This window comes from Helicobacter sp. WB40 (assembly GCF_027859275.1).
In the GTDB taxonomy this organism is placed as follows: Bacteria; Campylobacterota; Campylobacteria; order Campylobacterales; family Helicobacteraceae; genus Helicobacter_D; species Helicobacter_D ibis.
The window spans coordinates 171,626-229,296 of record NZ_JAQHXS010000001.1; the positions used below are offsets into that span (position 1 = coordinate 171,626).

Consider the following 57,671-nt stretch of genomic DNA (forward strand, 5'->3'; position numbering starts at 1 on the left):
GCATATGTTTAATCATAATGGCAAAAACATGACTTTAGATGATGTAAGATATGAGCAAAATTCGCTTGGAGTTAGTATTTTTGAGATTAAAAAAGATAAAAATGGGGATTTTAACATTGTAAAAGATTCTAAATATAATCGCAGAATCACAGCCCATACACCTATGGAAGTTAGCACATTAAGAGGGTTTGATAGAATAAAAACTAAAGATGATAAAAATGGAGAGAGAATACTAGGAACTATAAATAATTGTGCAAATGGCAAAACCCCATGGGGGACATATCTTGCTTGTGAAGAGAATTTTGATGATTTTTTTGGTTCTAGCAATAAGAAGTTAGAGTTAAACGAAAGTGAGAAAAGATATGGAGTTGGTGTAGATAGTGTTTATAAATGGGAGCTTGATTCTAGATTTGATATATCAAAAAATAGAAATGAGCCAAATAGGTTTGGCTATGTAGTAGAAATAGATCCTTACAATCCTAATTCAACACCTATTAAGCGTTGTGCATTGGGAAGATTCAAGCATGAAAATGCAGAAGTGTTGATAAATAAAGATGGTCATGTTGTTGTATATATGGGCGATGATGAGGTAAATGAGTTTATTTATAAATTTGTATCTAAAAATAAATTTGATAGCAAAAACAATAAAAATAACAGGAATCTTTTAGAAAGCGGAACTTTGTATGTGGCTAAATTTACAAATGGTAAAAATGAGCTAGAAGGGACTGGTGAATGGATAGAATTAAGCTATGGCAAAAATGGACTAATTAAGGAGAATGGATTTTTTTCTTACGAAGATATTTTGATAGATACTAGACTTGCAGCCAGTTTTGTGGGTGCTACACCTATGGATAGACCAGAGTGGATTGTGGCTGATAATAATAGTAGATTTGTATATGCGACATTAACAAACAATACAAAGAGAACAGAAGCTGGTGCTGCAAACCCAAGGGTAAAAAATCAGTATGGACATATAATAAGATGGTGGCATAAAGATAATAATCATAACTCAACTAAATTTAAGTGGGATATTTTTCTTCTTGCAGGAAATCCGATGCAATATCCAAATGATCTAAGAAAAGGAACTAGCAATATAACTAAAGATAATATGTTTAATAGTCCAGATGGTTTGGCATTTGATAAGTTTGGTAGATTATGGATTGAAACTGATGGTAAGTATAGTAATGAAGGTGATTTTCTAGGAATGGGGAATAATCAACTATTGTGTGCCAATCCAAATACAGGAGAAGTTAGGAGATTCTTAAGTGGTCCTATTGGTTGTGAGATTACTGGTATAGCATTTTCAAAAGATTATAAAACAATGTTTATTGGCATTCAGCATCCGGGAGAAAATTTGCTTCCAAGTCATTATCCAAATGGTGGAGATTCAACTCCAAGAAGCACAATTGTTCAAATAAGGCATAAAAATGGAAATGTAATAGGAAGCTAGGAATGAAAAACACTTTTAGTGTTTTTCAAATATGATTACTTCATAAGAGCTTTGTTTTTTGGCTATTGATTTACTTGGTTGATTATTTTTTAGCTTTTCTATTATTACTTTCATTTCTTCTATTTCTCTATCTTGGTCATCTAGTCTATCTTTTAGTCGTAAGATTATATCTACACCTGCTAGATTCACGCCCAAATCACGCGTTAGCCTTAGTATTGTCTTTATTTTATCAATATCTCTTTGTGAATATAGACGCATTTTTCCATCGGTCCTACCCGGCTCTATAAGACCCTCTCTTTCGTATTGTCTTAATGTTTGTGGGTGTATGCTTAATATCTTTGCTACGACGCTTATTAGATACATTGGTTCATCATATCCATACATTTCTCTCTCCTTATAGATATTTTTCTAGCGATTCTACCAATTCTTTAGGCATAGATTCGATACTTGGTAGAATTATGTTTGCTTCTAAGAATAAATCACCTTTGGTATTTGTTTTTCTATTTAATACTCCTAATTCCTTTACTCTAAACTTTTGACCATTTTTTGTGTTTTGTGGGACTTTTAGAGTGATTGTTTTATATAGTGTTTCTATTTCTACCTTACCACCAAATAATGCACTCTTAAGCGGTATATCAAATGTTTTTTCTAAATTATCACCATTTTGTCTGTATTCTGGGTGTGGGCTTACGCTTACTTTTAATAACAAATCCCCACTTCTGCCATTTGCACTATTTCCTTTACCCCTTAGTCTTATTGTTTCATTATTTTTTATTCCGGCTGGTATTTTTATATTTAGCTCATTTCCGCGAAGATTAATGCTATGCTTCCCACCAAGAACTGCAGTTGTAAATGGTATTGTTATATTTGCATTTACATCTAAGTTTGGGGTAAATCCACCAAAAGAGCTAAAACCATCTCCAAAGCCTCCACCAAAGCCTCCACCAAAGCCACTTCCAAATCCAGCTCCAAAGCCTCCTTTGCCAAAAATTTGACTTAAAATATCATCTAAATTGGCACTTCCTTGTCCTCTAGCAAAGTCGTGGAAATTCTGTCCTCCAAACATTGAATCTCCAAATTGATCATATTGCTTTCTTTTTTTCTCATCACTTAGAATTTCATAAGCAGCATTTATTTCTTTGAATTTTTCTTCAGCACCTTTTTCTTTGTTTATATCTGGGTGATATTTTCGTGCTAATCTTCTATAAGACTTTTTAATTTCGTCTGCACTTGCATTTTGTGAGACTTCTAATGTATCATATAAACTTTTAGACATAAAATCCTCTTTAAATAACTTTTAGTTTATTATATTATAAAAGTTTAGTATAAGTCAATCAAGTTATTTATTATAAATCATGTTTGTATGAAGGAGAATTTGTGAAAGACCCATTGTTATCACTTAGTGCATCTGCTGGTAGTGGGAAGACATATCGTCTTGTTTTAAGATATTTGGAATTGTTGTTTTTAGGTGAGAATCCTTCTAATATTCTTACTCTTACATTTACCAAAAAAGCAGCTAAGGAAATGGAAGAAAAGATAGAGAAAACATTGTTTTTAATGAGTATTGGAAAATGTGATAGTAATATTATTAACTATATTGAGTCTAATTATAATATAAAAGTTAAAGATACTATTAGCAATATTTATCAGAGATATTTAGAAGCAGATACAAAAATTATGACTATAGATTCCTTTTTTCAAAGAATCTTAAAAAATTTCTGTTGGTATATCGGTGTCATGCATGATTTTGAGATAAAGAGGGAAGATATAGAAAAAATAAAATTAATAATGCTTGAAAATTTTGAATCTAGTTATGTTAATTTTGATTTGCTTGAGTTTTGCTATAACGAAAAAATAAGCATAAATGAGATTGTTGCTATATGTATTTTCTTGGATTTTTACAAAGAATCTTTAAGTGAAGATTTGTTTTTAAAAACACAAATACAAGACATTGATAATCTAAAAAATGAAGCCATGATATATGCAAGAAATATCCAAGAATCTTATATGTCTTATAAGGGTAAGCTATGTAAGGCATTAGAATTTAAAGACTATGATGAAATGCTAAATAAAGGTAAAACTTGGCTTTTAAAAGATTCCCTTAATGATTATAGGGATTTTTCAAAAGTAGTATTTAATAGTAATGATTTTGTGTGTTTGAAAGATAGGATAAAAGAAGTTTTTTTAAATGAGGAATCTAAATATTTAAGAGATATTTATACTATATTTCAAGTGTTTTTAGATTCTAAGCTTAGATATTATAGGGCTACAAATACCCTTAGTTTCGGTAGTGTGGCTTCAAGTGTATATGAATTATTATTAAAACAAAAAATAGATAAGGAGTTTTTGTATTTTAGGCTAGATTGTAATATTAATCATATCTTAATAGACGAATTCCAAGATACTAGCTTGTTGCAATATGAAATCTTAGAACCTCTAATTAATGAGATAAAATCAGGCATTGGCACAAAGAAATTTTTAAGAAGCTTTTTTTATGTTGGAGATGTGAAGCAGTCTATTTATAGGTTTAGAGGTGGTAAACCGGAGATTTTTGACTTTGCAAGTAGCAGAATGAAAAAGGAGAAATTAAGCGATAATTATAGAAGCACAAAGGAAGTTGTGAGCTTTGTAAATGATGTGTTTTGCAATGTGCTACCAAACTTCACTCCTCAAAATGCTATAAGTAATGAAGCAGGATATGTTTGTGTTAGAAAATGTGGGGATATTAAGCTTGGAGTATATAAAAGCATTTGCACTCTTTTGGAAAATGGAGCATTGGAGAGTGATATTGCAATTTTGGTGTTTGATAACAAGTCAGTTGTATCTTTAGAATCTTTTTTAAAAGAAAAGGGTCTAAAGTTAGTAATAGATACTAGTGAGAGACTTATTTCTCATAATGAAGTTAGAGCATTAATTGAATCTTTAAAGTATTTACATTTCAACAATGATATTTATCTAAGGGCCTTTTATTCTCTTTTGGGATTGGAATATAGCTTAGATGAATTTAATAATATTGACATTACAAAAGAGCCTTCAAATATCATATATAAGATAATGAGTAAGTTTGAAATTGGAAGTTTAAGTGCTAAGAGATTTTTGGAGTATTCTTTATCTTTTGATACGCTAGATGAGATATTAGATGATGTTGAGAGCTTGGATAGTGAGATTGTATCTAGTGATTTGGTTGGTATTAGGATTATGACTATACATAAGTCAAAAGGTTTGGAGTTTCCTCATGTGATAATCATGGATAAAGAGGGCAATAAAGGCGTAAATACGGATAAACTACTACTATCTTCTAAAGATGGGATAAATATAGATAGGATATACAAAAAAAGCAAAAGCACTATTAATAATATAAGAATCTCTTTAGATTCGGACTACAAAAATGCCATAGATAATGAATTAAAAAAGGAATTAGATGATTTAAAAAATCAGCTATATGTGGCTTTTACAAGAGCTAAGAGAAGTATGCACATAATGCTTGATAAAGAAAAAGAGGATAAAGATATAGGAATTTCAATACTTAAGCTAGATGAGTGTGAAATAGGAGACTATAAATTATGCATACAAAATAGTAGCACAACAAAGCTACAAGATGAAAAGAGAGTAATTTTGCCAAACAATAAAAGAATCTTGCATGATTTAGGTAGGCAAATAGATGTGCAAACAATAGAGAAAGTAGATGAAGATAACACTAATTTCAACTTAGAATCCACATTATATGGGGTTGCATTTCATTATTGTATGGAGCAAAAAATTAATAATAACATACAAGATTCTATACTTTTTGAGATTTTAAAAAACAAGCATGGAATCTACCTAAAAGATAGTGTAATAAATGAAATTATTGAATCTTGTAATTTATCTTTAAAAAATGAAAAGTTTAATGAAATTTTACACAAAGGGGTAGTAAAATGCGAAATCCCTTTTTTGTCTAATGGAAAACAAAAACGCTTAGATTTATTGGTTGTTGGAGATAATGAAGCTTTTATAGTTGATTATAAAAGTGGAGTTGCAAACCCTAAGCATATAGAACAAGTGCAAGAGTATAAGCACTATGTTGGTGAGATGTTGAATCGTAAAATATATGGATATATATTTTATACAAAAGGCAATGGGAAATTAGTTGAAGTAATATAGGGGTTACATATGGAAGTAGTAAATGAGAGAGGCTTCTTATCTAGCTTAAAAAAGCTAACACAAAGCGAATCTTTTGCAGGTGTGTTATTACTTTGTTGTGCTATTTTGGCAATGATAGTTGCAAACTCACCTCTTGGTGAAAGCTATGCAGCATTATGGAAGAGCAAAGTAGGTTTTGATATTAATGGTATATTTATTGGTATGAGTTTGGAACATTGGATTAACGATGTTTTGATGGCTTTTTTCTTTTTGGTTGTTGGGTTAGAGATTAAAAGAGAAGTTTTATTTGGAGAATTAGCAGGATTTAAAAGAGCAGCATTGCCAGTTATTGCGGCTTTAGGTGGTATGGTTGGTCCGGGTTTAATTTATTATGCACTAAATGCTGGAACTTCATCTGAACATGGCTTTGGGATTCCTATGGCGACTGATATTGCCTTTGCTTTGGGTGTATTATCCATACTTGGCAAGAGAGTATCAATATCAGTTAAGGTATTTTTAGTTTCTTTAGCTGTTGCTGATGACTTGGGTGCGATTATTGTTATTGCATTATTTTACTCTAGTGGTGTTTCTTTTGAGTGGCTTGGTATTGCAGCGTGTATTGTAGCAGTATTGGTTGCTTTAAATAAAATGGGAGTAAAATCATTAAAGCCATATATGTTGCTTGGTGTATTTTTGTGGATTGCAGTGCATAATAGTGGGATTCATGCGACTATTGCAGCAGTTGTTTTGGCATTTACAATTCCAGTTGCTCCTAAGATAGATACTATATCTTTTATGGATAAATTAAAGAAAATGGTTGATAAATTCCAAGATGCTCAAAATAAAAAAGATACTATCTTATTACATGGAGATCAAGTTGAAGCCTTGCACCACATAGCAGTTCATAAAACAGCAGTGCAAAATCCGCTTGTAAGATTGGAACATGCTTTAGCACCTTATTCTAGCTTTTTGATTATGCCTATTTTTGCGTTTGCTAATGCTGGCGTTACTATAGGAGATAACATAGATTTTGGTTTAGATCATGTATTTTTAGGAATCTTATGCGGACTTGTAATTGGTAAGCCAGTTGGTATTTTTCTATTTACTTTCCTAGCAGAGAAGTTGGGTATTGCAACTCGCCCAAAGGGTGTTACATGGATTGAGATATTTGGTGCTGGTGCGTTAGGTGGTATAGGATTTACAATGTCAATGTTTGTTACTAATTTAGCATTCAGTGGAGAACATGCTCTAGTAGCTACAGATGTAGCAAAAATATCAATTTTAATTGCATCTTTAGTGGCTGGTGTATGTGGAACTATATTTTTTATTGTAAAAGATAAATTGTCTCACCATTAATCTGTAGGCTACCAAATGGTAGCCTGTAATTTCTTCGTTTATGTTTTAAAGCTTTAGTATCATTTAATATTTAAGCTTAAAATTGCTATAATCCTAGGTTTATTTTATCTTAAGGGTTTATTTATGGAGAACGCTCAAAACATTTTCGCGCAACTTTTACCACTTATAGTGCTTATTGCTATTTTTTACTTTTTAATTATACGACCACAACAAAAACAAGCAAAAAATCACAGAGATATGATTGCTTCACTTGATAAAGGTGATAAGATAGTTACTTCTGGTGGATTTATTGTTGAGATTGTAAAAAGGGAAGAAGAGCATTTTATGGTGAGAATGAACGATGATACGATAGTTAAGTTATCAAAAGATTATGTTGCCAAAAAAATAAATTAATAGATTTACTATGAAAAAGTCTTTTAATACAAAATTATTTTTCTTTTTTATAGCTACTTTATTTGGTGTGCTACTATCTATTCCATCATTATTTCAGACAAATGGTCCTAAAGTGGTCTTAGGACTTGACTTGCAGGGTGGATTGAATCTTCTTTTAGGTGTAAAAACGCAAGAGGCTATAAAAAGCAGATACACAACTTTAGCTTCAGAGATTAATTATTATTCGTTAGATGAGCAGATTTTAATTGATTCACTAAAGAGCAAAGAGGATAGCATTAGTTTTTCTCTATTAGATTCAAATGAAATGCAAAAAATTGATGATTATCTAGCAAAAATACCAGGTTTAGTAGTAAATAAAAATAACTTAGACTATACAATTACGCTAAGTGAAACAGAGTTAATAAATATAGAAAATTTTGCAATAGAACAAGCTATTGGAAATATAAGAAATAGGCTTGATCAATTTGGTCTATCAGAGCCAAGTGTAACTAAGCAAGGGGTAGATTCTATTCTTGTGCAACTGCCCGGCATTAAAACACAAGAAGACGAACAAAGGGCATTGGAGCTAATTAGCAAGGGTGGTCATTTACAGATGATGGCAGTAGATGAGGCTAGAAATGCTAGGGTTAATAATATGACAGCACACGAAGCAGAAAGCTATGGAGATGTTATTTTGCCATTTGTTAATGATAGCACGCAAAAGATTCTGCTAAAGGCTATACCTGTGCTAGATGGCTCAATGCTAACTGATGCAAGAGCTGCATATGACCAAAATGGACAACCAATTATTAATTTTACGCTAAATTCTCAAGGTGGAAAGATATTTGGTGATTTCTCTGGTAAAAATGTCGGCAATAGAATGGCTGTTGTGCTTGATGGAAAAGTGTATTCAGCACCTGTAATTAGAGAGAGAATAGGTGGTGGCAGTGGGCAAATTAGCGGTGGATTTAGCGTTCAAGAAGCAAGTGATATTGCAATTGCCCTTAGAAGTGGTGCATTACCTGCTCCTATTGTATTGCTGGAGAAAAGAAGTGTTGGTCCTAGCTTGGGTGCTGATAGCATAAAGGCATCTTTAGTAGCATTAATTAGCGGTTCTATACTTGTTATAGTTTTCATGGTTGTGTATTATGGATTAGCAGGAGTTATAGCAAATATCGCACTTGTTGTAAATATACTGCTAATTATTGCTGTTATGTCCTTATTTGGTGCTACGCTTACATTGCCGGGTATGGCTGGAATAATACTTAGTGTCGGTATGGCAGTTGATGCAAATGTTATTATTAATGAAAGAATAAGGGAAGGTTTTAGGGCAGGAGAGAGTTTTATAAAATCGCTTGAAAATGGCTATGCAAATGCTTCAAGGGCGATTTTTGATTCAAATCTTACAGGATTGATTACCGCTGTGTTATTATATGTATATGGCACTGGTGCCATTAAAGGATTTGCTATTACTATGGCAATTGGAATTATAGCTTCTGTTATTACTGCTATTGTTGGGACGCATGGTATTTTTAGAGCATTACAGAATACTATTTTAAAATCTGGAAATTATTCTCTTTGGTTTGGATATAAAAGGAAAGTATGATGAATTTTTTTAGATATGATAAAGTTTATGATTTTGTAAAAATATCCAGCTATGCAATTGTGTTATCCGCTATCTTGTTTATTACTTCGCTTGTCCTTATGGTTAAGCCCGGCTTTTCGCTTGGGATTGACTTTGCAGGTGGAACTATAATTCAAATTCAATATGATAAACAAGCACCATTACAGCAAATAAGAGGAATCTTGGAAGATATAGAGGCTTATAAGGGTGTGCAAGTTAGTGAATTTGGAGCACCCGAAGAAGTGCTAATTAAGCTACCTACGGCTACTTCTCAAGTGGATAAAAATATAGGCGATGAGATAAGTGAAGCCCTAAAAGAAACTGGTAGCTTTACTATTAGAAGGGTTGATATAGTTGGTCCTAGAGTTGGAGATGAGCTAAAAGAAAAAGGCACTATAGCTTTGATTTTGGCATTAATTTCTATTATGGTATATGTGTCTTATAGATATGAGTGGAGATTTGCTCTAGCTGCTGTATTAGCTTTAGTGCATGATATAGTAATAGCAACTGGTGCTATTATTTTGTTTGATATTGATTTAAATTTAGATGTAATAGCTGCATTGCTCACATTAATAGGATATTCTATCAATGATACGATTATTATATTTGATAGGATTCGTGAGACTATAGGAACTAGGGTTAATAATTCTTTAAGTGATGTGATAAATGAAGCACTATCAGCAACTCTATCAAGGACAATACTTACTTCTTTAACAGTGTTCTTTGTTGTGCTTACATTGTATTTGTTTGGTGGTGAGATAATTGTTGGATTTTCTTTGCCTATGCTTGTTGGCTCTATTGTTGGTAGTTATAGCTCATTATTTGTGGCTAGCAAGCTTGTTGTGCTAATGAAATTTGATTTAAAAAAATACAATCAAAAGTTGGCAGATGCGGAGAAAAAAGCATTGGAGAAGAAAAAAATGCGAGAAATGTATGAGAGGGGTAGAATCTAAATGGATTGGGGTAAGGTTGTTTTTATATTTTTTATTTTAATGAGTTTGACTTCTACTATTGGTTTTTTGTATGACCATAATATGGTAATGCTTTTTATTGCTTGTGGTGTAAATATCATATCTACCATACTTAAAGTTGGAGTTAGAAGCTATATGTCAGCAGAGTTAATGGCAGCATCACTAGTTGCTGATTTACATCTTGTGCCAGCATTTGTTTATATACAGGCTTTTAATGATGTATCAGTTGCTGTTGCATTAGCACTTGGAGCATTAGCTGCAAATGCTGTTTCTATCTTGTTTGTGGCTATTGAGAGTGTTAAGAGTTATAATGATTTTAACTAGGATTTTATATGAAGATAAGAGACATTGAAAAAAAGTGGCAAGACTTTTGGGAAAATAGTGGAGAATATGAACCAAAAGATGATTTTTCTTTACCCAAAAAATATATATTAAGCATGTTTCCTTATCCTAGTGGAAACATTCACATGGGACATGTTAGAAATTATTGTATAAGTGATGCTTTGGCTAGATTCTATAGAAAAAAAGGCTTTAATGTCTTGCATCCTATTGGTTGGGACGCTTTTGGTATGCCTGCTGAAAATGCCGCTATAAAACATAAAACACACCCTAAAGAATGGACATATTCAAATATTGAAAATATGAAAAAGCAACTTTATTCTTTGGGATTTTCATTTTCTAAAAGCAGGGATTTAGCTACTTGCGATCCTATATATTCTAAGTGGGAACAATCATTGTTTATAGATATGTGGGAGAGAGGACTTGTATATAGGAAGAAGGGATTTTTAAATTGGTGTCCTAATGATAAAACGGTCTTAGCAAATGAGCAGGTAATTGAAGGAAAGTGCTGGAGATGTGATACACAAGTAATACAAAAAGAAATGTATCAATATTACATAAAAATTACACAATATGCAGATGAGCTATTAAAATGCCTAGACGAGCTAAAGGATAAATGGCCAAATCAAGTCTTAACAATGCAAAGAAATTGGGTAGGTAAGTCAAATGGTCTTACTTTTAGCTTCAAACTTGAGAAAGCCTGTGGTGATATTAGTGAAGTAGAGGTCTTTACAACTAGGGCTGATACTATTTTTGGGGTTAGCTATTGTGCGTTAGCGCCAGAGCATCCATTGGTTAAGAATCTTTTAGATAGCTTAGATGATGATAGAAAATCAATAATAATTAGAATGCAAAATACATCTAATAAAGATAGATCAATGCAAAAGAAAGAAGGTGTAAGCTTAGGAATAAATGTAATACATCCTCTAACAAATGAGCTAATACCTTTATATGTAGCAAACTTCGTCCTTATGGGATATGGAAGCGGTGCGGTAATGAGTGTGCCTGCACATGATGAGCGTGATTATGAGTTTGCTAAAGAGTATTCTCTTCCTATAAAGCAGGTTATAAAGTCCGATGTGCTTCCATATTGTGATGATGGGGAGCTTATTAATTCTCAAAACTATAATGGCTTAGATTCAAAGAGTGCTAGAGAAAGGATTATTCAATATTTTACGGATAATAATTTGGGAAAAGCAGTTGTAAATTATAAGTTGCGTGATTGGGGTGTGTCGCGTCAAAGATATTGGGGGACACCGATTCCTCTTATACATTGTGATACTTGTGGGATTGTGCCAGAATCTAAGGAGAATCTACCTATAAAACTACCAGAAGATGTAGTAATAGATGGCGAAGGAAATCCGCTTGATAAGCACCATAGCTTTAAGAAATGTATATGTCCAAAGTGTAAAGGAGAAGCAGTTAGAGAGACTGATACTTTAGATACATTTGTTGAATCTAGTTGGTATTTTTTAAGATATACAACTCCGCTAGATAAAAGAGATTCTATGTTGCTTCACAAAGAGAGTGAAGAATATTGGATGAATGTAGATGAGTATGTTGGTGGGATTGAGCATGCAATTTTGCATTTGCTTTATTCTAGATTCTTTACAAAGGTTCTAAGAGATATAGGTTATACAAAATCAAGTGAGCCATTTATGCATTTGCTAACCCAAGGTATGGTTACTAAAGATGGTGCTAAAATGAGTAAAAGTAAGGGCAATGTCGTAGATCCAAATGATATTATTAATGACTATGGAGCTGATAGTGCTAGATTGTTTATACTCTTTGCTGCACCTCCTATAAAAGAGCTAGAATGGAATGATAGTGCGTTAGATGGGGCTTATAGATTCATAAATAGATTGATTTCTAAAGCTAATAATATGAATTTAATAGAGCCTATAGAATCTTTGCCAAACATAGAAGTATCACTTAGTAAAAATGAAAAATATGCTAGAAAAAAGGTATATGAAGCATTAAAGAAAAGCAATGAGGTTTTCTCATCTAGTGAATATCCATTTAATACTCTTATTGCTGCTACAATGGAAGCATTAAATGCTTTAAGTGAGCAAGACAATGTAGATATTTGGCGCGAGGGTTATTTTATATTATTAAATATTTTAGAGCCGATAATACCGCATATCTGTTGGGAACTAAGCGATAAATGTTTCAAAAGAGCCAACTTCTGTGATATACCAGTAAAGCAAGAGGCTTTAAAAGAGGATAGCATAATGTTAGCAGTAACTATAAATGGTAAAAGGCGTGGCGAGATTGAAGTAGAGCTTGGAATCTCAAATGAAGAAATACTTATAAAAGCAAAAGAATCTGTTGCAAAATGGTTGGAAGACAAAGAGATTTTAAAGGAAATTGTTGTTCCAAATAAGCTTGTAAATTTGGTGGTTAAATAATGAGATATGTTTTTTTATCAATAGCTTTATTTTTGGTTGGTTGTGGTTATAAGCCCATGTCTCATCATGTAAGAGAGAATCTAGGTAATAGCGTGTTTATAGAAGTAAAGATAGACACTAGAGATCCTCAAAATAGTGTTATTTTAAAAGATGAAATGTCTAAGATGATATTTGAAAAATTTCACCTAGATATAGCGGATAAGAATGAAGCTGATAATATAATTGAAGCTGAGATTAAAGATATCACATTTTCATCTTTGGCGGAGAATACTTCGGGGTTTGCGACATTTTATAGATGTGAAGTTGTAGTTGAGTTTAAATACTCTACAAAAGATAATCAAAAAACTAGAATCTTTACAAAAAGAGGTGGATACAATTTATCTTTAGGAGATAGCTCAATAATTACAGATTCTATTAGAATGGAAGCTATAAACAAGGCAGCCCTAAAGGCACTAGAAGGATTTATATCACAAGTGGGGATTGAGTTAAGATAATGCAAAATATACAATTAATAGCTAGAGAAGCTTTAAAATTATTAGTGGCAAACAAAAAAGAGCCTACACCAGAGGCATATAAAGAGGCATTTTATGCACAAGCTAGAAAGTTAGATCCAAACTTTGTAGAGGATAGCAGTAGTTTGGATTTACCAAAATTACTATCAATGATTGAAACTGATGTAAAAGAGGAGTTTAATAGAAGCTTTAAAGATAAAGATGAACTATCAATCTATCTTATAAAATCATTAAATAGAGTTTTTGTATATAAGAAAAATTTTAATTTGCAACTAGATTTTGCTAAGTTTTTTTTGCGTATTTTATGCACACACCCAGATAAGGAAGTAAGCACATTAGCAAAGGGGCATTTATTAGATATAGATAAGTTGAATTTTAACTCTATGAATGTGTGGAGAGAAAAATGGCTAGAACAAATAAAGAAGATATCCGAGTTTGAGTTTTTGGATTTAGTTGTTGGCTTAGAGGCTATTGTAGCGTTTGAGGTGGATAATGATGATTTTAAAATATATCAAAATGAAGTAGCAAAATATCTAAGAGATAATAAACCATCAAAAAGTAAGCAATTAGAGTTATTTAGAAAACTAGAAATGACTTTAAAATTAATGTCAAGTAGGCAACCTCAAGTTCAAAGTGAGCCAACTATTAAACAACAAGCACCTATCCCAAAAAAAGTACCTCTAAAATACGCAAATAGTTTAACTTTGCCTATTGATTCTACTACTACACTTATGGATAAAAGTGGTATGGGAGATGTGTTGCATTTTGCAGAGAGTGAATTTAGCAAGAATAATATTGATTATGCTGTAATTGTCTTTGGGATCGCATCTTATAGTAGTGTCATATCAGAGTATGGACAAGAAGCCGGCAAGAGAGTTTTATCTACGCTTGGGAGATTGCTTAAACAATATAGTAATGATAGAGATTTAATTGCATATAACGGAAATGATGAGTTTATCGCTTGTTTGCTTGATAGGAGCGATAAAGAGGCATTAGAGTTTATAAAAATGCTAGATGAAGTTGTAGAAAAAAGTGTGTTTATATATCAACAAACAAGAATAAATATAAATCTAACCGCACAATTATCAAGTCGTGCAAATGAGACTAGTTTAGATTTTATGACTAAAAAGTTATTAGATGAGTTTAATAAACACAAAGAATCTCAAGGAATTATTAAAGCTTAGAGATGAATTTGCTTAATTATTTAGCTAAAAAAGAAGAAGAATATAGGGACTTTGATCCTCTAAGGGCTCCATATATTTTCTCTAAACTAGCTAAAGATTCTAAGAATCTAAGTAATCCAAAATGTAAAATCATACAAATACTTGGCACTAATGGTAAGGGAAGCACGGGGAGATTTTTAGCCCTTATGCTTAGGGCTTTTGGATTTAGTGTTGGTCATTTTACTTCACCTCATTTACTAAGTGTATGTGAGAGATTCTGGCTAAATGGCGAGAATCTTAAGCTTAATGTATTAGATGAAGCATTAAATAAATTTGATTTTGAAGTCTTAGAGGAAGCTAGCTATTTTGAGATTCTGACATTTTTGTCTTTAGAGGTCTTTTCTTCTTGTGATTACTTTATATGTGAGGCTGGGCTTGGAGGAGAGTATGATTCAACTGCTACATGCTTTAAAAGCTATATGAAAGTTTTTACAAAAATTGATTTTGACCATCAAGATAGGTTAGGAAATAGTATAAGAGAAATAGCAACAACAAAGCTAAATGCCATAAGTGTAGAAAATAAATGTGTGTTTGTAGGGATACAAGAACATAATGAAGTCTATAACATAGCTACAAATATAGCAACTCTAAAAAATGTGAAACTTAAAACAATAAAGACAATTCCGCAATATATTAAAGATTATTGCAAGTTAAATAATTATCCACCTTATCAATATGAAAATTTAACTCTAGCAAGTGCTGTGTTGTGCGAACTTGGGATTGACAAAGAGAGTTTGTATAAGATTCCAAAGCTAGATTTGTTAGGTAGAATGCAAAAACTAAGAGATAATGTTTATCTTGATGTAGCACATAATGTAAGTGGTGCTAAGGAAATATTGGAAGTTTTTATAAATTCTAAAATTATTTTGGTTTATAATTCATACTTTGATAAAAATCCATTTGAGATTTTAAAAATATTGCGTCCAATAATAGAGAGAGTAGAGATTTTTGAAGTGAAAGACAACCAAAGAATTATTACTAAAGATAGCCTTTGTGAAATTTTAGATTCATTGCATATAAAATATTGTGATTTTGAATCTATAAATAGCAATCATACTTATTTGGTATGTGGGTCATTTAGTGTAGTTGGCGAGTTTTTGAGTATGGGGTTTTAAATGGTTAAGAATCGCTTTGTTATCACAATTACTGATATTAATGGTTCTAAGCAATACAATATTCATCAATATATGAAGCAAATTGTGCTTTATATTATATTATTAATTATTGCTATATTTTTGTTTAGCTTTGTTTCAATTAGGCTATTGTTAAATGAAGTTAAAGAAATAGAAAATAAACGCGATTTAATGCAACAAGAATATCTAAAAATAAATGATAAAAACGAAAAACTCCAAGCACTAATTGAAGAAAAAACTGATGAGTTAGTAAAAGTATCTGATAGGATAGAGGATTTAGAAGGCATAGTTGGGCTCAGTAATGAAACTAGAGATGTGTCTGATTTGAGTTTAATTGAGAGGGTTGATTTAGCTAGTATTACAGGGGCACAAAAGGCGTTTGTAATGCAATTAATCCCAAATGGTGTTCCAATACGGAGTGAATATAGAACGACCGCTAAGTGGGGAAGTAGAGTGCATCCTATATTAAAGAGGGTTCATTCTCATACAGGTATTGACTATGGAGTTCCTATTGGAACGCCAGTATATGCTCCTGCTGATGGCGTAGCTGACTTTACAGGCAATGGATATAATGGCGGATATGGAATTATGGTAAAATTGGAGCACTCTTTTGGATTTAAGACTTTTTATGCACATTTAAATAAAATTGTAGTCAAAAAAGGCGAGTTTGTAAGGAGGGGACAACTTATAGCATATACTGGAAATACAGGTAGGAGTACCGGACCTCATTTGCATTATGAAATTAGGCATTTGGGGAGGGATTTAGACCCAGAGCCATTTACGGAATGGACTATGAAGAACTATACTCAAATTTTTGAAAAGGAGGCAAGTATAAAATGGCAATCTTTGCTAACAATGATAAACAAGTTATCGGAAATTCGGGAAACACCAGCATTATCGCTCAAGGCACAAGAATAAAGGGTGATATAATTAGTGAGTGTAATTTACATATTGATGGCACATTAGAGGGCAATATAATTGCTAAAAATAATGTGGTAATAGGTAGAAATGGTAATGTAAATGGAAGTATAAATACTGAACATTTAGTTGTTAGTGGTAAGTTGCTCGGAAATTGTGATTGTAATATTGTAGAGATTTTACCTCAAGGTAGAATCGATGGCGAGATTGCCGCAAGAGAGCTTATTATAGAGAAGTCAGCAGAGTTTGTTGGTCAAAGTTTGGTGCATAAAGGCAATGAGTATCAAAGTGCTTATGATAGTAGCTCACAAGGAACTATACCGCTTATAAGCAAAAAAGACGATGCTAAATCAGAGTAGTATTTATGATGCATTAAGCAACATAGATAATTTTGATAAAAAATATAGTAATGGGCTTGTTGTTCTAACTTGCGATAAATATGAAGCACAAAAATTAAGTGATGTAGCTACATTTCTTGGTTTTAGTGCTTTTGTTCTACCTGATTTTAGGGTTGTCTTTGGTGAGGATCTTAGAGCTTATAAAGATGAGTTAAGTGAGATATTATCCACGCTAAAGAGATTCTATAATGCTAAAAGTAAAAAGATTTTATTCTCTCCACTTCAAAGTTTATTGTGTAATTATCCAAAAAAAGAATTGCTTGATGGTTTTTTTATACAAGTTGGGGATATTTTAGATTTAAGTGATTTAAAAAATAAACTTTTTTTGTTTGGTTATGAGTTTGTTGATTTGGTTGAAGTTGATAAAGAAGTGTCAGTTAGAGGGGATATTATAGATATTTTCTTGCCAAATTATGAGAATCCTTTAAGGATTAGCCTATTTGACAATGAAGTTGAAAGTCTAAAATTCTTTGATGTTAATTCTCAAATGTCAATTGGACAAGAGGTTAAAAACATAGAAATATCTCCTGCATTTTTTAACCTTACAACAGAAATTTATGAAGAATTAATAGAAGCAATTTCAAGCAAAATAAAAACTGATAGTATTTTTAGTAATAATGATTTAATTGCCTCATATGGACTTTGGTATTTAAAAGATTCTATTAATATTATTAATTCTTATCCTTTTATTCTTGGCTCTGAAGTTAAAGTTTTAGCTAAGGAATTGTATGAATTTAGTGATCAAAATAACGCAGTCTTAGATAATGTTTTAGCAAGTTGTGAGCTTTTAGATTCGCAAAATTATGAGGACTTTGAATATTCGTTTAATAATGTTTTACAATTTTTAGAATTTCACAAAAACAAAAAAATAACAATCATCGCAAAAACAGAAGCGCAAGTGAGACAAACTGGAATCTCTTTGCAGGAAAATTATGATTTCATCTTAGATTCTGAGCTTGGAATTTGGATTTTAGGTAAAGATGAAGTTATTTTATCGCTAAATTCAACTACAAAGCAAAAGAAAAAAAGACAAAGCAAGATTCTCCTAGATGAGCTAAAAAGCGGTGATTATGTAGTGCATATTGATTATGGAGTAGCTATTTTTAGCGGTCTTGTATGTGCGAATATCTTTGGTGCTAAGAGGGACTTTATAGAGCTTAGATATCAAGGTGAAGATAAACTACTTTTACCGGTTGAGAATCTTGATAGGATTGATAGATATATTTCAGATGGTGGGATTCCGATTTTAGATAGGCTTGGCAAAGGTTCATTTGCAAAGCTTAAAGAAAAGGTAAAAGAAAAGCTATTTTTAATAGCCAATGAAATTATCTCGCTTGCTGCAAAAAGAGAGTTAATAGATGGTATTAAAATAGATACAAATAAAGAAGAGATTCTTATCTTTCAAAGTAAGAGTGGCTTTGTCTATACTGATGATCAAAGCAATGCAATAAAAGAAATCTTTAATGATATTTCAAGTGCTAGGGTCATGGATAGGCTCCTTAGTGGAGATGTTGGGTTTGGTAAGACTGAAGTTGCTATGAACGCTATGTTTGCAACATATCTAAGTGGTTATCAATCAGCCATTATTGCACCAACAACACTTCTTGCATATCAGCATTTTAATACTATTGCAGATAGATTTAGAGAGTTTGGAATTAGAGTTGCTAGGCTTGATAGATATGTAAGCACAAAGAAAAAAAAGACAACTTTAGAAGGCTTAGCCAATGGTAGTATAGATGTAGTAGTTGGCACTCATGCTATATTTTCTGCTAGTTTTAAGAATCTTGCTTTAATAGTTGTTGATGAAGAACATAAATTTGGCGTAAAGCAAAAAGAAAAAATAAAAGAAATAAGCAAAGATACGCATCTGCTAACAATGTCAGCAACTCCTATACCTAGAACTCTAAATATGGCATTATCAAAAATAAAATCTCTAAGTGAGCTAAAAATCTCTCCAAAAGATAGGCTTCCGATTCGAACATTTATAAAAGAGTATTCTAGTGCCCTTTTAAAAGAGGTACTTTTTAGAGAGTTTAGGCGTAATGGGCAGGTGTTTTATATTCATAATAATATCTCTTCAATAGAAAATAAAAAAGAAGAAATACTGCAAATTGTGCCAAATGCAAAAATAGCAATTTTGCATTCTCAAATTTCTGCAAATGATAGTGAAAATATAATCATGGATTTTGCAAATGGTAAATATCAAATTTTGCTTTGCACTTCAATAGTTGAATCTGGGATTCATTTGCCAAATACAAATACTATTATAGTAGATAGGAGTGATTGTTTTGGGATTGCTGATTTACATCAACTAAGGGGTAGAGTTGGGAGAGGCAATAAAGAAGGGTTTTGTTATTTTTTAGTAGAGGATTTTACAAAAATTACACAAGAGGCACAAAAGAGACTTTTTGCTTTAGAGAGGAATTCTTACCTTGGAAGTGGTGGGGCATTAGCATATCATGATTTAGAAATAAGAGGCGGGGGGAATCTCCTAGGCGAAGCACAAAGTGGGCATATTAAAAATATAGGTTATTCCTTATATCTAAGAATGTTAGAAGAAGCAATATACACTCTAAGCGGTAATGTTAAGGAAGAAAAAGCAAATGTAGATGTAAAGTTATCTGTAACTGCATTTTTGAATGCTGAACTAATAGATACAGAGAGAATAAGGCTTGAGATATATAGGAGGCTATCTAGATGTGAAACAATAGATGAAGTGTATTTAATTGAGAGAGAAATTGAAGAAAGATTTGGTAAGTTAGATATTTATACAAGGCAGTTTATAGAACTAATTTTAATTAAAATAGAAGCAAGGAATCATGGAATTAGTAGTATATTAAATTATGGTCAAAATATAACTTTTGTTAAAAATAATGGAAATAAAGAAAGTATCAGTGCAAGTAGCAAAGATGAAGATGATATTTTAAAATGTGTATTTGATTATTTTAAAAATTTAAAAAAGGCTAAATAGTGAGATTTGGATTTATAGGTGATATTGTTGGTAAGATAGGCAGGAATCTTGTTAAGGAGTATTTACAAGAAGCAAGAGAGATTCATAAACTAGACTTTGTAATTGCAAATGGAGAGAATGCGAGTCATGGATTTGGGCTTGGTGTGAATGCGTATTTAGAACTTAGCGGATATGGAATTGATATATTTACAAGTGGGAATCATATATGGGATAAAAGGGATATTGTATCAATTTTGCAAAAAGAAGATTCAAATGTATTGCGTCCTCATAACTATCCACAGGGTGTTGTAGGCAGTGGAATCTTTAGAGGTGAGATACAAAACACTAAAGAGAAATATGCTGTGCTAAATATAATGGGTAATTTTTCTATGCCACAATGTGATAATGCCTTTATTTGTGCTAGAGATTCTGTAGAGAGTTTGAGGAATGAGGGTATTAGAAATATAATTCTTGACTTTCACGCTGAAGCTAGTAGCGAAAAGAGGGCTATGTTTATGATGCTAAAGGGTAAGGTCGGTGCTATTTTTGGGACACATACTCATATAGGAAGCGATGATTTGGAGATATTCTCTGGGACATTTGGTGTTAGTGATGTTGGGCTTAGTGGGGCTAGAGAGAGTGTTATTGGAATGAGAGAAAATGAGAGTATTGAGAGATTTCTAACAGGGATTCCAAATAGATTTGTAGTGCCAGAAGAAAAAGGGATTCCTAGTATTTTTCAGATGATAGTATGTGAGTTAGAAGATGGAATATGCAAAGAAGCATATAAGCTAAAAGCCGTTGATGGCGGAAAGATAGAAAGAACAATTAACGCTTTAGGGAGAAGATGTGAGAGAAATAGTTGATTTACTAAAAGCAAATAATGAAATAAAAATAATAAACAAACCACTTGATGTAAATTTAGAGATTCCGCATTTGGCGTATTTAGAAGTTAAGAAAAAAGATTCTAAGGCTTTATTATTTACAAAGCCAATAAATAAAGAAAAAGGCATAGAGTATGATGTGCCAGTATTAATGAATCTCTTTGGATCTTTTAGTAGGGTTAAATTGCTAATTGGTGATGTAGAGCATATATCAAAAGATATTGCATTTTTATTAAAGTTAAAACCGCCAAAAAATTTCACTGAAGCATTATATATGCTACCAAAATTATTAAAGCTTAGATTCCTGTCTCCTAAAAATGTCAAACATGGTCTATCGCAAGAGATAGTAAAGCTAGGTGATGAAGTAAATTTAGATGAGATTCCTATTTTAAAGACATGGGAGCATGATGGTGGAGCGTTTATCACTATGGGGCAGTGCTATACACAAAGCTTAGATGGCAAGGTTAAGAATCTTGGTATGTATAGATTGCAAGTGTATGATAGGAATCATTTAGGACTTCATTGGCAGATACATAAAGATTCAGTAGAAATATTAGAAGAATACAAAAAAGCAGGACAAAAAATGCCTGTAAGTATAGCAATAGGAGGGGATGCACTATATACTTGGTGTGCTACTGCACCGCTTCCTTATGGAATCTTTGAGCTTATGTTGTATGGATTCATAAAAGGTCGTAAGGTAAAAATGCTAAAGTGTATTACAAATGACATTAGTGTGCCTTATGATTGTGATTATGTTATTGAAGGATTCGTAGAGCCAGAGCTTAGAGATGAGGGTAGATTTGGTGATCATACTGGATTTTATACTCCTATTGAACCATATCCTGTGCTTAAAGTTAGTGCAATTACAAGAAAGAAAAATCCAATATATCTAGCAAGTGTAGTAGGTAAGCCACCACTAGAAGATAAGTATCTTGGCTATCCAACTGAAAGAATCTTCTTGCCACTTTTACAAACAACTACTCCTAATTTAATTGATTATTATATGCCTGAAAATGGAGTTTTTCATAATTTGATACTTGCAAAGATAAAGGCTAGATTCCCAAGTGCTGCAAAGCAGAGTATGCATAGTTTTTGGGGGGTTGGTCAGATGAGCTTTGTAAAACATGCAATTTTTGTAGGCGAAGATGCTCCGGCTTTAGATTCTAAAAGTATAGTACCTTATATTTTGGATAGATTTAGTGTGGATAATTGCCTCTTTAGCGAGGGTGTATGTGATGCATTAGACCATGCTTCTCCAAGCTTTGCTGAAGGTGGTAAATTGGGAATTGATTGCACTAAGGTTTCTATGTTAGATAGTGTAGAGATATTATTAGATGATAAATTAAAAGAAAAGCTAGAGAATGTCTTTAATGGCGTCTCTTTAGTTAAGCAACACTATTGCGAGAGTAAAAATCCAATCACACTGCTTGGAGTTGATAAGAAAAGTTGCATTTGGGATTCTTTTAGAGAAGATGAGATTGTAAAACTATCTAAGAGCTTAAGAATCTTAGTTGTGCTTGATGTATCGCAGAATGACTTTGATAATTTGTATATGATTTTATGGAGGGTTGTTAATAATATAGATAGCAAAAGAGATATTAAAATCATAGGTAATATAATAATAATTGATGCAACAAATAAGAATATAAGTGATGGATATACAAGAGAGTGGCCTATGGAGACTAATTGCAACAAAGAAGTGCTAGATAGGTTAGAGAAAATGGGATTGCTTGATGATATAGAGGATTTGCGAGAATTTTATAGAAAGTTTCATATAGATAAGTCTTACTACACAAAGACTTAACACATTTTTGCAACAATAAATAAAATCATTTTAAAGGTTTTATTATGGCAAACAGCTCAAATATGAGTCGTAATACATACATTGGCGATATAAGTAGGATAGTGAATTCTCTAAAAGAAGATAATTTAGATGAATCTGTAATAAGAAAAAGAATGAAAAAAGAATTCGCACAAAAAACTAGTGTAGGTGAGACAATAGCGTTATATGTATTGGGAATCTCTTTTGTTTTTATAGTTGTATTTGGTATGCATATATGCTATGCAACGATAATGTGGGAAGCTGATATTTATAATTTTTGGGATAGATTCTCACCTTATTTTTCTATGATTATTTTCTTTGCTTTATGTTTGGTGGTTTTTGTTATTTTTGTGGTTTTTATGAGATTCTTTGTTGATTATTTTAGGTATTTTAAGGCACTTGATGAAAGTTTTGGATATAACTTTTATTTGAGGCTTTTTAGGGGATTGTGTATTTTTGCTTTGGTGTTTGTTGGCGTGTTTTTAATGGTTGTGTTATTTTCTAGTTGGCAGATTTCTAATATTTATAATGTAAGATTTGATATTACTTTAATTAATGTTTTGGGGGAAATTTTTGATTGAAAGATGTAGGCTGTATTAAAAGGCTAGAGATTGCCAAGATAGTATCTATTGGTGCTTATTTAAAAAAAGATGATTCATTGGTTTTATTACCTGTTAGATATTTATCTTCTACTTTAAAAGAGGGTGATTTTGTAGATGTATTTTTATACACAGATTCAGAAGATAGGTTAATTGCTACTACCTTGAATCCTTTGGCGCTTCTTGGCGAAATTGCAGCTTTAAGGATAGTTGATAAAAATAATTATGGTTGCTTTTTGGATCTTGGAATTGCTAAGGATATTTTTATGCCCACTAAAAGCTCTGAACCATATAAAGTTGGAAGTTATGTTGTTGTGTTTATAGACAAAGATAAAGAAGGTAGGCTAATAGCTAGACATAATATTAAATCATATTTAAAAAATATAAAAGATTCTAGCTTAAAGGTGTTTTGCAAGGTTTCTATTTTGCCGTTTAAAAGAACAAACTTGGGTTATGAATGTGTAATAAATGGTAAATATCTTGGACTTGTATATCACAATGAAGTGTTTATTAAAGATTTTTTGTTTAACAAACAAGTAGGATATATCAAAAGAATTTATAAAGATGGCAAATGTGATTTGTCTCTAAAACCACCTATGGAAAAGAGCAAAAGTCAAGCAGAGAGGGTTTTTATGATTTTAAAGTCAAATGGTGGAGTTATGAAGTTTGGTTACGATAGTAGTCCGCAAGAGATTTTGGAAGTCTTTGAGATGAGTAAAAAATCTTTTAAAAAATCATTAAGCGATCTAATAACAGAACATAAAATTGAAGTCTTTGATAATTGTTATATTAGGATTCTATATTAAATAAAATCTTTCTATTTTATTTATAAATTATATAAGTTTTGATAGCCTTTTGTTGTATTTCAAATTTTAGGAGAGGTTAATGAAGAAAAACATTGTTTTTTTTGAAGCAAAAGGTGGAAGCGATAAGGGTGCTGATGGACACAGAAAAGATACGATGCCTATGGTAAATGCTTTACAGGCAAAGGGTTGGAATGCTGAGGTTGTATTTTTTGATGATGATATTTTAAGAAATGAATCTGAAAGAAATAAAATCTATGAATACGTAAGAGATAATGCAGATGGATATGTATCTCGTGTAAATCCGGGGAATCTTAGAGAAGAGAAACTTTATTTTGATGTGCTAAGAAAACTATGTGCTGATGGGCTAGTTGGTATGCCACATCCTGATGCAATGATAGGCTATGGTGCTAAAGATGCACTAACAAAACTAGCAGATACTGACCTTGTGCCAAGTGATACTTATGCGTATTACGATCCAAAAGAAGCACAAAGAATCGGTGTAGTAATGAGTGATAAGCATGATTTTAAAAAGACTTTTCCAAAAACTCTAGCTAAAGGCGAGAGAGTGCTAAAGCAAAATAGGGGTTCAACTGGTGAAGGTATTTGGAGAGTTAGACTAGAATCTGCTGATATGTATAATAAGTGTGAATCTCTACCGCTTGATACAAAAATAATATGCACAGAAGCAAAAGATAACCACACAGAAGAAAGACAACTTGGTGAGTTTATGGATTTTTGTGAGCATTATTTAGTAGGTGATAATGGTATGCTTGTTGATATGACATTCTTACCAAGAATTAAAGAGGGAGAAATTAGAATCTTAATGCTTTATAAAACTCCTGTATATGTTGTGCATAAAAAACCAGCTGAAGGTGGCGATGCATTCTCTGCTACACTCTTTAGTGGTGCGAAGTATAGATATGATGAGCCAAAAGATTGGCAAAGTCTTATTGATTGGTTCTTAGCACAATTACCTGATATTAGAAGTAAGCTTGGAAATTATGATTTACCACTTATTTGGACTGCAGATTTTATCCTAGATACAGATAGTAATGGTAAGGATAAATATGTTCTTGGTGAGATTAACTGCTCTTGTGTTGGCTTTACAAGCCCTGAAGAATTTATGGCAAAAATAGCTGTTATGGTTGGTGATAATATCGTTGATATTGTTAGCGAGAAAAAAGCATAAACCTATAAAAATAGTTAGCATTAAGCTAGCTATTTCTTCTTAAAAATTAATTTTTATTTTACTTTTTGTTTAGTTTTGAAATATCCAATAAAATTCATGTAACACTACAATCCCTTATTATTTGATATGTAACTTATGTTTAATTTTTTTTGTAAAATATTTATAACTTTTTATAATAGGTTTCAAAAACAAAAAAAGTATTTTTTAAACAACATTGATTTAAACTATATAAAATTACGCAATAAAAGGAGTTACAAGTGGGTTTTATTGAAGAGTATAATAATCATGTAAATGAAAGAAAGAATCAAAATATACCGCCTTTGCCACTTAATAAAAAACAAGTATTAGAAGTAGTAGAGCTATTAAAGAGCGGGAGTAATACAGAATTTTTGGTTGATTTACTTGCAAATAGAGTATCTCCAGGTGTTGATGAGGCAGCACAGGTTAAAGCACAATTTTTAGACGATATAGTAAAAAATAAGATAGAAGTTAAAGGAATTTCAAAAGAATATGCAATAGAGCTTCTAGGAAGTATGCTTGGTGGATATAATATTGCACCATTAATAGAAGCTTTAAAAGTCAATGATGATATAGCCAAATGTGCTGCAAGTGCTTTAAAAAACATTATATTAGTTTATGAATCTTTTAATGATATTGTAGAGCTTAGTAAAAGTAATAAATATGCAAAAGAAGTTCTAGAATCTTGGGCGAATGCAGAGTGGTTTTTAAATAAAAAAGCACTAGATGAAAAAATTACTGCTGTTGTATTTAAAATCGATGGAGAGACAAACACAGATGATCTGAGCCCAGCAAGTGATGCATTTACAAGAAGTGATATACCGCTTCACGCTCAAGCGATGCTAAAGAATAGAACTGAAAATGCATTTTCTAGGATTGAGGAGCTAAAAGAAAAAGGTTACCCATTAGTTTATGTTGGTGATGTTGTTGGAACTGGTAGCTCAAGGAAATCAGCATGTAATTCTCTAGTGTGGCACATGGGTAGAGATATACCATATATACCAAATAAAAAATCTGGTGGTTTGGTTATAGGCAGTGTTATAGCACCTATTTTCTTTAATACATGTGAAGATAGTGGTTGTCTGCCAATCATAGCTCCTGTAGATGAGTTAAATGAAGGAGATGTAATTGAGATATATCCATTTAAAGGCGAGATTGTTAAAAATGGTAGTGTTGTATCAAAGTTTGATTTAAAGCCAAATACTCTTGCTGATGAGATTCGTGCTGGTGGCAGAATAAATCTAATTATAGGCAGGGGATTGACTGCTAGGGCTAGAGAAGTATTGGGAATGGATAGAGAGAATATTTTTGCTAAGCCTACAAGTAGCTTACAAGAGGCGAAAGGATATACACTAGCACAAAAGATGGTAGGTAGAGCTTGTGGTGTGGCTGGAGTGTTGCCCGGAACTTATTGTGAGCCTCTAGTAACAACTGTTGGAAGCCAAGATACAACAGGTGCTATGACAAGAGATGAAGTAAAGGAATTAGCCTCTTTAGGATTTAGTGCGGATTTTGTTTTGCAAAGTTTTTGTCATACTGCAGCTTATCCAAAACCTGCAGATGTAGAACTACAAGCGACTTTGCCTACATTTATGAGCAGTAGAGGTGGTGTAGCACTTAGAGCAGGAGATGGAGTTATTCACTCTTGGCTAAATAGAATGGTATTGCCTGATACTATAGGCACTGGTGGGGATTCTCATACTAGATTCCCTATTGGTATTAGTTTCCCTGCTGGTAGTGGGCTTGTAGCATTTGCTGCTGTTACTGGTTCTATGCCACTTGATATGCCCCAATCAGTACTTGTTAGATTTAAAGGAGAAATGCAAAAGGGAATAACCCTAAGAGATCTAGTAAATGCAATACCATATTATGCCATTAAGCAAGGATTGCTAACCGTTGAAAAGAAGGGAAAGAAAAATATATTTAGTGGCAAGATATTGGAAATAGAGGGGTTAGAAAACTTAAAAGTAGAACAAGCCTTTGAGCTAAGTGATGCTAGTGCAGAGAGAAGTGCTGCAGCATGTACAGTTTCACTAAATAAAGAACCAATAATTGAATATCTAAAATCAAATATAACACTTATAGAGGCAATGATTGAATCTGGCTATGAAGACTCTAGGACACTAAAGAGAAGAGCTCAAAAAATGCAAGAATGGATAGATAATCCACAACTATTAAAAGCAGATAAAGATGCAGAATATGCGGCAATTATAGAAATAGACTTAAATGAAATTACAGAGCCTATTTTAGCTTGTCCTAATGATCCAGATGATGTAGCTACATTAAGCGAGATACTATCAAACCCAAATAGACCTAAAAAAATAGATGAGGTATTTGTCGGAAGTTGTATGACAAATATAGGACACTATAGAGCATTAGGTGAAGTATTAAGAGGCGAAGGTATGGTTCCTACTACGCTTTGGGTTGCACCTCCAACCAAAATGGACGCTAAGCAGCTTAGTGATGAAGGATATTATTCTCTCTTTGGTGCAGCTGGAGCTAGAATTGAAGTGCCCGGTTGTAGCTTATGCATGGGGAATCAGGCTAGAGTTAGGGATAATGCAGTGGTATTTTCCACTTCTACTAGAAATTTTGATAATAGAATGGGAAAAGGTGCACAAGTATATCTTGGAAGTGCAGAACTTGCAGCTATATGTGCCTTGCTTGGTAGAATCCCAACTAAAGATGAATATTTGGAGTTAATTCCAAAGAAAATAGAAGGCAAGAGTGAAGATATTTATAAGTATTTGAATTTTAATTTAATATCTGATTTTAGGCTTAAATAGTGTATAATTATTTTTTATTTGTTAATTATATTAACAAATAAAAAATATTACTTAATGTTTAGGAGGATGAACATGCGTTTTATACATGCAGTGTTAAGTATGTGTTTGGTTGGCTCTTTAAGTGCTAATCCATTAATTGATGAGGCTAAGAATGCTGGTCTTGTTCCACTACCAAAGGATCAAAAAGGTGTTGAGAAAATCTTGACTGATCTTGGTGTTGAATTTAGTAAATTTACAGAAGAAAAGGCAGAGTTAGGCAAAAAGTTATATTTTGAACCTAGACTTTCGAAAAGTGGTATTATATCCTGTAATACATGCCATAATTTAGGGCTTGGTGGCACAGATGGAATTTCTGCTGCGGTTGGTCATAAATGGGTGGCAAATCCACATCATCTAAATTCTCCAACGGTTTATAACTCTGTATTAAATTCATCTCAATTTTGGGATGGCAGAGCAGGGACATTAGCAGATCAAGCGAAGGGTCCAATTGAAGCAGAACCAGAAATGGCTACACCTGCAAAATTAGCTGTTGAGAAGATATCGTCATTACCAGAGTATGTAAGCGAGTTTAAAAAGATATATGGCAAAAGTGGTGTTACATTTGACAATATAGCTGATGCTATTGCTACTTTTGAAAGAACTCTTATAACTCCTTCAAGATTTGATGAGTTTTTAGAGGGAAATGAAAAAGCATTAACTAAGAAAGAGCAAGAAGGTTTGAGGCTGTTTATAGATAAAGGTTGTATTGCGTGTCATAATGGCGTAAATCTAGGTGGTAGTATGCAGGCATTCCAAGTTGCAAATCAATATAAATTTGCTCATCTAGGAGATTTTAAGGGAGATGAAAATGGAATGGTAAAAACTCCTACTTTAAGAAATATTACAGAGACTGCTCCTTATTTCCACAATGGTGCGATTTGGTCTTTAAACGAAGCTATTAGAGAAATGGGAAGTGTTCAGCTTGGTATTAATATTTCCAAAAAAGAGGCAGCAACAATTGAAGAATTCTTAAAATCTTTAACCGGAAAGAAACCTGAAATTACATATCCACAATTGCCAGTTTCAACAGAAAAAACTCCAAAGCCTGAGCTTTAATTAAATACCACATTATGTGGTATTTAATGCTATGTTTTGTTTTTGATTAAATTATCGTTGTCTTAAATTTAAAATCTTAAGAATCTTTGCCTTCTATTGTTTCTACAATTTTTATTTTGATTATTTTGTCATTTTGCTTGATTTTAGATAGCACTTGCAGACTTTCTTTATCTTTTATTTGTCCAAAAATAGTATGCATACCATCTAAATGTGGCTGTGGTGCGAAGCATATAAAAAATTGACTGCCTCCAGTGTCTTTTCCAGCGTGTGCCATAGATAGAGTTCCTGCTAGATGTTTGCTTGCATTATTTTGACATTCGCATTTTATTCTATATCCAGGACCACCTCTGCCATCTCCATTTGGACAACCTCCTTGTGCTACGAATCCTTTAATTACTCTATGAAAGTTTAAGTTGTTATAAAATCCGCTATTTGCGAGTGAAGCAAAATTTGCAATTGTATTTGGTGCTTCTTGTGTTAAAAGTTCAAATATCATATCACCATTTTCTGTGCTAATAATTGCATATTTTAATTTTTCTAATTCTTCTTTTGATGTATTAAATTCTTTTAATTCCATGTAAGCTCCTTATTTTTTTGTTATATTTTTTATTGTAGTATTTTAAGTATTAATTATTACTTGAAGTGCGTATTTTTGGGATTATTTTATGAGTAGGATTCTATTTTTTTTGTTTTTTTTGTTTGATTGTGCATTTGCCTCATATCCTTTGTGGTTAAAAGATGGCTTAAAGATTCAAACAACATTTGAAGATTCTAATTTTACTAAAGGCTATGGAATAGTTTTTGAAGATGGATTGGTATTAACTAGTGCATCAGTTGTGTATAGCAAGAGTAGGGCAAATGATATATTGCTCTATCATTCTGAATCATTTGATGAACCAATCTCATGCCTTAGTCATGCTGATATTATTGCATTAGATGATGGTTTGGATATTGCTATATTAAAGCCGACTAAATTTACAGACATATATTGCAATATCATGCCAGAACCAAATGCTAGGTCGTTACATTTTAAAAACAGGACATTTAAACTGCTAGTTGAGCCATTTAATTTACCAGTTAATAGCAGGATTGAGATTTCATATTTTTTAGAACAAGACTGGCTTGAGTTTGGGAGAGAGAGGATGTGGTTTGATGATTATATAAAGTTAGACGCAAGTGATATTTTAGGAATGCCATTATTTGTTGAAGATGAATTTTTGGGAATTGTATCTAAAAAACACAAAAACAATATACTGAAACATGGAGAGATTTTGGGATTTATATGTGAGGTTTCAAATAAAACTAGTGTTTTTAAAGATTATAGAAGCGTTTTAGAGTTTTGTAGTAGAAACATTAAGTAAAATCAAGCTAGAATATACCACATGAAATAAGCAAGAGGTATCGTTAAATGAGCGATTTATTAAACCAAGATATACAAAATGTAAATATAGAAGATTCAATTAAAGAAAGCTACTTAGATTATTCTATGAGCGTTATTGTTGGGCGTGCATTGCCAGATGCTAGAGATGGTCTTAAGCCGGTGCATAGGAGAATTATCTATGCTATGTATGAGCTTGGGGTTACTTCAAAGGCAGGGTATAAGAAGTCTGCAAGAATCGTAGGTGATGTAATAGGTAAGTATCATCCACATGGTGATACTGCTGTTTATGATGCATTAGTTAGAATGGCACAAGATTTCTCTATGAGGTTGGAGCTTGTCGATGGACAGGGTAACTTTGGTAGTATAGATGGTGATAGTGCGGCAGCTATGCGTTATACAGAAGCTAGAATGACACAAGCCGCAGAAGAAGTCTTAAGGGATATTGATAAAGATACTGTTGATTTTCTACCAAACTATGATGATACGCTAAAAGAGCCAGATATCTTACCTAGTCGCCTTCCAAACTTGCTAATAAATGGTTCGAATGGTATTGCAGTTGGTATGGCTACAAATATCCCACCTCATAGAACAGATGAGATAATAGAAGCCTTGATACATCTAGTTGATAATCCTAATGCTACTTTAGATGATATGATGCAATTTATACAAGGACCAGATTTTCCAACAGGCGGAATCATATATGGAAAGAGCGGTATAAGAGAGGCCTATGAAAGCGGTAGAGGACGAATTAAAATAAGAGCTAAAACCCATATAGAAAAAACAAAAACAAGAGATATTATTGTAATTGATGAGATTCCATATCAAGTAAATAAAGCAAGGCTTGTAGAGCAGATAGCTGAACTTGCAAGAGATAAGGTGATTGAAGGAATCTCTGAAGTTAGAGATGAATCAGATAGAGATGGAATAAGGGTTGTAATAGAGTTAAAAAGAGAGGCTATGAGTGAGATTGTGCTAAATCATCTCTTTAAATCTACACCAATGGAAAGTACCTTTGGTATCATACTTCTTGCAATATATAATAAAGAGCCAAAGATATTCACCTTATTGGAATTGTTGTATTTATTCTTGTCTCACAGGAAGAGCGTTGTTATTAGAAGAACAATATTTGATTTGGAAAAGGCTAAAGCTAGAGCACATATTTTAGAAGGACTTAGGGTAGCATTAGAAAATATAGATGAAATTGTGTCTCTAATCCGAAATAGTAGCGATCCTAAAGTAGCAAAAAGTAGCTTGGTAGAGAAGTTTAGCTTAAGTGAGATTCAAGCACAAGCAATCTTAGATATGAGACTGCAAAGATTGACAGGTTTAGAGAGAGATAAAATTGAAAATGAATACCAAGAATTGCTAAAAGAAATTGAGTATTTAAGCTCTATTTTAAAGAGTGAATCTAAACTTAATGAGATTATTAAAACAGAGCTTTTAGAAGTAAAAGATAAGTTTGCAACACATAGGCTAACTGCAATAGAAGAAGACTATGAAAGCATAGACATAGAAGATCTAATTCCAAATGAGCCGGTAGTGGTAACTATGAGCCATAGAGGTTATGTAAAAAGAGTGCCAGTTAGAACTTATGAAAAGCAAAATCGCGGTGGCAAGGGTAAGATTTCTGCAAATACACATGATGATGATTTTATTGAATCTTTCTTTGTCGCAGATACGCACGATACAATCATGTTTGTTACAAATAAAGGGCAACTCTATTGGTTAAAAGTATATAGAATCCCAGAGGCAAGTAGGACAGCAATAGGCAAAGCGGTGGTAAATTTAATTAATTTAGCACCAGATGAAAAGATTATGGCAACCATTACAACAAAAGATTTTAATGAAGATAAATCTCTTGCATTCTTTACGCGTAATGGAATTATTAAGAGAACAAATTTAAGTGAGTTTAAAAATATTAGAAGTGTTGGGGTGAAGGCTATTAATTTGGATGAAGATGATGAGCTAGTAACTGCAAAAATAGTAACCCCTAGTATAAAAGAAATTTTGGTAGTTACTTATGAGGGAATGTGTGTAAGATTTGAAGTAAGTGACGCTAGAGAAATAGGGCGTGTTGCAAGAGGAGTAACAGCTATAAAGTTTAAAATGCCTAAAGACTTTGTAATTGGGGCAACCGTGATTTCTAATGAGAATGAAGAAATCTTAAGCGTAAGCGAAAAAGGAATTGGTAAGAGAACAGAAGCAAATGAATATAGAATCACAAAACGCGGTGGTAAGGGTGTGATAGCTATGAAGCTAACGCCAAAGACTGGAAAGTTAGTTGGAGTGGTAAATGTAGATGAAAATATGGATTTAATGGTGCTAACTTCAAGTGGAAAGATGATAAGAGTAGATATGCACTCTATAAGAAAGGCAGGTCGTGCTACAAGTGGTGTAATCATCGTGAATGTAGATGAAGAAAAGGTGGTATCCATCGCTAGATGTCCTAAAGAAGAAAAGATAGATGAAGATGAAGAAGTGGAGGATAATGGGCTATTTACGGATAATGATTAGCCTTTTGTTGTTTACAGAGTGTTTATTTGCTCGTGAGTATGTTTTTTCTTATAGGCTATCTACTAAAGATGGCATAGTGTTAGGTGAGAAGTATTATGTATCACCTTCTATGGTTAGCTCAAAACTTACTAAACATTATAAAGGAAGGTATTGTGATGTAATACATGAAGCAAAAAGCGAGGTGGAGTTTATAGAGAAGTATAAAGATAAGATTTTGGAGTGCTTGTTTTCATGGGGGGTTAAGCTAGAAGATGAAAGCAAGGTTGTAAATTTACAAAATCAATCAATAACGATTCTTAGTATTCCGGCCACTAGAATATATATTGAATATGATGTGGAGTTATCAAAAATATATTTGCTTAATAAAAAAATCAAGTAAAAGGAGAATCTATGAAATTAGCCATTGTCGAAGATGATATTAATATGAGAAAATCATTGGAAATTGCACTTGGCGAATATGATGAGTTTGAAGTAGTTAGCTTTAAGAGTGCTAAAGATGCTCTAAAGAAACTTGATGATTCTATAGACTTGATAATAACTGATATTAATATGCCTCAAATGGACGGGATTGAGTTTTTGCGTGAGCTAAATGGAAAGTATGAAGCATTAATCATCACTGGAAATGCAACTCTAAATAAAGCAATAGATTCAATTAGGCTTGGAGTTAAGGATTTTCTAACTAAACCCTTTGAGATTGAAACTCTAGTAGAGGCAATTTATAGAGCCAAAAAAGAAAGAGAAGTATTATCTAAAAGCATAAAAAAACAAAAGATAAATAAAGTAGCTGAAAATAAAAGCTTCATAGCTACTTCACCAGCATTAGAAGGAGCATTGAAACTAGTTAATAAAGCAGCTAAAACCGATGCTTCTATTTTATTGCTTGGGGAGAGTGGAGTTGGTAAGGAGCTTTTTGCAAATTATGTGCATAATAATTCGCCTAGAGCTAATGCACCATTTGTTGCAATTAATATGGCAGCGATTCCTGAAAATCTATTAGAATCTGAACTTTTTGGATATGAAAAGGGTGCATTTACTGATGCAACGGAGGGCAGAGCAGGAAAGTTTGAATCTGCAAATGGAGGTAGTATATTTTTAGATGAAATAGGTGAAATGCCAATAGGACTACAAGCAAAATTATTAAGGGTGCTACAAGAAAAAGAAGTAGTAAGACTTGGAAGCTCAAAACCTATAAAGATAGATATAAGATTCATAGCAGCAACAAATGCTGATATACAAAAAAAGATAAAAGCAGGTGAGTTTAGGGAGGATTTATTTTTTAGGTTACAGACTGTTCCTGTAAATATACCACCTCTAAGAGAAAGAGTTGAAGAGATAATACCGCTTTGTGAGTGGAAATTAGAGCAAGTTGATAATCAATATGGGGTTGGCAAAAAGACTTGGGGGGAGGGTGCAAAAGAGCAGTTGTTATCTTATAATTGGCCTGGTAATATTAGAGAGTTGCTATCTGTTGTAGAGAGAGCTGCTATTTTGTGTGAGGATGATACAATCATGCCAGAAGATTTGTTTTTGAGCTCAAGAGAGAGTGGAGGAAAGAAAAAAATAGCAAATTTAGAAGAAGAATTAATCTATGAAGCTTTAAAAAGTAGTAATTCTGATGTAGATGAGGCGTGCGAAATATTAGGAATGAAGAAAGAGGTTTTGTTATCAAAAATTAAAAAATATAATATCAAATTATAGGAGTTGATTGTGGAAAAGTATAATATTGCAGTTGTTGGTGCTACTGGGGCGGTTGGAGAAGAAATTTTTAGAATCTTAGAAGAGGTTAATTTTCCTTATAATAAATTAGTTCCACTAGCTAGTAAGAATAGTGTTGGCAAAGAAATTGAGGCATTTGGTGAGAAGTTTCTAGTCCAAGAGCTAACGCATGATGTGTTTGAAAAAGAAAATGTAGATATTGCATTTTTTTCAGCTGGTGGGAGTGTTAGTGCAGAGTTTGCACCAAGTGCTGCAAAGGCTGGAGCTGTGGTAATTGATAATACAAGCCATTTTAGAATGGATAAAGATGTTCCATTGGTTGTGCCTGAGGTAAATGCGAATGATATTTCTTTGTGGAATAAAACTGGGATTATTGCAAACCCAAATTGCTCGACAATTCAAATGGTTCAAGTATTAGCACCATTGCATAATGCATTTGAAATTGAGAGGGTTGATGTAAGCACTTATCAAGCTGTATCTGGTGCAGGTAAAAAGGGTATGGAAGAGCTAGTCTTACAAATGCAGAAATTTTTTGATTTTAGCCTTGATAGTGTCGAACCTAAGGTATTTCCACATAGGATAGCTTTGAATGTAATTCCTCATATTGATGTGTTTTTAGATAATGACTATACAAAAGAAGAGATGAAAATGGTAAATGAAACCAATAAAATAATGCATAGCAGTTTTGAAGTTAGTGCAACATGTGTTAGGGTTCCTGTTTTGCGTAGTCATAGTGAATCAATTACGATAAGATTTAAAAATGAAGTAAGTGCAAAAAAAGCAAGAGAGATACTAAAGGGTGCAGAATCTGTTGTTGTGCTAGATAATCCAAAGGATAAAGAATATCCGATGCCTACAATAGCAACAGATACAAATACTACTTTTGTGGGCAGGATAAGAAGCGATAATTATGATAAGAGGATTTTGCACTTGTGGTGTGTTGCTGATCAAATAAGAATAGGTGCAGCTACAAATGCAGTTAGAATCGCAGAAAAATGGATTAAGTTAAATTAGCTATAAGTTTAAATGTCTTAGGATTCTATAAAAGTGCCTTTGGTGCTTTTATTTGTTAATATACTTTATAATTCCTTTGTTTCTATTTTTTATTGTTTGTTAGATTCTGTGTGATTAATATATTTTGACTTTTATAATATTCTTTTTTTATTTTTTTGTTTTTGATAGAAGCAATCTATCTCATTGTAATTATGCATTATTTTGTAGTAGTCTAGATTTATTTACTTGTAATTAACTCTAGTGGATCTATATGCTTGTCTTTTAGAGTTACTTCAAATTTTAATGATTTATCCACTCTACCTATTGTATATCCCTTTTTTACATTGCTACCTGGCTTTATTGTGGGAGCTATTTTATCAAGTTGAGCATAGATTGTGTGCATGTTGTTTTTATGTTCTATTATTACCACTCTTTTTAGTATTGGCGTATCTTTGGCAAACACCACTTTGCCATCTAAGACACTTTTTACTTTATCATCTCCTTTTGGGGTTATTGTTATAGATTCGTTAAATACTTTCATTTTATATACTGGATCATAATATGGTCCGAATCTCTTTTCTATTTCGTAGTTATCAAGTGGGGGTATGGTTTTGCTACCCTTGTATTTTGTAGTGCTTATATTGTGATATGAACTAGCTACTTGCCTTACATCAAAGTCATTTTTTGGCACTTGTTTTGTTGGTTCTTGTGTCTTTGGAGCTTCTTTTGGAACTATTGTTTCTTTTTTGGCTAATTCTTCCTTTTTCTTTTGTTTTTCTAGTTCTTGGCTCTTTAATATGTTTAGATTAACCAGTATTTCTTGTATTGAATCTCTCTCTTTTACTATTGTTTGTAGCTCATTATTATATTTTTTCATCTCGTTTTCATAGCTTGATAGAAGCTTTATTTCTTTGTCTCTTAGTGCTTTTAGATGTTCTTTTTTCTTATTTTCTGAATCTATAAATTTTTTTAAATTATCAATGTCTTGTTGCAAGTTTTGCAGGGTTGTAACCACCTTCTTTTGTTCTTCGCTTAGATTTATTATGTTATCTTTTGTGTTTTTGTTTAGGATTTTAAAGCTCTCTTCGGTGATTAGGTCTTGTATAGATTCTGGTTTGAAATCATTTAGCAAAATCGTAAAAGACACATCTTTTATTACAAGGTCTATTATTTCTTGCTCTATTTGTTTTCTCTTTTTAAACAAATCTTCTTGACTGCTTGATAGGGTTTTTATGAGCTTACTTTTTTCATCATATTCTTTTTGGTTTTTTGTGATGTTTTTTTCACTTTCTTCTATTACTTTTTGCAGTGCATTTGTTTCATCTTTTTGTTTATTTACTTTTTTGCCTATTTCTTCTAGTTTTTTATTTATTTGAGATTCTTGTTGTTTTTTCTCTTGTAGTGCATCTTTGTTTTTGTTTATTTTTTGGTCTATATTAGCATGCAATCCTATAATTAGCCCTATAAACACACAACATACAATACGCAAAATCATGCCATTAATCCTTGTTTTGCAAACTAACAATCCATACAGATATCAAAGATACTGCAAATCCGACTAGTAATAGTGTAATGCTATCGCTAATTGGAGTAAAGATTTCAGTATCGATTCCTAACTCTTGCATAAAGATTAGTAAAGTTGGGTTTTTTGATATATAAAAAAGACCGCAACCTACGATTATTGTGGCAATTATCGTATCAATACAAGCAAGTTTGAACAAAATTTGTGATCTCATCCATAAGGGTGCTCCAAGAAGTGTCATTATTTCCATTCTTTCTAAATGTTGGAATTTCCAAATTTCTATTTGTTTAAACATCAATAGTAGGCTAATTAAGGCAATAAAGCAAGAAAATATAATAACGCTTCCATTTATTATTAATAATAACTGATATACTTGGCTATGACTTTTGGCAAATGTCTCTATTCTTGTGATTTTTTCAAATGAATCTAGAGCTTTATTTATGACTTCTAATCTAGCTGAACTTGGATATTTGTTTAGATTTAGAGAATAAAAAAATGGTAATGAGTTTTTTAGCATAACCAAATTGGCTTGGCTTATATTGTTCCCAAGCCTGTCTAGTATGATTTTAGAATCTATTTGTGTAAGTGTATTTGCCTCTGATATTTTATTTTTTATTTCATCTATATTTAATTCTTGTGAGGAGGCTATTATTATTGCATAGTTTTTACCTAATTTGCTTTCATATTCATCTAAAGTCTTATTTACAAGCAATATGCTTTCTAATGCAAATAATAATGCTACAAGAGGAATTATAAGAGCTAGGTGATTTTTAAGAGAGTTCATATATAGCTCCTTCTTCTATGTGTAAATGTCGATAGTTTATACCAAGTGTCTCTGGGATTCTGTGTGTTACTACTACAACTGTTATTCCAAGTTGCTCATTTACACCCTTTAATAAGCTCCAAATAACTTCACTTGAATAATCATCTAAATTTCCCGTTGGTTCATCTGCTAAGATTAGAAGTGGATTGTGTGATAATGCTCTAGCCATCGCTACTCTTTGTTGTTCTCCACCACTTAGTTCTTGTGGATATTTGTTGCCTTTGTGCGATAGCTTTATATGTGCTAGTAGTCTATCTGTTTGTGCTTGACAAGATTCCTTTGTGAATCCTCCTATAATCATAGGTAGCATTACATTTTTTTCTACATTAAAATCTTTTATTAATTTATAATCTTGGAAGATAATGCCTAGATGTTTTCTTAGTGTTTCTATATTTTTCTTGCTTATTTTATACATTTCTACACCACATACTTCTAATGAACCACTCTTTAGTGCTAAATCACCATATATAGAACGCATTAGTGTGCTCTTGCCACTACCGCTTGGACCACTTATAAAAACAAATTCTCTAGAAAAAATATTAAATGATGCATTTTTTATTATTATGTCGTTTTTGTAGCCTAAATTTATGTTTTCTGCTTTTATTATGGCTTCCACTATCTCTCCTTAAAAAGTAAGTCGCATAATATATTATGGCATTTTTGGTTTATATTAGTAGGTAATGGTTGTGATTTTAGATACCTAATTTCATTATCTATAATTATGTATCGATTTTCTGGGTAATTAAAATCACCGAAAGATACTTTTAATATTTTATCATTAAATTTTGATATAAATAAATCTTCTATGCTTACAAAATAGCCATCTTTTATAATTTTGCACCTTTTAAAGCCATGGCTATTTAGCGTATCTGAAATAAAATTTATATCTTTAAAAGAAAAATCATACTGCGAGTTTTTGAAGTCGCTATTTATCTTTGCAGTTAGAATTAAATCATATATATTTTTTTGCATTTTTTTCCATCTTGCTTCGTATTTGCTTATTATGTTTGAATCTTTATTGCAAGATTCGTGTATTAACCATTCTTCTTTGTTTGCTATACTTTTTGCATATAAAAAGTATTCTTCACTATCTGTTCTTAGCTCAAGTGTTCCATTTTGTTTTAATACTCTGTTTGCCTCTTTTAAGAATGTATTGCTAAAGATTCTTCTATGAGGGCTCTTATCCCATGGAATTGGGAAATGAACTAGGATTCTATTTATGTTATTTGAAGGTAGTAGTTCTAAAAAGATTCTTGCATCATATGAGAGTATGTAGATGTTGTTTAAATTTAACAATCCTATTTGTCGTGCTACTTGCTCTAGTGATGGGGTATGAATCTCAATTCCTATATGTAATATGTCTTTGTTATGTTGCGCATTGTATAGAAGATTCCTGCCACTGCCAAATCCTATTTCTAACCATATTTGTTTATTTTGCAAATTATTTGTTTTTAGGAAACTATCAAAATCTATAAAATTATTTATCGTTTGGATAAACGGTAGTTTTAAATCAGATGTTATATTTTGTGGGTTTAGATTATGTGAAATTACTTGTTGGTTTTTACTTAGGATTCTTAGTGCATTTTTTGGAATTTCAATTGGTGCTATTTTACTTTCTTTGTTGCATTTTATTAGGGTTTGATTTTCTTTTTCTTTTACTTCTATTAAAAATTCTTGAGTTTGTTTTTGGTTTGTGGATTGATATTTGGTTAGTATTATTGATAGTTTGGGATATAGTGATGAGTAATATCTATCTACGAATATAAAACTATCTCCACTGCAAGAATCTTGCAATGGAAAAGTGGGTTGAATAAAAGTTTTGGTTTTAAAATGTGGCATTATTTTGGTAATTCTAGATTTACTTTTTTGCTTCTATCTGATTCTATGCCATGTTCATCAAGTGTGCCTACGCTGTAAGTATACTGCTCTCCTGGGCGTATCTCTCTATCGATAAATTCTGGAGTTAGCACTTTGTTATATCTTAGAATTTCACTAAAAATGCTAGATTCTTTGTATACTACATATTCTCTAGCCCTTGGTTCATTTGGGTCCCATCTGATAACTACAGCATTACCCTCTATTTGTGCGTATGTTATTGTTGGAGGATTTGGCTTTGATAGGCTTCTACCTGTTACTGGACCTGCCTCTATGCTATCTATACCATCTTTGTTATATGCTATTATCTTGTATTGATATTCCTTTCCAACATCATCTACAGAATCAACATAAGTTGTAGTTGAAGAATCTAAGCTTACCAATTTTGAATAAGTACCAAAAATACCGCTTCTAAGTATAGTGTAGCTTACTACTTCATTGCTAGAGCTTGGTGTCCATGTTAGTTGAATTTGATTTGCTATGTTATTTGTAGCACGGAAGTTTGTAACTGGAGCTGGTTTTTGTTTGGTTGTGGCTACTACGCTCATCGTAGGTAGGGATAAGCTTTTATTGATATTAAATGCAGCAATTCTATATTCATTGCTTTGCCCATCTTGTAAATCTTTGTCTAGGTATTCAACCAATAATCTATCATTTATCTTTGTTAGCTCTTTCCATTCTCCATTATTGGTGCGTTTTTCTAATAAATAACCCGTTACTCTTGGATCTTTATGGGGACTCCAAATTATTTTAATTTTTCTTGGATAGTTACCTATTGCTTCTATGTATTCTACTGGCTCTATGAATTGTGTCTTTGTTGTTATTATGTCTGAATTTGCAGACACATTGCCATTTTGATCATATGAGACAAATTGATATAAATATTCCGTATCTGGCGACAAGCCATTATCCGAATAATGTGTTGTGAATCTACTTTTTATATTTGCTACTCTTTTAAAGTCTTGTTCTGTTGGTAGTTTGCGATATATATAATAACCTTTTATTTCTGGTTGAGGGACTAAATTCCATTCAAATGCTATGGTGTTTATATCTGTTAGAACCTTTATATCTGTTGGTGGGGCTATATGCGGATTTATAGCTGAACTTTTAAAGGGATTTACACTATCTATGCTATTAGTTATGCTAGATGTGCTACCACATGCACCAAAAAAAATGGCAACACATACACATGCTAGTATTTTGAAATATTGATTTTTCATGTTGGAGTTAAACCTTATTGCATCGCTGGTGAGACTGAGTGGTTATATGGTGCATATAAACCTGGATTATTCACATTTGTTGGACGCATATCTTGCATGTTTTGTGATTGTTGTATTTTTTGTTGATAGCTTAAATTACCCTCTTTGCCAGCACAACCGCTAAATGCCACTATAAAACCTATGCATGAAATCATAAAGATACTCTTCAAAGTTTTCATCTTTGCCTCCAAAATCTGTGAATCTTTGTATGTATTCTAGCATATCTTTTGGAATTGGTGCATAAAATCGCAAATTTTCAGAGGTTCTTGGGTGGGTTAGATATAGCGTGTGTGAATGGAGCAAGATCCTGTTGTCGTATTCGCCTTTATATCCATAAAAATAATCTCCAATAATATGTCGATTAATCTTTGCTAAATGCACCCTTATTTGATGTGTCCTTCCTGTAAATAATTTTGCACATATTAGCTCATTATTGTCTTTGCTTGATATTTTGTAAAATGCACTTTTTGCTTCTTTGCCACTTTTGGCATTTATGTATTTTAGTCGATTTTTTGGGTGTCGCATTATATTTGATTGTATTGTTATATTTTCTTTTAGTGGATTATCTATCATGCATAAATAAAATCTACCCATAGTTCGTTGTTGTAATTGCTCCTTTAAAGCCATGTAAGATTCGTTATTTTTTGCTATTACCATCGCACCGCTTGTTGTTTTATCGAGTCTATGTATTATTCCATGCCTATATGAATCTCCTATACTAGAAGTTTGTATATTATTTTGAATAAGCCAATTTACAACAGAGTTTTGCATATCATGTTCGTGCGCTTTATGCACTATTAAATTTATTGGTTTGTTTATAACTAAAATATCGCTATCTTCATATAATATTTCTATCTCAAGCTTTGTTTCTTCGTTTTTTTGTGGTATTTGAATTTCTGCAATACGCACAATATCGTTTGTTTTTAGCTCATAACTTGCTTTTTGGATTATTGTGTTGTTTATTGATATTTGATAGTTTTTTATTAATTTAGAGGCATTGTTTCTTGTTATATTTAGTGTTTCTTTTAAAAAAATATCTAATCTATCTTGTATATTGTGTTCATTTACTAAAATTTCTTGCATTTGCCAACTTTTGTGTGATAAAATACGCCTTAAGTGCTTATTTTAAGGGTTTATTTTGTTTGGGATTAATAAAAAAATTCTATCATATTTTGATTACACCTTACCTTTATTGGTTGCTCCAATTATACTTTTATCTTGGTTTTTGATAAATGAAAATAGCGAATTTTTGGGAAATAAAGTATTAATTTATGTATTTGTTGGCTTATTGGTTTTTACTGCTGTGTTTTTTGTGCATATTTGGAAGTTATCTTGGTTTATTATTTTGTTTTATTGGATTCATATAGTTTTACTGCTTGTAGTTGAATTATTTGGCGATACGAGGCTTGGAGCACAAAGGTGGATAGAGATTCCATTTGTTCATTTTACATTTCAACCATCAGAGACTATGAAGCCAGCTTTAATGCTTATGATTGCGTATTTAGTTAGGAAAAAACCTCCAAAGCCAAATGGTTATGGATTGGTTGATTTTGCCAAAATATCTTTTTTTATACTTTTGCCATTCGTTTTTATACTGAAGCAACCAGATTTAGGAACTGCATTGGTGTTATTGATTATGGGATATGGAACACTATTTATAATTGGTGTGAATTATAAAATTTGGCTTGGAATTTTGATTTCTGTTGGTCTAGCTTCGCCAGTTTTGTATGCTAATTTGCATGATTATCAAAAAAAGAGAATTGCTGATTTTGTATTAAAAGATCCAGATTATCAAGTTAGACAATCAATAATAGCAATAGGTTCAGGTGGAATCTCTGGTAAAGAAAAAGAAGAAGCAACACAAGCTGCATATAAGTTTCTACCCATAGCTACTAGCGATTTTATCTTTCCTTATTTTGCAGAAAGATTCGGGTTTGTTGGGATCATTGGATTGTTTTTGTTATATGGTGCTTTGATATTTCATATTTTTAGTATCAATAATACAGATGACAAGGATTATTTTTTAAAAGTTATAGCATCAAGCACGGGACTTTTATTGTTTGTGTATAGTGGCGTTAATATTGCTATGACTATTGGGTTTGCACCTGTAGTTGGAATCCCTCTACCATTATTTAGTTATGGAGGGAGTAGTTTTGTAACTTTTATGGTTTTATTTGGAATTTTAGAAGGAATACTTGCATTTAGATATAAATTTATGTATAATCACATTTCTTTTTCAAAAAGGGTCCTTAGCTCAGCTGGTTAGAGCAATCGGCTCATAACCGATTGGTCATAGGTTCAAGTCCTATAGGACCCACCACTTTTATAATCATTTTAGGAATATCTTAGTTATGAAAATTCAATGTGTTAATATTAAATGTCAAGGTTGTGTTGATAAAATTAAAAATGCACTTCTAGATAAATGTCAAAATGTTGAAGTTGATATTAAAACTCAAATGGTTGAAGTTGATGTTGGTGATGAATTGGTCGATGAAGTTAAATCTCAATTAAGAGAATTAGGATTCTTGCCATCAGATAGTGTATTTGGTAAGATAAAGGGCTTTTTTAGTAAATAATTAATTTCCAATTTTTTAAGGAATACAATGGAAATCCTCCTTCTTATAACTATTGTTATTATTGCACTTGCAATTATGAATTTTAAGGACTATTTATACAATCCTCACAAAAGACCAAGAATTGAGAACTCGACATTTCCACCAGATGATGATGATGAGTTTGATAGAAAATATGATATATATGCAACCCCAACAAAAGAAGAAAAGATAAGAAATGGAGAATATGGACTAATAGTTGGAATTCTCTCAAAATTGGCACATGTTGATGGTAGGGTATGTGAACTTGAGTTTGAATTGATAGAAAATACAATAGAGGATATAGCAAATCAAATTTTAATGCAAAGTGCAATGCACCAAAGAGAAGAAATTATAGATATTTTGCATGAGATTTTTAATAATACTTATGAGGATTTAGAAGAGCTAACTTACTCTTATGCGAATTTTACAAAGGGTCAATACAAAAGACGACTAAAACTTGTTGAATATATGCTGTCTTTGGCTTATGCAGATGGAAATTTAGGTGATAGTGAGAGAGAAGTCATACTGGATGTAGCTGCATTTTTAGAAATAGATAATGGGGATTTTAATAAGCTTTATGATGATTTTGCTAATTTTTATAGCAATCAGTCCAATAGTATGAGCGTGAGTGAAGCTTACAAGATTCTTGGGGTAGAGATTGATGATGATAGTGAAAAGATAAAAAAGAAATATAAAAGTTTGGTTAGAGAAAATCACCCTGATATTCTACAGCATAAAGAATTGGATAGCTCGATTATAGAAACTCATACAAAGAAACTACAAGACATAAACGAAGCTTATGAGTTAATTAAAAACCACAAAAAGATAGAACATGAAAGAAATGGAGAAAAAACTTCTTAGCGATTTTGCTAAGATTTATGAATTTTTAAATAAAAGTAATAAAGATACGCAACTACTTTATGAATTGGTGCAAAGTAGCGAGATTCCACATTTTTTGACCAAGGTTTATAATAAGCTTCCGCAAAATGATGAAGTTTTGTTTGCATTAATTGATAGAGTGGTAACACTTAGAGAATCTGCACTTGATAATGTAATGGATAAATACAACATACAATCACCACAAGAAATTAAAGATGAAATGTTTTTTATATCTGAACAATATTACAAAAATAAGTTTATAAATTTACTACTATATATAAATGATAATGCTTTATTAACAGATTTTTGGCGTGAGTTATTAAATCTTGTCTATGAGCTTGGTTTGTGTTTTAATAGGTTTTTTTATTCTTGGCAAAAAGAACTTATTTTAGGGATTAATACACATTTAAAAGAAAAACACAACAATAATTTGCAAAGTATTTTAGAAGCTTTACAAGATTCAATAGAAATTAGTGATAATGGAGAAGTTAGTGACAGAAGTTATTCTGTGCCTATGTTTATAGATGGTAAATATAGAGCTGTTAGTTATTGTGAATTCTTTAAAGAAGAATTTAAGTTGATTAATCAGAGCTTAGAATCCGGAATTTTAAAGCTTAAAAACATAAAAGAGACATGCTCAAAGTTAGAACAAAAAGATAGATATTTAGATTACTTTGGGGCTTTACAAAAAGCATTAATGCAAAAAGATACTAAAAAGCTTTTAGAATCTTGGAGAGATGTTGATGTTAAGTGGCTTGGTATAACAACCCCAATTCAAGTATGCCACCCATTTGAATATTATGAAGATCATTTTAGAAAAGCAGTAGCACCAGAGTGGGATTTACGAATTGCTAGGTGTTATAATGGTATTGATTTATTGAACGATTCTAGTGATAGTGAAGTAAATTCTAAAAGTATGTGGGTATTTTATAGTAATTTTTTTGCAGAATTTGTTGGTTTGAAATATACAGATGAAATTAATTTATGCGTTAATAATTCGTTACAAAAGACACAACTTTATGGTGGATTGCCTATGATGTTTTTTGGCTCAGAGTTAAATGGTCTATTTAGTGCACAAGTGATACCAAATGATGAAGTTGTTAGCAAAAAACATGGAAAGAAAATATTTTATTTTCCTGATAGAATTTTAGAGATGTCTAGAGCAAAACCTTTTATGCTTTTATCTTCTCTTACATTTCCAAGAGAATTTTTAGACTTTAATAGAGAGTTATTGTTTTTTAGGGAAAAAGAGTGGTATAAAATTTATGAGATTTCTACAATAGGGCATGAGTTTGGTCATATTTTATGTGTTAGCGATGATAGTGAGCTGGTTATGAATAAAAGTGGCAACTTCAAAAATATAGAAGAGTTTAAAGCCACCATGGGAGGGTTGGCATATTATTTCACAAGACAAAATAGACCACTATTAAAGGAGCTTATTTATAGTTTAATTGCTAGAAGTGTTTCTCTTATTGCTTGGAGGGACAATGGAGAGGTTTTACCTTATTATTGCGAGGGTTTGATACATCTTAGTATTTTATTTACTAGTGGGGTTTTAAAATATAAAAATAAATTTTCTAACAATAAAGATTCTTGTGCGTTAAGCATTGATTTAAAATTTACTGATACTCTTATAGAACTATATCTTCAAGTGTATAAAGATTTAGCTAGAATATATTTTGACAAGCAAGATGCTGATGTGTTTTTAAGTCAATATGTTGCAGTCGGTGATGGCGGATATTATGAGCCAATTTTGGGGGAGGTGGCGGAATTTGCATATGACTATTATAATGAATATAAGAAAATAGGGCAGGTTTTGGATAATACAAACGCACAAGAATGGTGTGAAAATTATAAAAACAGTTGCATAAAGGGCTAGTATGGTTACAAATGTAATTAGCGATTCTCATATAAACAAAGCAAGAGAGTTGATATACGATATAGCTGGTATTTATCTGCCTAGCAGTAAGGATTCTACTATTAAGAATAGGCTCGATAAGCTAAGGCGAGATTTAAAAATAGATGATTTTGATGTATTTTTCTCAAGTGTCAAAAGTGGAAAAAACAAGCAAGAATTTATAAATGCATTTACTACAAATAAGACTGATTTTTTTAGGGAAAATTTCCATTTTATGGATATGTTAAATAGAATTTTGCCTCACAGATTAAAAAGTAGTGAGCCATTAAAAGTGTATTGTTCTGCTAGTTCTACTGGAGAAGAACCTTATTCTATCGCAACTACATTGTTATATGCAAAAGATGTATATGCTTCTAGCACACCTGTTAGCGTGATTGCTACTGATATTGATACTTCTGTGCTTGATGTAGCTAAAAAGGGAGAATATTTAGTTGATACATTTTTAAATCCATTGCCTGATTGGTTGCATTTAGAGGATTACTTTAGCGTAGAGAAGAGAGCTGGTTCTTTAATTAAGCTAGTAGCAAAGCCACATCTTAAAAGGCTAATAACATTTAAGCAGCTTAATTTAAGCTCTATTAGTTACCCATTTGCAAAAGAGGAATTTGATATTATATTTTGTAGAAATGTTCTTATTTATTTTAAAGTTGAAGATCAAGAAAAGATATTAAGTAAGCTTTTTTCACACCTTAAAATTGGCGGAACGATGTATCTTGGTCATAGTGAGAGCATACTAGGTATAGGAAGCAAGGTAGAGAGACTTGGTCAAAACACTTTTGTTAAGGTGGTGAGCTAATGGCAAATGAAAAATATCATCCAGATAAATTATTGGCTTCAAAACCTTTTAGGGGTGAAGGTAAAAAAATAATAGGAATCGGAGCTAGCACTGGTGGAGTCGATGCAATAGCTAGAATCCTACAAGCACTACCACTAAACTTACCACCAATAGTCATCACTCAACATATACCAGAGGGGTTTTCAACTTCATTTGCACATAGGCTTGATAATATATCTGCCCTATCAGTTGTAGAAGTAACAGAGAGAATGACACTAAAGCCATCATGTGCATATCTAGCCCCAGGTGGAAGACACATGCTAATAGAGAATAAAACAGGAGAATATATAGCAACACCACTTGATGGCGATAGAATCACTAGGCATAAGCCAAGTGTGGATATTATGTTTCGAAGTTTAAATAATGCTGCTGGTAAAAATGCACTAGCTATCATTATGACAGGAATGGGAGATGATGGTAGCATAGGGATTCATGAGTTGTTTTTGAATGGTTCTTATACTATTGCACAAGATGAAGATAGTTGCATAGTCTTTGGAATGCCAAAACAAGCAATATCAAGAGGCTCTATTTGCGATATTGTAAGTTTGGATAATATACCAGAAAAGATAGTTCAATTCTCACATGGGAATCTAAAAAGAAAAAAGTAGCTTTTATGCTTGTACCAATTAATATTATAGGCGGATATTATGAGTTTAAAGGCTCCAAATTTATTTCATTTTTGATTCCTATTAATTCTTTTAAGGATTTTGTAGCAAAATCAAGATATGAGCATCCAAAGGCTGTTCATTTTGTAACTGCTAGTAGATCGTTTAATAAAGAAGGTCAGATAGAAGAGAGCTTTAGTGATGATGGTGAGCCAAAGGGTACATCTGGTATGCCAATGCTAAAGGTGATTCGTGGTTATGAGCTTATAGAATGTGGAGTGCTAAGTATTAGATATTTTGGTGGTACATTGCTTGGGACTGGTGGTCTTGTCAAGGCATACACACAAAGTGCAAAAGAACCTATACTAAATGGGATAAAGGAGAATTTACTTAAAAAATATGTAAAGCATGAAATTTTTGAGTTTTTTATTCCATTTGCAAAGGTTAAGCATTTTGAATATTTAACTTCAAAAATAGAAGCAACTATTATTGATAGAAATTTCATAGAGAAAGGAGTTATTGTATCTATTGCAGGTCAAAAAGAGGTATTAGATAGTTTAAAGGCTACAATATGAAAAGGCTGTTTTTATTTTTCTTTTTGTTATTATCATTTATCTATTCTGCTGAAATCAATATTTCTAAATATCTAAAAAAAGATATAAAGCAAAGAAACCCATTATCTGATTATAAGGCGTTAGAGGGTATTTTGGGTGCACCATTACCACTTATGTCTATTGAGAAAAGTAAAGCAGTCTATGAATCTCCATTTGTAGAAAGAAAAAAGGAAGTAGGAAGTTCTAAGAAATTGCAAGTAGATACATTATCTGTTAGTAATTATATTTTTAATACTGGTTTGTCTAAGCTTTCTCCAGTTGTAAGCAATAATGTAGATGATTTTTTTGCTAGATATACTTCAATTGTGGATTTTGATTTAAGTTTAAATTCCAATATTTCTAATGAGGTGCAAACAATCGGTGGTAATGCTATTATGTATATAACATTATATGAAAGTAATATGGATAAATTTTTGTTTTTTGGAGCATTAGATCGTGATGCCTCTACTAGGCTATGGAGCACATATTATGGGGTGGAAAATAGACTTAAACTTGGAAATACATTGCACAAAGTATTCTTTCGAGAAAAACTAACAGATGATAATAATGGGGATACCATATATTATGGTTATGAGTTTGTGCCTTTTAAGCATTTTACTGCTTATGTTCAGGGAGAGCAAAATAGCATAAATAATAAGACAAATACATATAAAATAGGTGCTAGATATAAAATTAGATTCTAGTCTATTTTTAAAACTGCTAAAAATGCTTCTTGTGGTAATGCAACCTTTCCGATTGCTTTCATTCTCTTTTTGCCTTCTTTTTGCTTTTCTAATAACTTTCTTTTTCTTGTGATATCTCCACCATAGCATTTTGCAGTTACATTTTTGCCCATTGATTTTACGGTTTCTCTAGCTATGATCTTATTGCCTATACTTGCTTGAATCGCTACTTCAAAAAGTTGTCTTGGAATAATTTCTTTCATAGATTCTACAAGCTCTTTGCCTTTTTCATAGGCTTTGCTTTTTGGTACAATAATACTTAGTGCATCGACTATATCACCTGCCACTCTTATATCTAGCTTTACAAGCTCACCAACTTTATATTCATAAGGCTCATAATCAAAGCTTGCATAGCCTTTTGTGCAGGATTTTAGCTTATCATAAAAGTCCATAACAATTTCATTTGTGGGGATTAGATACTCTAAGAGCACTCTTGTTTCTTGTAAGTATTCCATTTTTTGTTGAATCCCTCTTCTTTTGCTAACAAGAGTTATGATATTTCCTAGAAATTCGCTAGGAACGATGATGGTGGCTTTTACATAGGGTTCTTTGATGGTAGCGATTTTTTGTTCAGGTGGGAGTTCGCTTGGATTTTGGATAAATACTACGCTTCCATCTGTTTGTGTAACTTCATAAACAACCGTTGGTGCAGTCGCTATTAAATCAAGTCCAAATTCTCTCTCTAGCCTCTCTTTGATAACCTCCATATGTAAAAGCCCTAAGAATCCTATCCTAAACCCAAAGCCTAGAGCGACAGAAGTTTCAGGCTCATAAGCTAGACTTGAATCATTTAGCTTTAATTTATCTAATGCATCTCTTAAATCTTCAAATTTATCTGTATCGATAGGATAGATTCCAGCAAAAACAAAAGGCTTAGCAGGCTCAAAGCCAGAGATTGGCTCTTTTGTCTTGTTTTTAAAATCTGTAATCGTATCGCCAACAGCAATATCCGTTACATTTTTAAGTCCTAAAATTACAATTCCTATTTCGCCAGTTTTTATTTCTTTTGTTTTTTCTTGTTTTAGTGGGTGAGGGTAGAGTAATCCTAATACTTCATGGTTCTTTTTGCTTCCCATTATATAAATGTTTTGTCCAACTTTAATGCTTCCATCAATTACTCTAACTAAAGCCAAAGCACCAAGATAGTTATCAAACCATGAATCATAAATCAAAGCTTTAGTTGGAAATTCAATCTCTCCGTTTGGTGGTGGGACTAGCTTAACAATTGTATCTAACAATTCTTTAATACCTATATTTGCCTTTGCACTTACTTCTAGAGCATTTGTGCAATCTAGTCCTATTGTTTGTTCTATCTCACTTTTTACGCGTTCTGGTGCAGCAGCGGGGAGGTCTATTTTGTTTAGCACAGGGATAATTTCTAAGTTATTTTCTAGTGCGATATATACATTTGCAATGGTTTGTGCTTCTACTCCTTGAGATGCATCAACTACAAGTAATGCACCCTCGCATGAGGCAAGAGAACGCGATACTTCATAGCTAAAATCCACATGTCCTGGAGTATCAATAAGATTTAGTATATATTTTTCACCCTCATATTCATAGTTTAGTCGCACACTTTGTGCTTTAATCGTAATTCCTCTTTCTTTTTCAATATCCATTGTATCCATTACTTGATTACTCATTTCTCTATCAGAAATTGCTCCACACATTCGAATTAGACAATCTGCAAGAGTGGATTTGCCATGATCTATATGAGCTATTATTGAGAAGTTTCTTATATTTTGTAATGGAGTTTTCACATGTTGCCTTTAAAAGTTATAAGTTATAGATTGTAAAGTGGTGGCCACGACTGGACTTGAACCAGCGACCACTACCATGTCAAGGTAGTGCTCTACCAACTGAGCTACGCGACCTTATTTGGAAATTAAGGTAGTGATTATATCAATTAGGTCTTTGTATTTTTCTTAAGTAGTGTGTATATAATAATACAAGCTACGCCAACATTTATCATGATATCTGCAAAGTTAAAAATAGCAAATTCAAATTTATAATGCCAAAAAATATAATCTACAACACCACCATGAATAAATCTATCTAAAACATTTGATATCCCAGCTCCAAATATTATTCCAGCGGGGATAATGTAGGATTTAAAAGATTCTATATTCTTCCAAAAATATATAAATATTGCGACTAATAAGGCTACTTGGATATATTTTAGCCATTCTTCTAAGAATGCAAACATAGAAAATGCTACACCTTTGTTATATACTAACACCAAAGAAATAATATTTCCATCGTAATTAAAGTTATTGATTACAAAAAACCACTTTATAGCTTGGTCGATTCCAAATACCAAGCTAAGAGGAATTATAAATAGCAATATATTTTTCATTGTAATTTTTCTTTAAAAAATTCTTCACATTGTGCAATTGTTGCTTCTAGTGCTTTTTGGTCTTTGCCTTCAAGTAAGATTCGCAGTTTGTTTTCTGTGCCACTATATCTTATTAGATGTCTTATTTTTTTAGATTCAATTTCTTTTAGTAGTTTGCTATACCCACTAATTGATGATAGCTCTGGTTTTTTGCTTATGTTTATATTTTTTAGAATCTGTGGATATAGCTTGAAACAATCTAATGCCAAAGAAGCCCTTTTTTTGCTAGAAATCACATAAGCTATGGTTTGTAATGCACTAACAAGCCCATCGCCTGTCTTTGCAAAATCGCTAAAAATTATGTGTCCGCTTTGTTCTCCTCCGAAGTTTAGCTTTTTTGATAGCATATTTTCTAAGACATATTTATCTCCTACATTGGAGCGAATAAGTTTTATGCCATTATTAGCTAAAAATTCTTCTAGTGCGTAATTACTCATAATTGTAGCTACTATTGAATCTCCTTGAAGCATGTTATTTTGCTTTAATGCTAGTGCTAAGATCCCTATTAATTTATCTCCATCTACTACTTCACCTTTTTCATTTACCACCACAAGCCTATCAGCATCTCCATCAAATGCGAAACCTATATCAGCCCTTACCCTTTTTACTTCTTCTTGTAGTGCTAATGGTTGTGTAGCACCGCAGTTTTCGTTTATATTAAAGCCATTTGGTTCATCGTTTATCACAAATACTTCAGCACCAAGTTCATCAAAAATAGTTGGAGCAACTTTGTATGCAGCACCATTGGCACAATCTAGGACAACCCTTATTCCATGTAGTGAGAGATTCTTTGGAAATGAATTTTTAATATGCACAATATATCTTCCAACAACATCATCTATCCTTTTGCTGGAGCCTATTTCTTTACCTTTTTTTTGTGCATTTTCTAGTTGAAATTCATCAAAGTAGATTTTTTCTATTATTTCTTCGTCTTTTTCGTCTAGTTTATATCCATTTCTATCAAAAAACTTAATCCCATTATCAGCAAATGGATTATGACTAGCACTAACCATAATGCCACCATCGCATCGCATGTCTTCTGTCAAGTATGCTATTGCTGGTGTTGGCATTGGACCTATTTGTATGACTTGATACCCAACTGAAGTAAGTCCGCTAACTAGGGCATTTTCTAGCATATAACCGCTTCTTCTTGTATCTTTGCCAACTAGAATCCTATTTGTTTTTGAGTGTTCTTTATAATAGATTCCTGCTGCAATCCCTAGCTTCAATGCACAAAATGCACTAAGTTTTGCACCTGCTTCTCCTCTTACTCCATCAGTTCCAAAAAGTTTCATAGTTTATTTGCCTTTAATGAAAAATAAAGTATAATGTTATCTTAAATTTTTTTAAAAAGGATTAACACTCTTATGGCAAATCATAAATCAGCAGAAAAACGCATTAGACAAACCATTAAAAGAACAGAAAGAAATCGTTACTACAAAACAAGAATTAAAAATATGACTAGAGCTTTAAATGAAGCTGTATTAGCAAATGATGTGTCAAAAGCACAAGAATTACTAAAAAATATCAATAAATCTTTCCATAGCTATGTAAGCAAGGGGATACTTACAAAAAATACAGCTGCAAGAAAAGTTAGCAGACTAAATGTAGCAGTTAAGAAAATAGCATTATCTAGCAAGTAAGCCGTAGCAATAAATAATGTTAGCAAGCAAATTACAACCTTTTATTTCTCGTTATGATGAGATAAGCTCTTTATTGCTTAAGCCTGAAATTCTAAATGATGTGAAAAAGATAACAGAGTTAAGCAAGGAGCAAAGCTCTTTAGAAGAGTTGGTTTGCAAAGCTAGAAAATATCTAGGCAACTTGCAGAGTATAGATGACAATAAGGCTTTGCTAGATGATAAAGAGCTTGGTGAGTTAGCAAAGGAAGAGATAAAAGAAGCAGAAAGTGAAAATAAGATTCTAGAAGAAGAAATAAAACTACTCTTACTTCCAAAAAATCCAAATGATGACAAAAATATATATTTAGAGCTTAGAGCTGGTACTGGTGGTGATGAGGCTGGTATTTTTGTAGGTGATTTATTTAAAGCCTATGTAAGATATGCAGAATCTAAAGGTTGGAAATGCGAGATTATAAGTTCTAATGAAAATAATGTTGGTGGATACAAGGAAATTATAGTATTGATAAAGGGTAAGGGTGTTTATTCTAGGCTTAAGTATGAAGGTGGGATTCATAGGGTGCAAAGAGTGCCAGAGACAGAATCTCAAGGGCGGATTCATACTTCTGCTATTAGTGTGGCTATAATGCCTGAAGTTGATGATGTGGAAGTTGATATCAATCAAAATGATTTAAGGGTAGAGGTTTTTAGAGCAGGTGGTCATGGTGGTCAGTGTGTCAATACTACAGATTCTGCAGTTAGAATCACCCATATACCAACCGGCATAAGTGTGTCAATGCAAGATGAAAAATCTCAACACAAAAATAAAGATAAGGCTCTAAAGATATTAAAAGCAAGAATTTATGAAGCTGAATTAGAAGCACAAATGCAACAAAATGCAGAAGCCAGAAAATCACAAGTAGGTAGTGGTGATAGAAGTGAGAGAATAAGGACATATAATTATCCGCAAAATCGTCTCACAGACCATAGAGTAGGGCTTACATTGTATAGCTTGGAAGAAATTATGCTAGACGGTAATTTTGATGCAGTTATAAATCCAATTGTCGCATATTTTCAAGCTGAAGCATTGCGAAATAATGAAGATTCTTAAGGTTTAAGGAACTTTTTAAGAATTTTTATTTATAATTTCCACTTCTTTTTTACAAGGACAGATGGGTGAGTTGGCTGAAACCACATCCCTGCTAAGGATGCGTAGTCGCAAGATTACCGAGAGTTCGAATCTCTCTCTGTCCGCCACTATTTCTCAATATAGTCTTATTTACTTATTTTAAGTTTTTTGTATAATAAATAAAATTTTTAAAGGTATTTTGTTGGATTTTGATTTTATTATGCGTTCCTTACCAGTATTTGCAAAGGCGCTTTATTTGACATTACATTTATCATTTTTTGGTATTTTGTTTTCCATAATTCTTGGATTTTTTATAGCTTTAATTCAGTTTTATAAGATTCGTATTCTAGATATTATTGCTTCAATATATATTGAACTTTCAAGGAATACCCCACTACTTATTCAACTATTTTTTTTATATTATGGCTTATCGCAGATAGGTTTTAAGTTAGGGAGTTATACATGTGCTTTAATTGGGGTTGTATTTTTGGGTGGTAGTTATATGGCAGAGGCTTTTAGAGCAGGATTAGAATCAGTAGGAAAAGTCCAAATAGAATCTGGGCGAAGCTTGGGTTTTGGTGAAATATCATTGATTTTTTATATAATTTTGCCACAAAGTTTGGTTGTTAGTCTGCCATACATTGGTGCAAATGCAATATTTTTACTAAAAGAAACTTCAGTAGTTAGTGCAATAGCACTTGCTGATGTATTGTATGTAACAAAAGATCTAATAGGTAGCTATTATAAAACAAATGAGACTTTGTTGTTACTTGTTATGTGCTATTTGGTGGTATTGTTGCCTTTATCTTTTTTGTTTTATTGGCTTGAGAAACGATATAAAAGAATAATAGGTTAATTATGGAAATTTTATTTGATACTCAAAATATCGCAAGAATCTTAGAGGGCGTTTTTGTAACATTTCAAATAGCTTTTATTGCGATATTTTTTTCAATTATTTTTGGGTTTATTTTAGGGTATTTGATGACACTAAAGATTTGCCTAATCAACTTTATATGTAGAATTTATTTGGAATCTATAAGAATAATCCCAATACTTGCTTGGCTGTTTATAGTTTATTTTGGTTTTTCATCTTTTTTAAATCTAAGTGGAATTATGTCTTGTATTTTAGTTTTTAGTCTTTGGGGAATTGCCGAGATGGGTGATTTGGTAAGAGGTGCTATATCAAGTCTGCCAAAGCATCAAAGTGAGAGTGGTAGAGCATTAGGCTTAAGCGAGATGCAAATACAAATATTTATAATACTGCCACAGAGTATTAAAAGGCTTATGCCATCACTTGTGAATTTATTTACTAGAATGATAAAAACAACTTCTTTGGCTGCTCTAATAGGTGTAAGTGATATGCTGAAAGTAGGACAACAGATAATTGAAGTTAATTTGCTTAGCTATCCACAAGCTAGTTTTTGGATATATGGTGGAATCTTTTTTATTTATTTTATTTTGTGCTATCCTTTGTCAATTTATAGTAAATATTTAGAAAAAAAATATATATAAGGAATTTAGGTGTCGAATCATTTTGAAAATAAAATATTGCTTGAAGCTAGAAGTATAGTAAAAAAATTTGGTAATAATTTAATCTTAGATGATATATCTTTAGAGGTAAAAAAGGGTGAAGTATGTGCTATTTTGGGACCTAGTGGATGCGGTAAGAGCACATTTTTAAGATGTATTAATGGGCTTGAGAAAATAGATGGTGGCGAGATAATTTTTGATGGAAAAGTAATAAATAGCACAAGTGGTAAAAATGTAAAACTAAATGAAATACGTCAGAAAATAGGTATGGTATTTCAAAGTTATGAACTTTTTCCTCATTTAAGTGTATTGGATAATATAATTTTAGCACCAACAAAAGTGCAAAATCGTAACAAAGATGAATCTATAAAAGATGCAATAGCATTGCTTGATAGAGTTGGATTAAAACACAAAAAAGATTCTATGCCACGAGAGCTTAGTGGTGGTCAAAAACAAAGGGTAGCCATAGTTAGAGCATTATGCATGAAGCCAGAGATTATGCTGTTTGATGAAGTTACTGCCTCACTAGATCCAGAAATGGTAAAAGAAGTGCTAGATGTTATCAAAGAGTTAGTAACACAAGGTATGACTATGATTTTAGTAACACATGAGATGAAATTTGCACAAAATGTAGCAGATAGAATAATATTTTTTGATAGTGGAAAGATAGCAGAAATAGCTACCCCTTCCGAATTTTTCGTAAATCCAAAGAGTAGTAGGGCAAAAAAGTTTTTAAGTGTTTTTGAGTTTTAACAAATATTTTACTTTTATTTAATATTTATTATATAAAATGATTAGACCTAAAGTGGAATTATTTTAGAGTATTGTTATCAAGGAATGCTATGAAAAAGATATTAGGTGTTGTTTTAGCTTCAGTAATTGGCTTATTTTTTATTGCATGTGGCAATGATAATACCGATACTTTGGAAGCTATAAAATCAAAAGGCGTTGTAACCATAGGTGTTTTTAGCGATAAACCTCCTTTTGGATTTGTTAATAAAAATGGTGAAAATGACGGCTTTGATGTATATGTATCAAGGCAGATTGCAAAAGATTTGCTTGGAGATTCAAGCAAGGTTAAGTTTGAATTAGTTGAGGCTGCAAATAGAGTTGAATTTCTAAAGAGTGGTAAGGTTGATATAATTATGGCTAACTTTACTAAAACAAAAGAAAGAGAAGAAGTTGTTGATTTTGCTACGCCTTATATGAAAGTTGCTTTGGGTATTGTCTCTAAAGATGGAAATATAAAAAGCGTAGAAGACTTAAAAGGCAAAAAACTAATAGTAAATAAAGGCACTACGGCCGATTTTTATTTCACTAAAAATTACCCTGAAATCGAACTTATTAAGTTTGACCAAAACACAGAAGCTTTCTTGGCATTAAAAGATGGTAGAGCAGAAGCGTTAGCACATGATAATTTACTTGTTTTTGCTTGGGCTAAGGAGAATCCTGGATTTGAGGTTGGTTTAAGTAGGCTTGGTGATGAAGATGTAATAGCTCCTGCTGTTAAGAAAGGTGATACAAAACTACTAGAATGGCTAAATAAAGAAATAGAAACATTGAATAGTAATGGTTTTATGAAAGAAGCTTATAAAAATACACTCTCTGATATATATGGGGATTCAAATCTAGAATCCGTCTTATTTGCTAAATAATCAAAATGCTTTTTGCATTTTGATTGCTTTTAATTTTTAAAAATATTTTTTATCAAAGGTTTTATTGAATGTGGAAGAAGATTTCATTAAATAATAAGTTTTTTATAATTCAAATTAG

53 protein-coding genes and 3 tRNA genes (1 of these 56 cut by a window edge) are annotated in these 57,671 nt (G+C 32.1%); 42 read left to right on the forward strand and 14 right to left on the reverse strand.

Features of this window, described 5'->3' with window-relative positions; genetic code table 11:
* Positions 1-1,450: the 3' portion of a PhoX family protein gene (locus tag PF022_RS00930; protein ID WP_271022471.1), read on the forward strand. Its footprint begins 362 nt before the window's first position; only the last 1,450 of its 1,812 coding nucleotides appear in the window; its start codon lies off the left edge, out of view; the stop codon is at positions 1,448-1,450.
* Positions 1,451-1,465: 15 nt separating this feature from the next.
* Here the strand turns inward: PF022_RS00930 and PF022_RS00935 are convergent, their stop codons facing one another.
* Both PF022_RS00935 and PF022_RS00940 read right to left on the reverse strand, forming a co-directional pair.
* Positions 1,466-1,834, reverse strand: coding sequence for a heat shock protein transcriptional repressor HspR (locus PF022_RS00935; protein WP_271021149.1), 369 nt, complete (start codon positions 1,832-1,834; stop codon positions 1,466-1,468).
* A gap of 10 nt (positions 1,835-1,844) precedes the next feature.
* A complete protein-coding gene (locus PF022_RS00940) occupies positions 1,845-2,726 on the reverse strand; it encodes a DnaJ C-terminal domain-containing protein (protein WP_271021148.1) in 882 nt (293 codons plus the stop codon).
* Between the two features lie 101 nt (positions 2,727-2,827).
* Between PF022_RS00940 and PF022_RS00945 the strand changes: the two genes are divergently transcribed.
* From PF022_RS00945 to PF022_RS01040, 20 genes are all read left to right on the forward strand, one after another.
* Positions 2,828-5,593 carry a RecB-like helicase gene (locus PF022_RS00945; protein ID WP_271022473.1) on the forward strand — a complete coding sequence of 922 codons (2,766 nt, stop codon included), beginning with the start codon at positions 2,828-2,830 and terminating at the stop codon, positions 5,591-5,593.
* 9 nt (positions 5,594-5,602) lie between these two features.
* Positions 5,603-6,928 (forward strand): Na+/H+ antiporter NhaA, encoded by a 1,326-nt coding sequence (gene nhaA / locus PF022_RS00950; protein WP_271022475.1) that lies wholly within the window; start codon positions 5,603-5,605, stop codon positions 6,926-6,928.
* A 123-nt stretch (positions 6,929-7,051) separates the two neighbouring features.
* Positions 7,052-7,321 (forward strand): preprotein translocase subunit YajC, encoded by a 270-nt coding sequence (gene yajC, locus PF022_RS00955; RefSeq protein ID WP_271021145.1) that lies wholly within the window; start codon positions 7,052-7,054, stop codon positions 7,319-7,321.
* 10 nt (positions 7,322-7,331) lie between these two features.
* Positions 7,332-8,906, forward strand: a complete 1,575-nt coding sequence (gene secD, locus PF022_RS00960) for a protein translocase subunit SecD (RefSeq protein ID WP_271022477.1) — start codon at positions 7,332-7,334, stop codon at positions 8,904-8,906.
* The gene (gene secF, locus PF022_RS00965) at positions 8,906-9,877 is read left to right on the forward strand and encodes a protein translocase subunit SecF (RefSeq protein ID WP_271021143.1); all 972 of its coding nucleotides are present in this window, start codon (positions 8,906-8,908) and stop codon (positions 9,875-9,877) included. Before secD ends, secF begins: the two co-directional genes overlap by 1 nt.
* Positions 9,878-10,219 carry a DUF6394 family protein gene (locus PF022_RS00970; protein WP_271021142.1) on the forward strand — a complete coding sequence of 114 codons (342 nt, stop codon included), beginning with the start codon at positions 9,878-9,880 and terminating at the stop codon, positions 10,217-10,219.
* An 8-nt stretch (positions 10,220-10,227) separates the two neighbouring features.
* The gene (gene leuS, locus PF022_RS00975) at positions 10,228-12,642 is read left to right on the forward strand and encodes a leucine--tRNA ligase (protein ID WP_271021141.1); all 2,415 of its coding nucleotides are present in this window, start codon (positions 10,228-10,230) and stop codon (positions 12,640-12,642) included.
* A complete protein-coding gene (gene lptE / locus PF022_RS00980) occupies positions 12,642-13,136 on the forward strand; it encodes an LPS assembly lipoprotein LptE (RefSeq protein WP_271021140.1) in 495 nt (164 codons plus the stop codon). The genes leuS and lptE overlap by 1 nt, the downstream gene beginning before the upstream one ends.
* Complete coding sequence (locus PF022_RS00985) at positions 13,136-14,338, forward strand: diguanylate cyclase domain-containing protein (RefSeq protein WP_271021139.1); 1,203 nt, start codon at positions 13,136-13,138, stop codon at positions 14,336-14,338. Before lptE ends, PF022_RS00985 begins: the two co-directional genes overlap by 1 nt.
* A gap of 2 nt (positions 14,339-14,340) precedes the next feature.
* Positions 14,341-15,492 (forward strand): Mur ligase family protein, encoded by a 1,152-nt coding sequence (locus PF022_RS00990; protein ID WP_271022478.1) that lies wholly within the window; start codon positions 14,341-14,343, stop codon positions 15,490-15,492.
* A complete protein-coding gene (locus PF022_RS00995; RefSeq protein WP_271021137.1) occupies positions 15,493-16,428 on the forward strand; it encodes a M23 family metallopeptidase in 936 nt (311 codons plus the stop codon).
* Positions 16,347-16,787 (forward strand): bactofilin family protein, encoded by a 441-nt coding sequence (locus tag PF022_RS01000; RefSeq protein WP_271021136.1) that lies wholly within the window; start codon positions 16,347-16,349, stop codon positions 16,785-16,787. Before PF022_RS00995 ends, PF022_RS01000 begins: the two co-directional genes overlap by 82 nt.
* Entirely contained in the window at positions 16,771-19,797 is a 3,027-nt protein-coding gene (gene mfd / locus PF022_RS01005; protein ID WP_271022479.1) for a transcription-repair coupling factor, read from the forward strand. The genes PF022_RS01000 and mfd overlap by 17 nt, the downstream gene beginning before the upstream one ends.
* Entirely contained in the window at positions 19,797-20,642 is an 846-nt protein-coding gene (locus PF022_RS01010; protein WP_271022480.1) for a TIGR00282 family metallophosphoesterase, read from the forward strand. The genes mfd and PF022_RS01010 overlap by 1 nt, the downstream gene beginning before the upstream one ends.
* The gene (locus tag PF022_RS01015) at positions 20,626-22,464 is read left to right on the forward strand and encodes a menaquinone biosynthesis decarboxylase (protein ID WP_271022481.1); all 1,839 of its coding nucleotides are present in this window, start codon (positions 20,626-20,628) and stop codon (positions 22,462-22,464) included. The genes PF022_RS01010 and PF022_RS01015 overlap by 17 nt, the downstream gene beginning before the upstream one ends.
* Before the next feature lie 44 nt (positions 22,465-22,508).
* On the forward strand, positions 22,509-23,063 hold the full coding sequence (locus PF022_RS01020; protein WP_271022483.1) for a hypothetical protein: 555 nt from the start codon (positions 22,509-22,511) through the stop codon (positions 23,061-23,063).
* Complete coding sequence (locus PF022_RS01025) at positions 23,060-23,887, forward strand: S1-like domain-containing RNA-binding protein (protein ID WP_271021131.1); 828 nt, start codon at positions 23,060-23,062, stop codon at positions 23,885-23,887. Before PF022_RS01020 ends, PF022_RS01025 begins: the two co-directional genes overlap by 4 nt.
* Positions 23,888-23,966: 79 nt before the next feature.
* Positions 23,967-25,076: a Cj0069 family protein gene (locus PF022_RS01030; protein WP_271022485.1), complete on the forward strand. Its 1,110-nt coding sequence runs from the start codon at positions 23,967-23,969 to the stop codon at positions 25,074-25,076.
* A gap of 257 nt (positions 25,077-25,333) precedes the next feature.
* Positions 25,334-27,880: a bifunctional aconitate hydratase 2/2-methylisocitrate dehydratase gene (gene acnB / locus PF022_RS01035; RefSeq protein WP_271021129.1), complete on the forward strand. Its 2,547-nt coding sequence runs from the start codon at positions 25,334-25,336 to the stop codon at positions 27,878-27,880.
* 72 nt (positions 27,881-27,952) lie between these two features.
* Positions 27,953-28,975: a cytochrome-c peroxidase gene (locus PF022_RS01040; protein ID WP_442908565.1), complete on the forward strand. Its 1,023-nt coding sequence runs from the start codon at positions 27,953-27,955 to the stop codon at positions 28,973-28,975.
* Between the two features lie 76 nt (positions 28,976-29,051).
* Here the strand turns inward: PF022_RS01040 and PF022_RS01045 are convergent, their stop codons facing one another.
* Positions 29,052-29,552: a peptidylprolyl isomerase gene (locus tag PF022_RS01045; RefSeq protein ID WP_271022489.1), complete on the reverse strand. Its 501-nt coding sequence runs from the start codon at positions 29,550-29,552 to the stop codon at positions 29,052-29,054.
* A gap of 88 nt (positions 29,553-29,640) precedes the next feature.
* Here PF022_RS01045 and PF022_RS01050 point away from each other — a divergent pair, with 88 nt between their 5' ends.
* The 5 genes from PF022_RS01050 to PF022_RS01070 are packed head-to-tail and all read left to right on the forward strand — an operon-like array spanning position 29,641 to position 35,600.
* Positions 29,641-30,336, forward strand: coding sequence for a hypothetical protein (locus PF022_RS01050; RefSeq protein ID WP_271021126.1), 696 nt, complete (start codon positions 29,641-29,643; stop codon positions 30,334-30,336).
* A 47-nt stretch (positions 30,337-30,383) separates the two neighbouring features.
* Entirely contained in the window at positions 30,384-32,870 is a 2,487-nt protein-coding gene (gyrA, locus tag PF022_RS01055; protein WP_271022491.1) for a DNA gyrase subunit A, read from the forward strand.
* Positions 32,845-33,249, forward strand: a complete 405-nt coding sequence (locus PF022_RS01060; protein WP_271021124.1) for a hypothetical protein — start codon at positions 32,845-32,847, stop codon at positions 33,247-33,249. The genes gyrA and PF022_RS01060 overlap by 26 nt, the downstream gene beginning before the upstream one ends.
* An 11-nt stretch (positions 33,250-33,260) precedes the next feature.
* Positions 33,261-34,568, forward strand: coding sequence for a sigma-54-dependent transcriptional regulator (locus PF022_RS01065; RefSeq protein WP_271021123.1), 1,308 nt, complete (start codon positions 33,261-33,263; stop codon positions 34,566-34,568).
* 9 nt (positions 34,569-34,577) lie between these two features.
* On the forward strand, positions 34,578-35,600 hold the full coding sequence (locus PF022_RS01070; protein ID WP_271022492.1) for an aspartate-semialdehyde dehydrogenase: 1,023 nt from the start codon (positions 34,578-34,580) through the stop codon (positions 35,598-35,600).
* A 217-nt stretch (positions 35,601-35,817) separates the two neighbouring features.
* Here PF022_RS01070 and PF022_RS01075 read toward each other — a convergent pair whose 3' ends face one another.
* From PF022_RS01075 to PF022_RS01105, 7 genes are read right to left on the reverse strand one after another with little or no spacing between them, the layout of a single operon-like run.
* On the reverse strand, positions 35,818-37,074 hold the full coding sequence (locus PF022_RS01075; protein ID WP_271021121.1) for a murein hydrolase activator EnvC family protein: 1,257 nt from the start codon (positions 37,072-37,074) through the stop codon (positions 35,818-35,820).
* 4 nt (positions 37,075-37,078) lie between these two features.
* Positions 37,079-37,885: an FtsX-like permease family protein gene (locus PF022_RS01080; protein WP_271021120.1), complete on the reverse strand. Its 807-nt coding sequence runs from the start codon at positions 37,883-37,885 to the stop codon at positions 37,079-37,081.
* Positions 37,872-38,540, reverse strand: a complete 669-nt coding sequence (locus PF022_RS01085) for a cell division ATP-binding protein FtsE (protein ID WP_271021119.1) — start codon at positions 38,538-38,540, stop codon at positions 37,872-37,874. Before PF022_RS01085 ends, PF022_RS01080 begins: the two co-directional genes overlap by 14 nt.
* On the reverse strand, positions 38,540-39,763 hold the full coding sequence (trmB, locus tag PF022_RS01090) for a tRNA (guanosine(46)-N7)-methyltransferase TrmB (protein ID WP_271022494.1): 1,224 nt from the start codon (positions 39,761-39,763) through the stop codon (positions 38,540-38,542). The genes PF022_RS01085 and trmB overlap by 1 nt, the downstream gene beginning before the upstream one ends.
* A complete protein-coding gene (locus tag PF022_RS01095) occupies positions 39,763-41,019 on the reverse strand; it encodes a fibronectin type III domain-containing protein (RefSeq protein ID WP_271021117.1) in 1,257 nt (418 codons plus the stop codon). Before PF022_RS01095 ends, trmB begins: the two co-directional genes overlap by 1 nt.
* Positions 41,020-41,033: 14 nt before the next feature.
* Positions 41,034-41,189, reverse strand: coding sequence for a hypothetical protein (locus tag PF022_RS01100; RefSeq protein ID WP_271021116.1), 156 nt, complete (start codon positions 41,187-41,189; stop codon positions 41,034-41,036).
* A complete protein-coding gene (locus PF022_RS01105; RefSeq protein WP_271022497.1) occupies positions 41,179-42,141 on the reverse strand; it encodes an RluA family pseudouridine synthase in 963 nt (320 codons plus the stop codon). Before PF022_RS01105 ends, PF022_RS01100 begins: the two co-directional genes overlap by 11 nt.
* 55 nt (positions 42,142-42,196) lie before the next feature.
* Here PF022_RS01105 and PF022_RS01110 point away from each other — a divergent pair, with 55 nt between their 5' ends.
* The 9 genes from PF022_RS01110 to PF022_RS01150 all read left to right on the forward strand — a co-directional run bounded on the left by PF022_RS01110 (position 42,197) and on the right by PF022_RS01150 (position 49,186).
* Positions 42,197-43,324, forward strand: coding sequence for an FtsW/RodA/SpoVE family cell cycle protein (locus PF022_RS01110; protein ID WP_271021114.1), 1,128 nt, complete (start codon positions 42,197-42,199; stop codon positions 43,322-43,324).
* Positions 43,302-43,378 (forward strand) — tRNA-Ile (locus tag PF022_RS01115). The genes PF022_RS01110 and PF022_RS01115 overlap by 23 nt, the downstream gene beginning before the upstream one ends.
* 31 nt (positions 43,379-43,409) lie before the next feature.
* A complete protein-coding gene (locus tag PF022_RS01120) occupies positions 43,410-43,634 on the forward strand; it encodes a heavy-metal-associated domain-containing protein (protein WP_271021113.1) in 225 nt (74 codons plus the stop codon).
* 27 nt (positions 43,635-43,661) lie between these two features.
* A complete protein-coding gene (locus PF022_RS01125) occupies positions 43,662-44,513 on the forward strand; it encodes a TerB family tellurite resistance protein (protein WP_271022498.1) in 852 nt (283 codons plus the stop codon).
* Positions 44,485-46,410: an invasion protein CiaB gene (gene ciaB, locus PF022_RS01130; RefSeq protein WP_271022500.1), complete on the forward strand. Its 1,926-nt coding sequence runs from the start codon at positions 44,485-44,487 to the stop codon at positions 46,408-46,410. Before PF022_RS01125 ends, ciaB begins: the two co-directional genes overlap by 29 nt.
* 1 nt (position 46,411) lies before the next feature.
* Complete coding sequence (locus PF022_RS01135; RefSeq protein ID WP_271021110.1) at positions 46,412-47,245, forward strand: CheR family methyltransferase; 834 nt, start codon at positions 46,412-46,414, stop codon at positions 47,243-47,245.
* The gene (locus PF022_RS01140; protein WP_271021109.1) at positions 47,245-47,892 is read left to right on the forward strand and encodes a CheB methylesterase domain-containing protein; all 648 of its coding nucleotides are present in this window, start codon (positions 47,245-47,247) and stop codon (positions 47,890-47,892) included. Before PF022_RS01135 ends, PF022_RS01140 begins: the two co-directional genes overlap by 1 nt.
* 5 nt (positions 47,893-47,897) lie before the next feature.
* A complete protein-coding gene (locus tag PF022_RS01145; protein WP_271022503.1) occupies positions 47,898-48,464 on the forward strand; it encodes a YigZ family protein in 567 nt (188 codons plus the stop codon).
* Positions 48,461-49,186 carry a hypothetical protein gene (locus tag PF022_RS01150; protein ID WP_271021107.1) on the forward strand — a complete coding sequence of 242 codons (726 nt, stop codon included), beginning with the start codon at positions 48,461-48,463 and terminating at the stop codon, positions 49,184-49,186. Before PF022_RS01145 ends, PF022_RS01150 begins: the two co-directional genes overlap by 4 nt.
* Here the strand turns inward: PF022_RS01150 and lepA are convergent.
* The 4 genes from lepA to glmM all read right to left on the reverse strand — a co-directional run bounded on the left by lepA (position 49,183) and on the right by glmM (position 52,915).
* Entirely contained in the window at positions 49,183-50,985 is a 1,803-nt protein-coding gene (gene lepA, locus PF022_RS01155) for a translation elongation factor 4 (protein ID WP_271022505.1), read from the reverse strand. The two genes, PF022_RS01150 and lepA, sit on opposite strands and share 4 nt — an antisense overlap.
* A 38-nt stretch (positions 50,986-51,023) precedes the next feature.
* Positions 51,024-51,099 (reverse strand) — tRNA-Val (locus tag PF022_RS01160).
* Positions 51,100-51,131: 32 nt separating this feature from the next.
* Positions 51,132-51,581, reverse strand: a complete 450-nt coding sequence (gene lspA, locus PF022_RS01165; RefSeq protein ID WP_271022507.1) for a signal peptidase II — start codon at positions 51,579-51,581, stop codon at positions 51,132-51,134.
* Complete coding sequence (gene glmM, locus PF022_RS01170) at positions 51,578-52,915, reverse strand: phosphoglucosamine mutase (RefSeq protein ID WP_271021104.1); 1,338 nt, start codon at positions 52,913-52,915, stop codon at positions 51,578-51,580. Before glmM ends, lspA begins: the two co-directional genes overlap by 4 nt.
* A gap of 72 nt (positions 52,916-52,987) precedes the next feature.
* On the opposite strand from glmM, the gene rpsT reads away from it, so the two are divergent.
* The 7 genes from rpsT to PF022_RS01205 all read left to right on the forward strand — a co-directional run bounded on the left by rpsT (position 52,988) and on the right by PF022_RS01205 (position 57,553).
* Positions 52,988-53,263 (forward strand): 30S ribosomal protein S20, encoded by a 276-nt coding sequence (rpsT, locus tag PF022_RS01175; RefSeq protein ID WP_271021103.1) that lies wholly within the window; start codon positions 52,988-52,990, stop codon positions 53,261-53,263.
* Between the two features lie 16 nt (positions 53,264-53,279).
* Positions 53,280-54,350 carry a peptide chain release factor 1 gene (gene prfA, locus PF022_RS01180; protein WP_271021102.1) on the forward strand — a complete coding sequence of 357 codons (1,071 nt, stop codon included), beginning with the start codon at positions 53,280-53,282 and terminating at the stop codon, positions 54,348-54,350.
* 55 nt (positions 54,351-54,405) lie between these two features.
* A tRNA-Ser gene (locus PF022_RS01185) sits at positions 54,406-54,496 on the forward strand.
* A gap of 92 nt (positions 54,497-54,588) precedes the next feature.
* Positions 54,589-55,224, forward strand: a complete 636-nt coding sequence (locus PF022_RS01190) for an amino acid ABC transporter permease (RefSeq protein WP_271021481.1) — start codon at positions 54,589-54,591, stop codon at positions 55,222-55,224.
* A gap of 2 nt (positions 55,225-55,226) precedes the next feature.
* Positions 55,227-55,880: an amino acid ABC transporter permease gene (locus tag PF022_RS01195; protein ID WP_271021101.1), complete on the forward strand. Its 654-nt coding sequence runs from the start codon at positions 55,227-55,229 to the stop codon at positions 55,878-55,880.
* Between the two features lie 9 nt (positions 55,881-55,889).
* Positions 55,890-56,651, forward strand: a complete 762-nt coding sequence (locus tag PF022_RS01200; protein WP_271021100.1) for an amino acid ABC transporter ATP-binding protein — start codon at positions 55,890-55,892, stop codon at positions 56,649-56,651.
* A gap of 89 nt (positions 56,652-56,740) precedes the next feature.
* On the forward strand, positions 56,741-57,553 hold the full coding sequence (locus tag PF022_RS01205; RefSeq protein ID WP_271022509.1) for a cysteine ABC transporter substrate-binding protein: 813 nt from the start codon (positions 56,741-56,743) through the stop codon (positions 57,551-57,553).
* The last annotated feature ends 118 nt before the right edge of the window (positions 57,554-57,671 follow it).

What these genes read in the sequence shown, in the direction of transcription:
- PF022_RS00935 (WP_271021149.1), bottom strand. Translation starts at nt 1,834, where the DNA reads ATGTATGGATATGATGAACCAATGTATCTAATAAGCGTCGTAGCAAAG.
- PF022_RS00940 (WP_271021148.1), bottom strand. Translation starts at nt 2,726, where the DNA reads ATGTCTAAAAGTTTATATGATACATTAGAAGTCTCACAAAATGCAAGT.
- nhaA (WP_271022475.1), top strand. Translation starts at nt 5,603, where the DNA reads ATGGAAGTAGTAAATGAGAGAGGCTTCTTATCTAGCTTAAAAAAGCTA.
- yajC (WP_271021145.1), top strand. Translation starts at nt 7,052, where the DNA reads ATGGAGAACGCTCAAAACATTTTCGCGCAACTTTTACCACTTATAGTG.
- secD (WP_271022477.1), top strand. Translation starts at nt 7,332, where the DNA reads ATGAAAAAGTCTTTTAATACAAAATTATTTTTCTTTTTTATAGCTACT.
- secF (WP_271021143.1), top strand. Translation starts at nt 8,906, where the DNA reads ATGAATTTTTTTAGATATGATAAAGTTTATGATTTTGTAAAAATATCC.
- PF022_RS00970 (WP_271021142.1), top strand. Translation starts at nt 9,878, where the DNA reads ATGGATTGGGGTAAGGTTGTTTTTATATTTTTTATTTTAATGAGTTTG.
- leuS (WP_271021141.1), top strand. Translation starts at nt 10,228, where the DNA reads ATGAAGATAAGAGACATTGAAAAAAAGTGGCAAGACTTTTGGGAAAAT.
- lptE (WP_271021140.1), top strand. Translation starts at nt 12,642, where the DNA reads ATGAGATATGTTTTTTTATCAATAGCTTTATTTTTGGTTGGTTGTGGT.
- PF022_RS00985 (WP_271021139.1), top strand. Translation starts at nt 13,136, where the DNA reads ATGCAAAATATACAATTAATAGCTAGAGAAGCTTTAAAATTATTAGTG.
- PF022_RS00990 (WP_271022478.1), top strand. Translation starts at nt 14,341, where the DNA reads ATGAATTTGCTTAATTATTTAGCTAAAAAAGAAGAAGAATATAGGGAC.
- PF022_RS00995 (WP_271021137.1), top strand. Translation starts at nt 15,493, where the DNA reads ATGGTTAAGAATCGCTTTGTTATCACAATTACTGATATTAATGGTTCT.
- PF022_RS01000 (WP_271021136.1), top strand. Translation starts at nt 16,347, where the DNA reads ATGGCAATCTTTGCTAACAATGATAAACAAGTTATCGGAAATTCGGGA.
- mfd (WP_271022479.1), top strand. Translation starts at nt 16,771, where the DNA reads ATGCTAAATCAGAGTAGTATTTATGATGCATTAAGCAACATAGATAAT.
- PF022_RS01020 (WP_271022483.1), top strand. Translation starts at nt 22,509, where the DNA reads ATGGCAAACAGCTCAAATATGAGTCGTAATACATACATTGGCGATATA.
- PF022_RS01030 (WP_271022485.1), top strand. Translation starts at nt 23,967, where the DNA reads ATGAAGAAAAACATTGTTTTTTTTGAAGCAAAAGGTGGAAGCGATAAG.
- PF022_RS01040 (WP_442908565.1), top strand. Translation starts at nt 27,953, where the DNA reads ATGCGTTTTATACATGCAGTGTTAAGTATGTGTTTGGTTGGCTCTTTA.
- PF022_RS01045 (WP_271022489.1), bottom strand. Translation starts at nt 29,552, where the DNA reads ATGGAATTAAAAGAATTTAATACATCAAAAGAAGAATTAGAAAAATTA.
- PF022_RS01050 (WP_271021126.1), top strand. Translation starts at nt 29,641, where the DNA reads ATGAGTAGGATTCTATTTTTTTTGTTTTTTTTGTTTGATTGTGCATTT.
- gyrA (WP_271022491.1), top strand. Translation starts at nt 30,384, where the DNA reads ATGAGCGATTTATTAAACCAAGATATACAAAATGTAAATATAGAAGAT.
- PF022_RS01060 (WP_271021124.1), top strand. Translation starts at nt 32,845, where the DNA reads ATGGGCTATTTACGGATAATGATTAGCCTTTTGTTGTTTACAGAGTGT.
- PF022_RS01065 (WP_271021123.1), top strand. Translation starts at nt 33,261, where the DNA reads ATGAAATTAGCCATTGTCGAAGATGATATTAATATGAGAAAATCATTG.
- PF022_RS01075 (WP_271021121.1), bottom strand. Translation starts at nt 37,074, where the DNA reads ATGATTTTGCGTATTGTATGTTGTGTGTTTATAGGGCTAATTATAGGA.
- PF022_RS01080 (WP_271021120.1), bottom strand. Translation starts at nt 37,885, where the DNA reads ATGAACTCTCTTAAAAATCACCTAGCTCTTATAATTCCTCTTGTAGCA.
- trmB (WP_271022494.1), bottom strand. Translation starts at nt 39,763, where the DNA reads ATGCCACATTTTAAAACCAAAACTTTTATTCAACCCACTTTTCCATTG.
- PF022_RS01095 (WP_271021117.1), bottom strand. Translation starts at nt 41,019, where the DNA reads ATGAAAAATCAATATTTCAAAATACTAGCATGTGTATGTGTTGCCATT.
- PF022_RS01105 (WP_271022497.1), bottom strand. Translation starts at nt 42,141, where the DNA reads ATGCAAGAAATTTTAGTAAATGAACACAATATACAAGATAGATTAGAT.
- PF022_RS01120 (WP_271021113.1), top strand. Translation starts at nt 43,410, where the DNA reads ATGAAAATTCAATGTGTTAATATTAAATGTCAAGGTTGTGTTGATAAA.
- PF022_RS01125 (WP_271022498.1), top strand. Translation starts at nt 43,662, where the DNA reads ATGGAAATCCTCCTTCTTATAACTATTGTTATTATTGCACTTGCAATT.
- ciaB (WP_271022500.1), top strand. Translation starts at nt 44,485, where the DNA reads ATGAAAGAAATGGAGAAAAAACTTCTTAGCGATTTTGCTAAGATTTAT.
- PF022_RS01135 (WP_271021110.1), top strand. Translation starts at nt 46,412, where the DNA reads ATGGTTACAAATGTAATTAGCGATTCTCATATAAACAAAGCAAGAGAG.
- PF022_RS01140 (WP_271021109.1), top strand. Translation starts at nt 47,245, where the DNA reads ATGGCAAATGAAAAATATCATCCAGATAAATTATTGGCTTCAAAACCT.
- PF022_RS01145 (WP_271022503.1), top strand. Translation starts at nt 47,898, where the DNA reads ATGCTTGTACCAATTAATATTATAGGCGGATATTATGAGTTTAAAGGC.
- PF022_RS01150 (WP_271021107.1), top strand. Translation starts at nt 48,461, where the DNA reads ATGAAAAGGCTGTTTTTATTTTTCTTTTTGTTATTATCATTTATCTAT.
- lspA (WP_271022507.1), bottom strand. Translation starts at nt 51,581, where the DNA reads ATGAAAAATATATTGCTATTTATAATTCCTCTTAGCTTGGTATTTGGA.
- glmM (WP_271021104.1), bottom strand. Translation starts at nt 52,915, where the DNA reads ATGAAACTTTTTGGAACTGATGGAGTAAGAGGAGAAGCAGGTGCAAAA.
- rpsT (WP_271021103.1), top strand. Translation starts at nt 52,988, where the DNA reads ATGGCAAATCATAAATCAGCAGAAAAACGCATTAGACAAACCATTAAA.
- prfA (WP_271021102.1), top strand. Translation starts at nt 53,280, where the DNA reads ATGTTAGCAAGCAAATTACAACCTTTTATTTCTCGTTATGATGAGATA.
- PF022_RS01190 (WP_271021481.1), top strand. Translation starts at nt 54,589, where the DNA reads ATGCGTTCCTTACCAGTATTTGCAAAGGCGCTTTATTTGACATTACAT.
- PF022_RS01195 (WP_271021101.1), top strand. Translation starts at nt 55,227, where the DNA reads ATGGAAATTTTATTTGATACTCAAAATATCGCAAGAATCTTAGAGGGC.
- PF022_RS01205 (WP_271022509.1), top strand. Translation starts at nt 56,741, where the DNA reads ATGAAAAAGATATTAGGTGTTGTTTTAGCTTCAGTAATTGGCTTATTT.